We start from the raw sequence: 47,352 nt of genomic DNA, 5'->3' as shown, positions 1-47,352 counted from the left end.
AATAAAATGTAAAAGTCTATGACACTGATAGAAATGTTATCTAGTATAGAGGATACTAGAAAAAGACGCGGTATCCGCCATAAAATGCCTAACTTCCTGATTATGTGCCTAACAGCAATAATGTCAGGTTATACTGGTTATCGAGAAATAGGCCGTTTCCTCAAAGAAAACCAATGGGAGTTTAAAAAGTATCTAACTTTCTGTAAAGTACCTACATATGGCTCTATTAGAAGGATATTTATGGAAATTGATTTTGATGATTTTGCCCAAAAATTCAATCAGTGGACTGCCCAATTTTTACCAATGTGTCAAGGTGAAACACTTGCTGTTGATGGAAAGGCTATTGCAGGAACTATTAAAGACACTCAAAATAACTATCAGAATTTTGTTTCATTGATAAGTGTTTTTGCTTCACAAAGAGGCATTGTATTAGCTTGTGATAAATTAGAGAACAAAAAAGAATCTGAAATTTATACCGTTCAAAGACTCTTACAAGCCTTAGACATTCAAGGTGAAATAATCACTTTAGATGCCTTACATTGTCAAAAAAACTCTTGAAACTATTATAAAGTCAAAAAATGACTACATAGTACAAGTAAAAGGTAATCAAAAAAAGCTTTTTGAGCAAATAAAAGCAAATGTTGCTACAAAAAAGTATTTAATGCACACTTACCAAGAGTGTTCTTTGCTAAGAGGTCGTGATGAATTGCGTATTACCAAAGTTTATAAAAATTTAGAGGGTATTTCTCCTGAATGGTTTGGTATAAAGCGAATTATAGAAACAACACGTTATGTCAAAACAAAGAAAGGTCAGACAATAGAGATAGTTTACCATATTAGCAGTGTAGCTAAGAATAAGGCTGATTTCTTTGCTAATCACATACGTTCTCATTGGGGTATAGAAAATCGTTTGCACTGGGTGAAAGATGTACAAATGAAAGAGGACAAGAGTAAGACTAAATCAGGTAATGCTCCTGAGAATCTTTCAATAATGAGAAATATATCAATTAACCTATTTCGTCTTAATGGAAAAGACTCTATCAAGTCAGCTATGGAATGGAGTATCATTAATTTCAAAGAACTTATGAATTTAATATATTATAAATCAAACATTTGTAACTCTATGTAACAGCCCTGCCCTTTGGAGGGGGAGCGGGGGAGGTAAGTTATAACACCCCTACCCTACCCCAAACGCCCTTCACCCTAAATTACGAAAGTACACCCCTACGCCTCAGCTTTCGTTTTAATATATCTTTAACACCTCCTAAATGCCTGTTCCTCAATGTTTAATACAGTCGTTGTATACCAATCGTCCAAGATTCCTATAAGCTTCCTATAAGCTTTCTATAAGCTAAGTACACTAAACCATACCTTCAATATCTTTCTAAATCTTTCTAAAATCCTTCCAAAAACTTTCGTTTCTCCTCAAACTCCCAGCCCTTTCACTTCCCTTCCCGAGACTTTCAAAATCCCTCTGTATTATTGGCATTATTGGCATTATTGGCATTATTGGCATTATTGGCATTATTGGCATTATTGGCATTATCGGTATTATTGGCATTACCGGCATTATTGGCATTATCAAAACTCTTATAAAAGAACAAGTAACGGAAAGCATTTTTAAATTCTTCGTAAAAATTTCGTTATATTTTTTTCCAGATTACAAAATTATCCCTATCTTTGCCGATGCAAAATAAGTACATTCACTTATCAAGACTTTTATTTATTAAGAAATTAACTTTATATGACAACATTAGTAATTTTAGCAGCAGGCTTAGGAAGTCGCTTTGGGTCAGACAAGCAGTTAGAAAATATTCACAATGGCAATGCTTTGTTTGATTATGGTATTTACGACGCACTACAAGCTGGTTTCGACAATGTAGTACTCATCATCCGTCGTGAAATCGACGATTTAGCACGTCAACACTTAGAAAATCGATTCAATAATGTGCCCATTACTTATGTATATCAAGACGATTTTAACCCAAAAGGCATCGAACGTAAAAAACCTTGGGGTACAGGGCACGCTATGCTTTGTGTAAAAGAGTTTGTAAAAAACCCTTTTCTCATCATCAATGCCGATGATTACTATGGCAAAGAAGGCTTTAAATTGATGTATGAAGCGCTCAATGCTGGTAAAGAAAAAACTTTCTTCTCAGGAGGATATCTACTGAAAAACACCCTTAGTGAAAACGGAACAGTTTCACGCGGTATCTGCGAAGTAGACGCCAATCATCACCTACTCTCTATTAACGAAGCTACCAAACTGCGTAAAATTAACGAAACTACTGCCGTAGACGAAGCTACGGGCGCCGAGTATCCCCTAAGCACCTACGTATCTATGAACTTCTGGGGATTTACTCACGAAGTATTGGATATAGCCGACCGTTATTTCAAAGAATTTGTAGCCGAACATAAAGATGACCCTAAATCCGAATTTTATATCCCTATGGTAGTACAACACGCCATTAAGGATTACGGATATAAATTAGAAGTATTACCCAATCACGACAACTGGTTCGGTATGACCTATCACGAAGACCTCGCAATGGTACAAAACGAAATACAAAAACTCGTAGATAAAGGCGAGTACCCCGATAAATTCTAATAAAATGTTTAACCCGTAAGAGATAATAAGTTTTTTACTTCTTATCTCTTACCTCTTACCTAAATAAAATGAAAGAAATAGCCAATCAATTTAACTTGAAAGGAAACCTCCTTTCTGTGGAACCTTATGGCAACGGACACATCAACCGTACGTATTTGGTAAAAACCACCGATACAAATTATATCCTTCAAGGGATTAACAGCAATGTGTTCAAAACCCCCGACAGCATCATCAAAAACATCGAACTGCTTTGGGAAACTGAACCCAACAATCACATCATTCTCCCGATGATGAAAGCTAAACAAGGAGGATACTCCGTAAATGCCGAGGGCATTGTATGGCGTGTATTCCCTTTTGCAGAAGGCTATACTTCTTATGAATTCATAGAAGCTCCTTGGCAAGCCGAAAAAGCTGCCACTGCCTTTGCAACTTTTATGAAAACCTTTGCCAATATCGATACCTCTCGATTGCAGGCTACCATTCCTAATTTCCATAACGGAGATTTACGCTTCCAACAACTCGAAGATGCTTATGCTCAGGCAACACCTGCACGCAAAGACAAAGCTGAAAAGCTATACAAATTTGCGCAAAAACACAAGGTAATTTTCGACCTTATCCAAAAAGAAGTAGACGAAAAGCGCATCCCCATTCGTGTAACCCACAACGATACCAAAATCAATAACGTACTCATCAATAAATCCAATCCCGATGATTTTAGAGTAATCGACCTCGATACAGTAATGCAAGGTATCTTACTGTACGATTTCGGCGATATGGTGCGCACTTCGGTAAGTCCTACCGAAGAAAACGAAGCCGATGAAAGCAAAATTGTTTTCAATACCGAGTTCTTCGAAGCGCTCTGCAAAGGTTTTTCAGTAATGAACCCTGTGATGACTCCCTCAGAGAAAAAACATATCGTCGACGGAGCCAAATATATGATATTCATTATCGGTATCCGTTTCCTCGCCGATTATTTTAACAACGATGTGTACTTCAAAACCTCATATCCTGAGGAGAATTACATTCGTGCCCGTAACCAGTTCGTGCTCTTTCAGCGTTTGGAAGACAAAGAAAAAGAACTCAGAGCAATTGCTAAAAAGTACTTTAAATAGGTAATACAAACTTTTAGTTTGAAACTTTGCCAAAGTTGAAACCAAGCTAATTTTTAATTTAAAATCTATTTTTTTTACTATGAGAAATGTTTTTATAACCTCCCTTTTACTTATTTTGCCACTATCTACGTTTGGACAATCTCCATTCTCAGTGAAAAAAGTAGGAGAAAAAGGAAGTCCTATTTTGTTTATTCCAGGACTTGGCTGCTCTAGCGATGTCTGGCAAGAGACTGTACCTGCTCTTATCACTAACCACACTTGCTACCTGCTTACCTTAGCGGGGTTTGGAGGAATTACCCCTGTAAAGAATCCAAGTTTGGACTATTGGACAGATGCCATTATCTCCTATATCAAAAAGGAGAACATCCAAAAACCTACGATTGTAGGGCATAGCTTAGGGGGCATCCTTGCTATGAAAATAGCTGCTAAAGCCTCTGACCTACTTGATAGAATAGTGATTGTAGATGCTTTGCCTTGCTTGCCTTTGCTTTCTGATCCTAATTTTAAGATAACACCTAACAAGGATTGTTCTCCTATGATCAAGGAACTTACAGCAATGCCCAAAGAAGACTTTGAGCGTTCACAAATGGCTTCAATGATGTACTATACAACAAAGGAAGCCAAGAAGCCTACCATCGTTCAGTGGAGTGTAGCCTCAGATAGGGAGACCCTCGCCAAACTTGTGTGTGAAATCTCTAATACAGATCTCAGAGAGGAAATAAAACAGATAAAAGTGCCTGCCTTAGTGCTCTTAGAGTCCGTATTTACTTCTTCAAAAGACAACATAAGAGATCAATATCAAAATTTATCTTTGAGAGACCTTAGATATGCCAATAAAGGGCTCCACTTTATTATGTATGATGACTTTGATTGGTATTTGACTCAGCTAAAATCCTTTATAAGATAAGAAATATATTGTCTCTACAAGAATCATATCTATTAGGAATTGTCTTTGACAGCACTCCCTTTTTCCATTATATTATTTAATTAAGTAATTTCTAAACAAAACTAATAACTAAAATTAAAACTATATGAAACACTTAGAACAAAAGTTTCAAGAAGTTTTCGGTGCTCCTGCCGAAAAACAATTCTTCGCACCAGGACGTGTGAATCTCATCGGTGAACATACCGACTACAATGGCGGTAATGTGTTCCCTTGCGCTATCGACAAAGGTACTTACGGTCTCGTAAAAAAACGCAACGACCGCAAATTCCGTATGTATTCTGAAAACTTTGCTGACCTTGGCGTAATGGAGTTCACTCTCGACGAACTTACCAACGACAAAAAACACGATTGGGCTAACTACCCAAAGGGTGTGATTAAAATGTTCCTCGAAGCAGGACAAAAAATCGACTCTGGTTTCGATATTCTCTTCTCTGGGAATATCCCTAATGGCGCAGGGCTTTCTTCTTCTGCTTCTATTGAGATGCTTACCGCTATTGTGCTAAAAGACCTCTTCCACCTCTCTATCGACTCTGTGGAAATGGCACAATTAGGCAAGAAAACTGAAAACCTATTCATTGGGGTAAACTCTGGTATTATGGACCAATTTGCGGTAGCTATGGGTAAGAAAGACCACGCTATTCTCCTCGATTGTAACACTCTCAAATATGCTTATGTCCCTGTGGTACTTAAAGATGAGGTAATTGTAATTGCCAACACTAACAAACGTCGTGGTCTCGCTGATTCTAAATACAACGAACGCCGTGCCGAATGTGATGAAGCCTTAGCCGAATTGCAAACTAAATTACCTATCAAAGCCTTAGGAGAACTCTCTATTGAACAATTTGAAGCCAACAAAGACCTCATCAAGAGTCCTATTCGACAAAAAAGAGCTAAACACGCAGTATATGAAAACCAACGTACTCTTAAAGCACAAAAAGAGCTTTCAGCAGGTAATTTAGCTGAGTTTGGTAAATTAATGAACCAATCGCACATTTCTTTGCGCGACGATTATGAAGTAACTGGCGTAGAACTCGATACTTTAGCTGCCCTTGCTTGGGAACAACCTGGGGTTGTAGGTTCACGTATGACGGGAGCTGGCTTTGGCGGTTGCACTGTAAGCATCGTGAAAAAAGACAAAGTAGACGACTTCATTAAAAACGTAGGCGAGGCTTACAAAAACAAAATAGGTTATGCTGCCGATTTCTATATCGCTTCTGTAAGCGACGGCGCTAAAAAACTATAAACAAGACAAAGTATGATAACCATCAACAAAAGCCTGTTCGGTACTCACAACGGACAGGCTGTCTATCAATATACCTTACAGAACGCAAATGGCTTTCGCGTGTCTGTTTTGAACTTAGGCGGTACTATTACCGAAATAGCTGTAAAAGATAAGCACAACGTACTGAAAAACGTAGTATTAGGCTATGCGCATTTAGAAGATTACATAGGTAATGGCGCTTATAATGGAGCTACCATAGGGCGCACTTCAGGACGTATTCACAACGCTACTTTCACTATCGACGGGAAAATGTATCACCTATTTAAAAACAATGGTGAAAACTCATTACACGGCGGTAAAGAAGGTTTCAGCAGTAAACTCTTTGAAGTAAAAGAGCTCGCTAATGGCTTGGAAATGCACTACACAAGTCCTGATGGTGAAGAAGGCTACCCTGCAAAAGTAGATTTCAAAGTGATTTACACCATCACTGAAGATAACAGTCTGCACATTGCTTACGAAGCTGTTGCCGATGCTAAAACCTACCTTAATATCACCAACCACAGTTATTTCAATCTTTCAGGTGATATGGAAATGAATGGCGATACCCAAGTACTACAAATCGCTGCTGATAATATTTGTGAATTGGCAGAAGGATTGATTCCTACCGGTAATTACATAGCTGTAGGAGGTACTACTTTCGACCTCCGCAAAGGTAAAGTTATCGCTGAGGGTATTGCTGAAGGGCACCCTCAATTCAAAATCACTCGTGCCTACGACCACCCCTTTGTGCTCAACCACAGCGGACTTAAAGGTGCTCCTCAGTTGGTATTACATTCTCCTGAGAGTGGTATTACTATGGAAGCCTATACTACCCAGCGTGTGGCTGTGATTTACACTGGTAACTTTTTGGACGATGTACCTGTATTCGATAAGGTATGTACTCGCAAAGAAAAACCATCAAAAAACCCACGATTTGTAGGTGTAGCTATTGAGATGCAAGATTTCCCCGATGGCATCAATCAGCCAAAGTTTGGGGTAAAACCCTTAGAAAAAGGGGAAGTGTACAAGCAAGAAACCGTTTATAAGTTTCTTATTAAATAACAAATAGTCTTGTTAATTATTAATTGATAATTATTAATCGTGAAAGTTTATATTGAAGTAGAAAAGCTCATCAGTTATGCGGTACTTCATAACTTGGTGAAGGAAGAAGACCGTATATTGGTAACTAATGCCGTATTGGAAAGTATTGGTTGTGATAGTTATACCGAGTTTACAAAAGAAGAACAAGCTCAAATCGCTAAAGAGGTAGCCCAGATAACTTATCCTACGGAAGTACTCGACCGCTTAGTACAGTGGGCAGCTGAGAACGGCACCCTCACTACCGATACGCTTACTTTCCGCGACTTGCTAAACTCTAAGATTATGGGACAGGTATTGCCTCGTACATCGGTAATTCGCAAAGACTTTTGGCATACTTACCAAAGGAGCAAAGAGCAGGCAACCCAACAGTTTTATGAGCTCAACAAGCAAAGCAACTACATACGCACCGATAGGATTTCTAAGAACATTCTGTGGGAACACAATAGCCCTTATGGCAATTTAGAAATTACTATCAACCTTTCTAAGCCGGAGAAAGACCCTCGTGATATTGCTGCCCAAAAAGATGTGGTAGCTACTAACTACCCAAAATGTTTGCTCTGTAAAGAGAACGAAGGCTATATGGGGCGCGTAAATCACGCTGGACGCCAAAACTTGCGCACGATTAAGCTGGATTTAGCCAATGAGGAATGGTTTTTCCAATACTCCCCTTATATCTATTACAACGAGCATTGTATCGTCTTTTCGAGTGAGCATCGCCCTATGAAGATTGACAAGGCTTGCTTTGAGCACATATTGGGCTTTGTAGAGCAATTCCCTCATTACTTCCTCAGTTCTAATGCCGATTTACCTATTGTAGGAGGCTCTATCCTCTCACACGACCACTTTCAAGGTGGACGACACGTTTTCCCTATGGAAAAAGCTACCATAAAAGAACGCGTGAGCTTCAAAGGCTTTGAAGATGTAGAAGCAGGCATCGTAAATTGGCCTATGAGCGTATTGCGATTACGCGGTGAGAAAGAGCGCCTCATCGCCTTAGCCGATGTAATTTTGCAATCGTGGATAAACTACAGCGATGAATCATTAGGCATCTACTCGCATACTGAGGGTGTGCGTCACAATACGGTAAACCCTGTGGCACGTTTTAAAAACGGAAAATATGAACTTGATTTGGCTTTGCGCAACAACCGCACCGATGCCCAGCACCCTATGGGTATCTTTCACCCTTACGAACATCTGCACAATATCAAAAAAGAGAACATCGGGATTATTGAGGTGATGGGCTTAGCGATTTTACCTGGTAGGTTAAAAACTGAAATGGCGAGTATTAAAACGTTGCTTAGTGAAGCTATTACAGCTGGTAACACTTTCAGCACTGTATATACCCAAATGAACGCTGACTCTGCTTTGCAAAAACACACTCAGTGGTTGGAACGTTACGTGAGCTCCTGCCCTACTCCACTTTCCATAGAGAACTTAGATAACTTTATTAATAGGAGTATAGGTGATACTTTCTGTGAGGTTTTGGAGAATTGTGGTGTGTTCAAACATACTCCAAAAGGAGAAGAAGGGTTTAGGAGATTTGTTGCTCAGGCTCAAGTTTAGGTAAAAGGTAAAAGATAAAAGGTAAAAAAATAAAGTATATTCAAGGGACGTTTTATAAACGTCCCTTTTTTAATAAGAAAGACAATAATACCAGAAATACCGATAATGCCAGAAATAATCAACTTTGGCAAAGGTGTGAGCCACACAGGCAGTCGTAGCACGATGGGCTATTAACTTTGCCAAAGTTTGAGATAAAAAAGCGATGTATTGAGGACTGTTAGGAGGATTCGGAAGAAAACGGAATTTTTCAGAAGAGAGCTGAGAGGGATTTTGGTGAAAAAAGGGTGTAAGAAGGGTGGGGTTAGCTTATAGAGAGCTTATAGGAAGCTTATACGAATCTTGGACGATTGGTATAGAAAGAGTGTATAAGTAGTTGATTCATACTGTAATATAACAGCGCTAAAAATGTTAAAAACGGGGTTTCGAGGCGAAAAAAAAAGGAATAGGCAATAGGCCTTAGGCCATAGGCACTAGGGGATAACATCCCCCTTTACACATACTCCGCTCTCGCGGACTTCCATTCAAAGGGGGAATGTGATGGCGAAAAAGGGAAGTAATGACGAGGGACGAACGACGAATGAAGAGGGACGGGGGAGACGAATGACAAAGGAACAATAGATGAAAGATGAGGGTTTTATTTTCGTGAAAGGCAGGTCTACAAAAAATAAGAAGGGTTATAATAATATAAAGTGAGTTCGACGTAAGAAATATATAGTTAAACTTCCATTAATCAAATGAATAAACAGCTTCGCTGTTTTAAAGTCGCGCACTGATTACACGGAATACACGGATAGTCTTTCATTTGACAATTGACAATTGATAATTGACAAATGTGATGGGCACGAATTAGCAACTGCGTTGCTGGATTTACACGGATTATGATGCGAATATAATTATAATTCAGTATTTTGTTATATGGAACTGACGTTAATATACAGTAGATTTGGTTTTAGAAAAGTAACAATCTGTATATTATTTTTATTATTTTTTATATCTTTGCATTTTAAAAGTGATTTTATACGATGAAAAAACGCTTCTTACTGCTCCTTTTATTCGGTTTAATACTCTGTCTTACAAAAGTATGGGGGCAGACACACGTGTCGGGTAAAGTGATTGATGAAAACGGTAACCCCGTAGCTTATGCCAATGTGATTTTTGCAAAAACTACCATTGGAGCTTATACCGACGACCAAGGGCGGTTTTCTCTGTATTCGGAGAAAAGACAGAAGGATTTGGAAGTCTCACTTATAGGATACAACACTAGGAAAATACATTTAGACAAAGACAACACCAAAGATTTGGTAGTGGTATTGGTGGAAGGGGAATTGCTTGAAGAGGTAACAGTTGTAGCGAAACCTACTAAGGCACTTTCTAAAAAAGAGAACCCTGCCTATACCGTATTGCAAGGTATTTGGAAGAATAAAAAGAAGCGTGGACTACAAAACGCCACGGCTTATCAGTTTAAAAAACACAGTACAACGGAATTGGGGGTGAACAACCTCGATACCATCTTCTTAAAAAAGGCTTTAGGAAAGGAATATGACACTATCAGGCGTATTCTTTCTGAGAAGAAATACAAAGAGACCTTCTCTCTGCCAATGTATCTCACTGAAAAGATAGAAACGGTTTACGGCGACAATCAGTTGGGGAAAAAGCGAGTAGACATAGAAGCTGAACGTGCTCAAGGGATTGTGCAACAAGGATTTGGATTGGAACGTGTAAGTCAGTCGTTTGACGATTTTGATATTTACGACAATACTTATATGATACTGAACAAGCCCTTTGTGAGTCCGCTAGCAGAGTTTGGTTATGGCGTATATCTGTACGTGCTGAGCGATACAATTCAGAGAGACGACCGCTCGTTCTATCGCATCAACTTTTTTCCTCGTGATGACCAAGATTTAGCATTAGAGGGTAAGTTTGAAGTAGACACTAAGACCTATATAGTGAGTTCGATACAGATGCATACTACGGCTAAAACGAATATCAACTTAGTACGTGGACTTTCTTTTGAAAAATACTTTACCATTGCTAACGACAGTATTTACCTTCCTGAACACGAGATACAAGAAGGGGACTTTACTCTCCTAACGAAGAAAGACGAAGAAAAGGGATTGTATGTAAAGAACTACATCACTTTTTCGGATATTGTTCTCAACAAGCCTAAACCTGCTAATTTTTATGACGAGCAGGTGGTAAAGGTAGCGAAAAACCAGTTTTACAAAGACGATAGTTATTGGGACGCAAATACCTTAGGAGGGGCAGACCTCACTAAAACGAAAGTTTTAATTCGGAAAGTGGGGAGCAATAAACGCATCAAGATGATAGGTGATGTAACCGATATTGTGACGTCGGGCTATATTCCTATTGGCAATTATATGCAGTTTGGCAGGTTTTGGCAAACTTTCTCGAGCAACAACGTAGAGGGTTTACGGCTAAGAGCTGGCTTTCGTTCGTTCTTCTCTACCGATGACCGCTTCCGCACCTATGTATACGGAGCTTATGGGGTGAGAGACAAAGAGTTTAAATACGGTATCAGTGGTAAATACCTTATCTCTCACAGTCCGCGTATTACCTTTGGAGCAGGCTATCAGAACGACAATTTGCAATTGGGTACCTTTGTGATGCACGACGATACCAAATTAGATTTTGAAAATACTACCAACTTTATCATTGCACGTGGTGAGAACTATTATCTTACCCGCAACAGAAAAGTACAAGGTGTTATTAACTATGATATTGTGCCTAACTTGCAGTTTTCAGTATTTGGTACTTACCAAAAACTCACTTCGGCAAGCGAAGAGAACTTCCTCATTGCCTACCGTAACCCCAAGACAGGCAAGGAAATTCACGAATACGACAACTTTTATACAGGGGCACAATTTACCTTTACCCCCAACAGAAAGGTATTTGGCTATGGGGTGGAACAGCGTTATGGCAAAAAGCTCTTCCCGATGTATACCCTTAAATACTCCAAAGGCGTAGACGGTGTATTAAACAGTAAGTTTGATTACGACAAAGTACAAACGATACTCTATAAACCAATTCCGCTTTTCGGGTACGGTATTTTTCACGCTACGGTGGAAGCAGGGAAGGTATTCGGTACAGCACCTCTGATAGCACTAACCCCTACTCCTGCAAACCAATCGTATTCATCAGCTCCTAACACTTTTGCGCTTTTAGATTACTACGATTTCATTACCGACACTTATATCAATGGATATTTTGAGCATCATTTTGATGGTTTCTTGTTCAACCGCATTCCTTTTTTGCAAAAAACGCGCTTTAAGAGTTTAATATTTGGACGATTTGCTTACGGAACACTCTCTGACAAGAACAAACAAGCTAATATTACCAATATTATATTCAATTCACCTGAAAAACTGTATTGGGAATACGGATTTGGGATTGAGAACATAGGGTTAGGGAACTTTCGCTTTATACGAGTAGATTTCGTATGGCGCAACGATTTCAATGATGTGAATGGGGTGCGTAATCCTAAGTTTGGTGTACGGATTGGGATAGTACCATCGTTTTAGGTAAAAGGTAAAAGGTAAAAAGTAAAAGGTAAAAAGTAAAAGGTAAAAGGTAAAAGGTAAAAGATAAAAGATAAAAGGTAAAAGATAAAAGATAAAAGATAAAAGATAAAAGGTAAAAGATAAAAGGTAAAAGGTAAAAGGTAAAAGATAAAAGGTAAAAGGTAAAGCCAGCGAGGGCTCACAGTTAGGTATGTGAGTAAAAGGTAAAGGATAAAAGATAAAAGGTAAAATAGATACTTTGTAATGAAGCAACAAAATATAAACAACTTAGTTCGGTTAGGGGAACTGCTTTCTAAAACCGAACGATTCAACGATATTTTTGAAAAAGCAGAACAGCAGAACAGTTGGTTTACGCGTGCTAATGTAATATTTGCCTTCAAATCGTGGAGTGAAGCCCTCAGTGAAAACAATGTACAACAATGGCTGTCGCAATATCAATTACCACAAACTACTTCGCCTAAAAAAATATTGATTATAATGGCTGGTAATCTGCCTTTGGTAGGCTTCCACGATTTGTTGTGTGTATTGGTAGCAGGACATAAGGCAATAGTGAAGCTCTCCAGCGACGATGGCGTACTACTTCCCTACCTTATAAAACAGATGAAGGCTTTTACTCCTGAATGGGCAGAAGCGGTAACTTTTACAGATGATAAAGTAACTGAATACGATGCAGTAATAGCTACGGGTAGCGATAATACCGCACGCTATTTTGAGTATTACTTTGGCAAGAAACCCCATATTATAAGGAAAAACCGCCATTCAGTAGCCGTACTTACAGGTGAAGAAACACCTAAGGAATTGCAGGATTTAGGTAAAGACATCTTTTTGTATTACGGCTTGGGTTGCCGAAGTGTTTCTAAACTATTTGTACCTCAGGGTTATGATTTCGACCTATTATTTCAGGCTATCTACCCGTATAAAGACATTATTGAAGAACAAAAATACGCCAATAACTACGACTACAACAAAGCCGTTTACCTAATGAGCTTGTATAAACTACTCGAGAACGGTTTCTTACTGCTGAAAGAAGACGAACATTACGGTTCACCTATTGCGACTCTTTTCTATGAATATTACACTAATAAAGAAGCTCTAAAAAAGAAATTAGCAACCGACAGAGAAAAGATACAATGTGTAGTAGGTCATAATTTTATAGATGGTGAAATACCCTTCGGGCAAACGCAGACTCCTAAACTATGGGATTACGCCGATGGTGTAAACACGCTTACGTTTTTACTAAATTTGTAACAACTAAATTAAAAGAATTGTTCACATAGAAAAAACACAGATTAACAACCTACTAACTATAAGACACTTAAAAAATAATTTTAGCGTTTTTATAAAAAAAATGTTCAAAAATATTGCAGGTATAAAAAAAAGTAGTACTTTTGCCACCGCATTAAAGGAGAAGTAGTGCTTTAATGGTAAAATGGTCCGTTCGTCTAGGGGTTAGGACGCAAGGTTTTCATCCTTGTAACAGGGGTTCGATTCCCCTACGGACTACAAGCATATATTAAGTTTTTTGGATTAAACAATAATTTTCAAGGTCCGTTCGTCTAGGGGTTAGGACGCAAGGTTTTCATCCTTGTAACAGGGGTTCGATTCCCCTACGGACTACTAAATGCAACTATTAGAAGTATCTTCAAAAGAAAAGGTACGGCGATAAAAATAAAACTAATAAAGGAAAATGGCAAACCATAAATCAGCATTAAAGAGAATCAGAAGAAACGAAGCAGCTCGTTTACGCAATCGTTATCAACACAAGACGGCTCGTAACGCCGTGAGAAAACTACGCGCTTTGGAAAATGTAGAAGAAGCCAAAGCTCTTTTCCCTAAAGTAGTTTCGATGATTGATAAACTTGCTAAGAGAAATATTATTCACGCTAATAAAGCGGCGAATTTAAAGAGCAGTTTAGCTAAACATATTAACAAGTTAGCTAAATAGTCATTTAGGTTTTAGATTTATCACTAATAGCCAGATTTATGTAAGTAAGTCTGGCTTTGGTGTTTTCAGTAATACAAGAGGTTATGAAGTACAGATTTTATATATTATTCAGTTTATTAACGTGTTTCATTTCGTGTAATGACGACAAAGAGACTAACAAAACAAGGCAAGTGCACAAAGTTAAATCAATTGACTTTGAGGAGTTCAAATTAATAGACCTTACCCCTAAAGCTCAAGAGGATATGAAGCATTGGAAGAGTTTTCAATCGCTGATGCAGGTGATTGTTTCGATGGCTCCTGCCAAGATTAAAAACACAGATGATTTAATGCTCTCAAACCCTGATAGCCTCTTGGTGTACAGTAGACTGTACCCTATCAATTCTAAAACTGAAAACATCAATAGCTTAGTAGAACGTGATTGGCGAGCTCCCGCAGAGGCTTCGAAAGACACTGTTTTTAGGTTTGAAAAGAAAAAGAACAATGAGGTAGCCTCTTTACAATGGAGTAGATTTTTGGTAGCAAACATTCCTTATACTTTTTCTGTAGTTTTAAAAAAAATAAACTATCCAAAAGTAAACCTAAATTTCTCAGAGTCTAACACCGATGAACTATCAGCAACCTTTGCATTAGATACGCTTAACTCCTCGACAAGCAACGTAAAAAAGACCGCCCTAGAAGACGATTGGAACAGATATCAGATTACTTTTTCACCTAAAAAATCAGCTCCTTACACTATAAAACTTTCCTTAGATGAGAATGCTAAAGAGAATGACAATGTAATTCTGTATCGTTCTGTTTTAGAACTTCCTGCTAAATACTTTCACAAAGTAGGACAGTATTCGGACAAGATTGTGGGGGAACATTCGGAAGTAGAGAGCTCTTATTATTCAGTATTCTTTTGGTTGGTGCAGATAGAAGATGCCTTACGAGAATTACTCAACGATGACGCTACCTTCCCTGAAAAGATAAATGTTCCTACTGTGAAAGCACGTCTTAGACTTTTCCAAACACAGATAAAAGCTTTAGCTGACAATGTAAAGAACAATCCAGATTTTAAAGAAGAAGAGCTTAAAAGCAATATTTCGCTATTAGGACAAACGTTTAACAGTGTGATTGCGCGTATCAATAACATCTACGGAAACGACTTAGAAGAACGAATGAAGTTTATTGGTACACAAGACACCGATAGCATACTAAAGAAACCTTATTAATTTTATCATATGAAACGAATACTAATTTTATTTTTCTTTACACTGACCACACTGTATGCACAAGAGTACGAAGTAACAGGTACTGTTACTGATAGTGCTAAAGACCCATTACCTGGTGTTTCGATAATAATTAAAGGAACTATCAAAGGTACTCAAACTGATTTTGATGGTAAATACACTATCAAAGTAAAGAATGGTGATATCTTAGAGTTTTCTTACATAGGAATGAAAATCAAACAAGTGAAAGTTACTGGACAGAATATTATCAATGTAGTTTTAGAAGAAGATAATGTTACACTTCAAGAAGTGGTGGTAACAACAGGTTATGTAGGTAAACGTAATAGAAAAAAAGATAAACAAAAGAAAGCTGTTACTTATGACATTTATGAACCCTCTCGCGAAACTTATAAAGCGATAGATGAAAGTGGCTTTAAAAGTACAGCTACAGATCCCGTAACTACTTTCTCTGCCGATGTGGATAAAGCTTCCTACAGCAATGTGCGCCGTATGATCAACTATGGGCAAAAACCTGATGAAGATGCAGTACGCATAGAGGAACTTATTAATTATTTTGATTATAACTATACACCTCCAGCCGAAGGTAGTAAAGCACCTCTCAATGCTACAACAACGCTAAGTAGCTGTCCTTGGAATCCTGATAATTATTTGTTGCGCATTGGATTACAAGCAAAGAAAATAGATCTTACCAAAGCTCCACCTTCTAATATAGTGTTTCTAATAGACACCTCAGGTTCTATGGACTCACCTAACAAGATGCCGTTGCTAAAAGCATCGTTCAAATTGCTTTTGGATAATTTACGTTCAGAAGATAGGATAGCGATTGTAGTTTATGCGAGCCAAACAGGAGTTTTACTGCCTTCCACCTCAGCTAAAGAGAAGAAAAAAATATCTAAAGTGATAGACGATTTGGTAGCTAGTGGGTCTACTGCAGGAGGAGCTGGATTGCAAACCGCTTACAAAGTAGCAAAAAAGAACTTTTTGCCCAAAGGCAATAACCGTATTATCTTAGCAACCGATGGCGATTTCAATGTGGGAATTTCTTCACGTGATAAGTTGCAACGTTTGGTAGAAGAGGAACGTAACAATGGTATATACATTTCGGTATTAGGCTATGGTATGGGAAATTACCGTGATGATATGGCAGAGACTATTGCCGATAAAGGAAATGGTAACTATGCTTATATCGATAATCTTACTGAAGCCAAAAGAGTATTAGTGAATGAATTTGGCGGTACACTTTACACCGTAGCTAAAGATGTGAAATTGCAGTTAGAATTCAATCCCCAATACGTGAAAGAATACCGATTGGTAGGCTATGAAAACCGCGCCTTAGCCAATGAAGATTTTGAAGACGACAAGAAAGATGCTGGTGAAATAGGTGCTGGGCATACCGTAACTGCTTTATATGAATTGGTACCTGCCAAAGGCGCTACAACAGATGGGTTGCGCTATCAAAAACAAGTAGAAAAAGGATTTGCTAACGAATTAGCTTTCCTCAAAATACGCTACAAAGACCCTATAGTAAAAGATGCTAAAAGCGTAGAAGAAAGCACTCCTATCCCTTTTACACTTACTGAGTTCGCTAAAACAGATGATGATTACCGCTTTGCATCAGCCGTAGCTGAATGGGGAATGCTCTTAAGGAACTCTAAATATAAAGCCAAATCCTCATTCTCTCAGGTACTTGACTTGGCTAAAAACGCTATAGGTAAAGATGAGGAAGGCTACCGAAAGGAGTTTATCCGATTAGTGGAAGTTTCGGAGAAACTGAAGTAATGAGCTAATGAAAGCCTCACCTCACTTCACATACTCTGCTCTCGCAGACTTCTCCAAAGGAGAGGAAACAATTGATAAAAACGAGTATTTACGGAGCAAAATTGTTCTAATGCTAAGTTATATAATAAAATTAATCTTTATGAAGTATTCAATGACCTTAGGGATACTTTTGCTTGTAACAATTACAGCAAAATCCCAAACGCTCGCCGAGCGTATCAACGCTAAAAATGTAACTTTAATAGATGTGCGTACTCCAAAAGAATATGCCGCGGGGACTGCTGAAGGAGCCATTAATATTCCTTTGGAAGAGATGGGTGCCCGATGGCAAGAACTAAAAGGGAAAGAGAATATCGTTCTCTTTTGCCGTCGCGGTATACGCGCTGGCAAAGCACAGGACATTCTTAAAATGCACAACATTACAGCTGTGAATGGCAAAACAGTAGAACACGTAAAATCGTTACAGAAAGTAAACTTAGCCGATAAGCTCACTTTTAAGACTGATAAACCTACTACTTATTTTGTAAAAGACGGCAAGAATGTGAGACAAGTAGCCATAGCTTTAGGTGAAGGAGGAGTGCTAAAAAAACACACTACCAGTATCCCAGCAACTCTTATTATGGTGAAAGGAACTGTACGTTTTCTTATCAATGGAGAAGAAATTGTGCTCAAAGACCTCGATACCTATCAAATACCCGTAGATGTAGAACACGAAGTGATAGGAGTAGAGAAAGAAAATGTATTTATAGTTACTAAGGGGTATTAATCAATTAGCTATTTAGAAGATATATAACTTTGCCAAAACTCGTAGCACCAAAGACAATTAGAGTTTTGGCAAAGTTTTTTATTACTTTTTACCTAAAAAGCAAGGTTATCAATCAATCTTACTCCCTCGGCGTGTACTACTATAAAAGCACGGTAGTCTTTACCTGCTTCTTTTTTCGTAATAGGTTGCAAAGTATGCGCATCGGTAATGGTAAAATACTCTAAGGTGAAGTCGGGCTGTTGAGCAAAGACTCCTTTTACCCAGATTTCTACTTCAGCAGGGCTATGAGTAGCAAAACGTTCTTTGGCAGCGAGTAGAGTGCTGTAAATAATGGTAGCACGCTGTTTCATTGGCTCGCTGAGGAGAGCATTGCGGGAGCTGAGAGCCAAACCATCGGCATTGCGCACGATTGGGCAAGGAACAATGGTTACTGGCAAGCCCTTTTGTCGCACCATTTGCTGAATAATAAGCAGTTGTTGGTAATCTTTTTCACCAAAATAAGCTCTATCGGGCATTACAATCTCAAAAAGTTTTTTAACAATCGTGCCTACACCATCGAAATGACCAGGGCGAGAAGTACCTTCCATCACTTTGTCTAATCCTGCAAAGTCAAAAGGTTCAGCGACTACTTCTTCGCCATAAATATCGGCTACGGTAGGGGCAAAAATGAATATCTCTTTACTGAACTGAGCAATCTTCTGAGCATCGGCTTCTAAGGTACGCGGGTATTTCTGCAAATCGGTAGGATTGTTAAACTGCGTAGGGTTCACAAAAATGCTCACTACCACTATATCATTCTCTTGTTTAGCTTTTTTTACGAGTGATAAATGTCCGTCGTGTAAAGCGCCCATAGTGGGCACTAATCCAATCGTTTTTCCTTGATTTTTAAGGGTTTCCAATAGGTTATGGAGTTCCTTTTGGTGTGTGTAAATCATCGGTATCAAATCTTTTTTGGGTGCAAACTTATATAAAATTATGGATATGTACATAATTTTTTGTACTTTTGTGCCTTCTAAGAGCTAATTAAAATAACTAATTACTTTTTATGAAAGATAAAAAAGTACTCTACGTATCGTCGGAAGTGTTGCCTTATTCGCCCTATAGTGAGTTGGCAAAGATGTCATTTGAAGCCCCGAGAATGGTGAATAACAATGGAGGGCAGATACGTATTTTTATGCCCAAGTTTGGTAATATCAATGAGCGACGTCATCAGTTGCACGAGGTGATACGCCTTTCGGGGATGAATATTATTATCAATGATATTGATGTACCTCTGATTATTAAAGTAGCTTCTATTCCTAAGGAGCGCATACAGGTTTATTTTATTGACAACGATGAATATTTCAGGCGCACTGGCACACTCTTTGATAGGGAAAACAATATGTACCCAGACAACGATGAGCGTTGTATTTTCTTTGCTAAAGGTATTGTGGAAACTGTTAAAAAACTTAATTGGTTACCCGATATTATTCATATACACGGTTGGGCATCGGCTTTGTTGCCTCTTTACTTGCGCACCTATTATAAGGATGAACCTATCTTTTCAGAAAGTAAGATTGTTACCTCAGTATTCGATAGCGATTATGAGGGAGCTTTGGACAGTACGCTTATCAATAAAGTGGCTTTTGATGGTATTAGCAAAAAGACGGTAGACCCGCTAAAAAATCCTACTTATTACAATTTGATGCGTGTCGCTATCAAGTATTCGGATGGAGTTGTAGTGGTAAGTGAAGATATGCCTGAGGATTTCCAAACCTACCTAAAAAATCTAAGAAAGCCTGTGCTTTACAACAGTGATAAGGAAACTTTCCAAGATTCTTACCGCGAATTTTACACTAAAATATTAAAGAAATAACAAACGAATGAATAACATACAGAAGATTTTATTTTTTGCTACTATAGTAACACTTTTCAGTGCGTGCTCAAGTAATGATTTTAACGAAATAGATGGTGGACTGCTAAAAAATCCTAACTTTGACACTAATGTATTTACAGCTACTATTCAGGTAAGCCAAGTAAAAGAAAGTGCGGTACAAACTAACGGTTTAGGAGGATATTTATTAGGACAGTATAGCCAAGTTCCCTTTGGTACCAAATCGGCTACCATAGTGGCACAAGTAACATTACCAGCTGTTAATCCGACTTTTGGAACTAAAACACAAGCCTCTGAAAATAGTGAGAACAAATCAGAAAACGAAACCGTTACAGAAGCTTATCTATACATTCCTTTCTTCAATGCGAATAGTTCTAATAGCAACGCTTCTTACTCTCAAAATGTAGAATATACGTTAGATTCTATCTATGGGAATAGAGATGCGAGCTTTCAAGTGAATGTGAGAGAACTGAACTATTTTTTAAGTGATATTGATACGGATCTCAATGCTAAAATATATTATTCAAACGACTCTAATATTACAAGTAATTTAGGTGCTTCTATTGTGTCTAACACTACTAGTACTTACACTATCAGTAATAAAGCTATTACTCGCTATCAGTTTGACAACCCACAAACAAGTGAAGATGAGAGTAAAAAAGTACAAGATGTATTAGCACCAGGGTTGCGTATTCCACTAAGCACAAATTTCTTCCAAACAAAAATTATCAACAAGGAAGGCAGTAGCGAACTTGCTAACGCTAATGAATTTAAAAAATATTTTAAGGGGATAAGCGTCAGTACTTCTAACTTTTCAAAGGATTTAATGATGCTCCTAAATATGGCAAATGCAAAAATAGAGATTGTATATAGCTATGAAACTTCAGGAACGAATTCTACAACTACAGAAACACGTAAAAATCGATATGAACTTTTATTGAATGGCATTACAGTAAACTTATTTAACAATTCAGGAGAGAGTTTGACTGATAGCAGTAAAATATACCTCAGCGGAGCTTTAGGACAAACGGCTTCGATTACTATCTCAAATACAGATATTGCCAATATTAAGTCGCAAAAACTAATGGTAACCGATGCTAGTTTATTGTTATATGTGGATAATTCAGTAAGCTATACAAAAGAGCCTGAACGCCTCTTTATCTATAACACCCAAACAGGAGCTGTACTTGTAGATTATCAGTACGACCCAACATCAAATGCTGATTCGTCTACTTATTCATATCTCTATCATCTAGGAAAATTGCAAAAAGAAAACGGAAAAGGAGCTTTTTACCAATTGAGGATTACCAATCATATTTTAAATCTGGTTAATGAAATAGGGACAAATGTACCTTTAGGAATAGTAGTAGCTTCTAATATAAAAAACACTAACTCAGGAGCATATTTGAGAGACACTAATACAAAAGGCAAAATACTATCTTCAGCAGTGGTTACTCCTTTGGGTACTGTTATAAAAGATGTAAAATTGCGTATCAGCTACACTCAACCTAAATAGTGATGGATTTAAGAGATCAGTTAAAATCACTTTTTCCTGACCATATAGAAGAGGAGATACCTCAAGAAGCTCCTTCTAATATTTGGTTGCAGGATGAACCTTTACTATGCAAATACGAAAAACGCAAAGGAAAACCCGTAACCGTAATTGAGGGCTATAATGGCGCAGAAGCCGATTTTAAGATTTTGGCTAAAGAACTCAAAACGTACCTTGGCGTAGGGGGAACTGTGAAAAACGATACTATCCTCATACAAGGTGATTACCGCGACACTATTATGCAACTTCTCAAAGAAAAAGGTTTTAAGGTGAAGCGCATAGGCGGTTGAAAACAATTGACAATTCATAATTAACAATTAGTAATATGAAATTATTAGAAGGAAAAACAGCTATTATCACTGGTGCTAGTAGAGGCATTGGGCGTGGTATAGCCAAAGTATTTGCTTCCCACGGGGCAAACATTGCTTTTTCGTACAGTTCATCAGTGGATGCTGCAATGGCATTAGAGAAAGAATTAGCTACAAAAGGTGTAAAAGTAAAAGGCTACCAAAGCGATGCTTCTAACTTCGCACAGTCGCAAGAATTTGTAGATGCCGTAGTAGCCGAATTTGGCACAGTTGATATTCTAGTAAACAACGCAGGTATCACTAAAGACAACCTACTGATGCGCATTAGTGAAGAAGATTTTGATAAGGTAATAGAAGTAAATCTCAAATCAGTGTTTAATATGACCAAAGCGGTACAACGCATTATGCTTAAACAACGTAAAGGTTCTATTATCAATATGAGTAGTGTGGTGGGCGTGAAAGGCAATGCTGGACAGTCAAACTATGCAGCTTCTAAAGCGGGAATTATCGGCTTTACCAAATCGATTGCCTTAGAGTTAGGTTCTCGAAATATCCGTTGCAATGCTATCGCTCCAGGCTTTATAGAAACCGAAATGACGGCTGTACTTGACGAAAAAGTAGTACAAAGCTGGCGTGATGCTATCCCTCTAAAACGTGGCGGACAACCCGAAGACGTAGCGAATGCTTGTGTGTTTTTAGCCTCTGAAATGTCGGCTTACATCACAGGACAAGTGCTCAATGTTGATGGAGGAATGCTCACATAATTTTGTTATATCAGAAAAACTTTTTACTTTTGCCGAATGTTAATAAAAAAATATATCATCATCGGTCTTCTGACTGTGCTCTTTACTTCGTGTGGAGAGTATCAAAAGGCCTTGAAATCAAAAGAAGGAAGCGTAAAATACACTGAGGCTGAAAAGCTATATAAGGCTAAAAAATATAAAAAAGCGACACGCCTTTTTGAACAAATAGCTTCAGAATATGCGGGTAAGCCACAAGGAGAACGTATTTATTATATGTTTGGAGATTCTTACTATCAGCTAAAACAATACAGTTTGGCGTCTTATCAGTTTGAACGACTTCAGAAATTATATCCTCGTAGCGAGAAAGCTACAGAGTCGGCTTTCCTAGAAGCAAAATCGCTTTACTTGGAAACTCCTAAATATAGTGTAGACCAAACTTATACTTATCAGGCTCTTGAGAAATTACAGTACTTTTTGGATAGATACTCTGATAGTGAATATGCTAAAGAAGCTAACGAGCTAGCCTTAGACTTAGTAACTCGCTTAGAGAAAAAAGAGTTTGAAATAGCTAAACAATACGACCAAATACGCGACTATCAAGCAGCAATGAAGTCGTTAGACAACTTTTTGACCAATAACCCAGGTAGTGTCTTTAGAGAAGATGCGTTATACACGCGTTTGCATTCAGCTTACGAGTGGGCTATCAATAGTATAGAGACTAAAAAAGAGGAACGCCTCAATACCGCTAAAGAAGCTTACGACAACTTATTGCGTGCCTATCCTGAAACTAAATACAAGAAGGAAGCAGAGAATATGCTTGCTAAAATAAACACATCATTAAAAAGTTTTATATCACAAAAATAACTACATTATGGATTTTAAGAAAATAGATGCTCCTACCACTACTGTTACTTATAACAAATCGGCTATAGAAGCACCTACGGGTAATATTTATGAAGCTATTTCTATTATTGCTAAGAGAGCTAACCAAATAAATGCGGAAATTAAAAAGGAATTGGTAGAAAAATTAGAAGCTTTCGCTACTAATAATGATAGCTTGGAGGAAATCTTTGAGAATAAAGAGCAAATAGAGGTATCTCGCTTTTATGAGCGGCTGCCTAAACCACAAGCTATTGCTGTAAAAGAATGGCTTGAAGGTAAGATTTATTACCGTGAGGCCGAATAGAATTGGGTATTTATAGATTATTTGTTAGGCTTTAAGCAGTAAGCATCCGCTTGCCGTTTAGAGCCTTTTTTAATTATATTTCTAAATTATGAATATAGTACTTGGTATCACTGCGGGTATAGCGGCTTATAAAACACCTCAATTAGTGCGCTTGCTCACCAAAAATGGGCACAATGTAAAAGTAATTCTCACTGAGAATGCAAAAGAGTTTGTAACACCTCTTACCCTTAGTACAGTATCTAAAAACCCTGTACTCACAAGTTTTTCCTCTCCAGAGGGCAATTGGCATAGCCACGTGGAGCTAGCACTCTGGGCAGATGCGATGCTCATCGCTCCTGCTACTGCCAATACGGTTGCTAAAATGGCACACGGCGTATGCGATAATCTGCTGTTGGCGACTTATTTTTCAGCGAAAACTCCCGTGTTTGTCGCTCCTGCAATGGATTTAGATATGTACGCTCACCCTACGGTTGCCGAGAATTTAGCAAAATTAGCATCCTATGGTAATCATATCATTCCTGCTACTTATGGTGAACTTGCTAGCGGACTTGTAGGGCAAGGGCGTATGGCTGAGCCCGAAGATATAGTGCTGTTTATAGAGAACACACTCTCCGAAAATCTTCCTCTTAAGGGTAAAAAAATACTTATCACAGCAGGGCCTACTTATGAGGCTATCGACCCCGTACGTTTTATAGGAAACTTTTCTTCTGGCAAAATGGGGATTGCCCTTGCTAATGAAGCCATACGACAAGGAGCTGAGGTGCATTTGGTATTAGGTCCCTCTTCCGAAAAGAATATTCACTCACAAATTCACTTGCATCGGGTGGTAAGCGCTCAGCAAATGTATGAAGCTGCTGTAACCGAATTCCCTACTTGTGATATCGCTATCCTTGCCGCTGCTGTAGCTGACTATATGCCTGAAACTGTAGCCTCCGAAAAAATTAAAAAGAAAGGCGGTAATCTCAGTCTAACCTTAGTGCCTACGGTCGATATATTGGCATCTTTAGGGAAAATCAAAACTACTCAGACGCTTATTGGATTTGCCTTAGAAACTGAAAATGAAGTTGCCAATGCCCAAACTAAATTGAAGAAAAAGAATTTAGATGCTATTGTACTCAACTCCTTGCGCGATGCAGGAGCAGGCTTTGGTACCGATACTAATAAAGTTACTTTTATTACTAAAGAAACACAAATCAGTTTTCCTTTAAAAAGCAAAAAAGAAGTCGCTAAAGATATTTTAACACAGATATTTGGCATTCTTATAGAAAAGTAATATCTTTGTATTTTCAATCTTATAAAAATATAAATAAATGAAAGCATACATCTTCCCTGGTCAAGGAGCCCAATTTGTAGGTATGGGGCTTGACTTATATGAAAAATCTGCTGAAGCCAAAGCTCTTTTTGAAGTGGCTAATGGTATTCTTGGATTCTCCATTACTGATATAATGTTTAGCGGTACTGATGAAGACCTCAAACAAACCAAAGTTACCCAACCTGCTATCTTCTTGCACTCAGTAATCCTTAGCAAAGTACTCGGTAAAAATTTTGCTCCTCAAATGGTTGCAGGACATTCATTAGGTGAATTTTCCGCTTTAGTAGCCAATGAAGCCCTCTCATTTGAAGATGGTTTGGAATTAGTAGCCAAACGTGCTACCGCTATGCAAAAGGCTTGCGAATTACAACCTGGTACAATGGCTGCCGTATTAGGCTTAGACGATAGTAAGGTTGAAGAACTTTGTGCAACAGTTGATGGAATTGTAACCCCTGCCAACTATAATTGCCCAGGTCAGTTGGTGATTTCAGGCGAACTTAAAGCGGTAGAAGCTGCTTGCGAAAAAATGAAAGAAGCAGGTGCTAAGCGTGCTCTTGTCCTTCCCGTAGGTGGTGCATTCCACTCAGTACTGATGAAACCTGCCGAAGAAGAACTAGCAACAGCGATTGAGCAAACAACTTTCCACAAACCGTTATGCCCTGTATACCAAAATGTAACCACTACAGCCGTAAGCAATGAAAACGCTATCAAAACCAACCTTATCAAGCAACTTACCGCCCCTGTGAAATGGACTCAAAGTGTAGAACAAATGATAGCCGATGGCGCTACCGAATTTATTGAAGTGGGACCTGGCAAAGTACTACAAGGCTTGGTAAAGAAAATAAACAAAGAGGCAGTGGTAGCTTCGGCAGAAATATGATACAAGTAGAAAATTTACATAAATCTTTTAACGGAACTGAAGTGCTCAAAGGTATTTCTACTACTTTTGAAAAAGGTAAAACGAATCTGATTATCGGGCAAAGTGGTTCAGGGAAAACAGTGTTTCTCAAATCACTTTTAGGCCTTTTTACCCCCGATTCAGGTGACATTATCTACGATGGGGTTAAGTACGCTGATATGAAACGCAAAGAACGAGTAGCCTTGCGTCAAAAAATGGGAATGGTATTCCAAGGTAGTGCCTTATTCGACTCTATGACGGTGCTCGAGAATGTGATGTTCCCTTTGAAGATGTTTTCTCAAAAAACACCTGAAGAAATACGCGAGCGTGCTAATATAGTATTGAGCCGTGTAAACCTAGTAAATGCCGATGATAAATTACCATCAGAAATTTCTGGAGGTATGCAGAAACGAGTAGCTATTGCTCGCGCTATCGTAAACCAACCCAACTACTTGTTTTGCGATGAACCTAACTCAGGGCTCGACCCTAAGACCTCTATTGTGATAGACAACCTCATTCAGGAAATTACCGAAGAATTTAATATCACTACCGTAATCAATACTCACGATATGAACTCAGTAATGGAAATAGGGGCTAAGATTGTATTCCTAAAAAATGGTTATAAAGAATGGGAAGGCTCTAAAGAAACTATTTTCCGCACCGATAACGAAGCAGTTACTGACTTTGTATATTCATCAGAGCTGTTTAAGAAGGTAAGAAAAGCTTATTTAGAAGAACACGAGGATTAGATTAATAATTAAAATTCTAAAAAGCTACCTATAAATTTTATAGGTAGCTTTTTTATTATTAGAGAATAATTAAGGGAAATTATTTCTAAATCTCACTTAAAAAGAAAAGCTCTCCTTGGAGAAAGGAAAGCTTTCATTGGTTTACTATAAACCCGTGTAAAAATATTTACACAAAACAACACAACTAAATCTTATGAAGCGGTCTGGACGGGACTCGAACCCGCGACCCCATGCGTGACAGGCATGTATTCTAACCAGCTGAACTACCAGACCTTCAGTAAATTTGTGCAATTCTTTTCTTCATTGCGGTTGCAAAGATACTACTTTTTTTATTACCTGCAAATTTTTAGAGCGTTTTTTTAAACTTTTTTTAATCTTTCTTTATAATATATCTGATAATAAACATATTAAAGTATTAAATATTAAAGGTTGTATTGGCTGTTTTTAGATGTAATTCCACTGCATTACTATCGGTAAGGCTTGTAATATAACAAGTAATACCCATCACTTTGTCATATAACGAGCCATTTTTGCGATACTTTTCAGGTAACTTTTTAAGCAAAAGTTTATCAAATGATGTCTCTCGTCCATTCTCTTGATTAATAATAGCCGTAAAAAAGATATCTAATAAATGTTGTAAAACCACATAACCCGATACTTCTTTTTCTACAACTTCATCGGATTGATATATACGTTCCACACTACAATCTATTACATCAGTGATTTGGTGGCGATATTTACTATCATATAAAAGCGACTGGTGAAATTCTCCTGCCAAGATTGCATCTTCATTTTGCAAGAAAATATCAGTAGCATCTTGTATTAAAGCTCCTATAGCAACTGCACGCAAATAAGCAATACGTTCTTCTTTAGTTTGCAGTTTGCTATATTTATGAGTATTTATCTTATCTGAGATGATACCACCTAAATACTCTAAGGCTACATCTTCGCTGATAAGCCCTAAGTTGATACCGTCTTCAAAGTCTATAATAGTATAACAAATATCGTCGGCTGCCTCTACCAAGAAAGCTAAGGGGTGACGTGCATAACGCAATTCACCATTTACACTATTAGATTTTAGTCCTAAAGTTTCAGCCACTTCTTTGAAGAATTTTTTATCGCCTTGAAAAAAACCATATTTCTTATCAGCTATATGGTCAGTAGGACGTACAGGTAGTGATTCTTTAGGATACTTAGTAAAAGCTCCTAAGGTAGCATAAGTAAGCCGTAAGCCCCCCTCTACCCCCAAACGTGTTTCGTTAAGAATTCTAAAACCATTGGCATTCCCTTCAAAACTACACAAATCAGCATACTCGGCTTCTGTAAGTAAGTGTTTAATAGCGGTGCCTTTTTTGAATTGAAAAAACTCTCCTATAGCCTTTTCACCACTGTGTCCAAAAGGTGGATTACCAATATCGTGTGCTACCGCAGCTGCTGCAATAATGGCTCCAAAATCATTAGTTTGGTAACCCAATTCGCGCAAGTGAGGATATTTGGTGAGCACGTGTTTACCCACAGCACGCCCCAAACTACGCCCCACTACCGACACCTCAATACTATGTGTAAGACGTGTGTGTACAAAACTTGTTTTTGAAAGCGGAATTACCTGTGTTTTGTCTTGCAAGCTACGAAAAGCACTTGAAAAGACCACACGGTCATAATCCATATCAAAACTAAGTCGTGTTTCATCTTCATTTTTTCGCAAACGAAGACTGGTATCACCATATTTATTAAGAGAGAGTAAGTTTTCCCAAAGCATTTTTATTGTTCATTTAAGGTACGGGGTCATAGCCACTTCCTCCCCAAGGATGGCAACTACATATACGCTTAATAGCCAACCAGCCTCCTTTAAAAAAACCATACTTTTGTAAGGCTTCTAAAGTGTATTGGGAGCAGGTAGGGGTATACCTGCACGTAGGGGGCTTAAGTGGCGAAATGGCTACTTGATAAAAGCGCACTAAGTAAATGAAAAGATACCTCATTTCATTAGTTATTAAGTCAGTAGTTATTAGCCGTTAGTTTTCTAACTACTAACAACCAATTTCTAACTGCTACTTAGTAAATCGTTCAATTACTTCGTTGCTTACACCAGTATTAGAGAACCCTCCATCGTGGAAGAGGTTTTGCATTGTTACTTTACGAGTAAGATCGGAGAAGAGAGATACCGTATAATTAGCACAATCTTGAGCGGTAGCATTGCCTAATGGCGACATAGCATCGGCGTAGGCGATAAAACCGTCAAAACCTTTTACGCCTTGTCCTGCAGTAGTAGCGGTAGGTGATTGTGAAATGGTATTCACTCGCACTTTCTTGTCTTTACCAAAGAAATAGCCAAAACTACGCGCAATAGATTCTAAGTAGGCTTTATTATCAGCCATATCATTATAATCAGGGAAGGTGCGTTGTGCTGCCATATAAGTAAGGGCAACAATACTACCCCACTCGTTCATTGCATCATTCTTATAAAGCACTTGACATACTTTGTGAAAAGAAAGCGCTGAAACGTCCCAACCTTTTTCAGTGTTCACATAGTTAGACTCAGTATAAGGAATGTTTTTGCGCACATTTACCGACATACCGATAGAGTGCAACACAAAATCCAACTTACCTCCTAAAATCTCCATAGCTTTGGTTACCAAGTTTTGGAGATCGTCCATATTGGTAGCATCGGCAGGAATGATTTCAGAGCCTGTTTTTTCGGCTAAGTTTTTTATTTGTCCCATACGCATTGCTACGGGAGCATTGGTAAGTACAAACTTACCGCCTTCTTCGTGTACACGTTCTGCTGTTTTCCAAGCGATAGAATTTTCGTCTAAGGCACCAAAGATGATGCCTCTTTTTCCTTTTAATAAATTATACATAATTTTTTCTTTTATAAAATGAATTTTGTTCCTATGGGGCAAATGTACAAAATATTTCTGTATAAATAAAAAGCTACCTAATATTTTAGGTAGCTTTCTATCTGTATGCAATATAGCGTATTACTTTTCAAACGCTTTTAAAGCATTGATAATAATAGCAATACACTCTCTTAATTCCGTTTCATTCATTACCAATGGCGGAGCAAATCTAATGATATTGCCGTGAGTAGGTTTAGCGAGCAACCCATTATCGCGCATCTTTAGGCAGATATTCCAAGCAGTGTCACTCTCTTCTGTATCGTTGATAACCACCGCATTTAGGAGTCCTTTACCACGTACTAAGGTGGCTATTTTTGAGGTTTTGATATAGTCGCCGATTTCTTTGCGAAAAATCTCACCCAAACGAGCGGCATTTTCAGCCAAATGCTCATCTTTTACTACCTGTAAGGCTTCAATCGCTACGGCTGCTGCCAAAGGATTGCCCCCAAAAGTACTACCGTGTTGTCCAGCTTTAATCACGTGCATAATACGGTCATCGGCAAGGACAGCACTCACGGGATATACACCTCCGCTAAGGGCTTTCCCCAGTACCAATATATCAGGTTTTACATTCTCGTGGTCTACTGCCAAACGTTTTCCGGTACGCGCTACTCCTGTTTGTACCTCATCGGCGATAAAGAGCGCATTATATTTTTCGCATAAGGCTTTTGCTCCGCTTAAATACCCCTCAGAAGGAACGTATACGCCAGCTTCACCTTGTATAGGTTCTACTAAAAAGCCTGCTACTGTTGCTTTATTATCAGCAAGTACTTGTTCCAAAGCAACTAAATCGTTGTAAGGAACGGAAACAAAACCAGGTGTATAAGGACCAAAGTTTTTACGCGCATTTTTATCAGATGAAAAAGATACAACTGTAGTGGTACGCCCGTGGAAGTTCTGGTCGCATACGATGATGATGGCAGCACTTTCAGGCACCCCTTTCTGTTCGTAAGCCCATTTACGACATATTTTAATAGCTGTTTCTACCGCTTCAGCTCCTGTATTCATCGGGAGGACTTTCTCGAAGCCAAAATACTCGGTTACGTACTTTTCATACACTCCGAGCTTATCGTTGTAGAAAGCGCGAGAAGTGAGTGTAAGAGTTTGCGCTTGGTCAGTAAGTGCTTTTATGATACGTGGGTGGCAGTGACCTTGGTTTACGGCAGAGTAAGACGAAAGAAAATCGTAGTAGCGTTTGCCTTCGACGTCCCACACATATACCCCTTGCCCTTTGCAGAGTACGACGGGTAGTGGGTGATAGTTATGTGCACCGTACTGATTTTCGAGTGCCATTGCTTGTTCTGAGGTTAATTTATGTGTTATCATATATTTTGTTATATACTTTTAAAGAAAAAAAATAATATTCATCTTATCACAAAGTTATATTCTCATATTTACCTTGTCTAATAGTTATTTTTCTATCCGTAAAAACTTAGGCAAAGATACAACAATAAATTAAATAATCCTATACATTCATATAAAAAAACAAGTTTGACACCTAAATCCTTTTTATATGAAACAGTTTATATCGTTTTATACTTGTAGTATTTTTCTTCTCACAGAAATAATTTTGTAGTATTTCTTACTTTTGAACGATAATTTTATTACAGTATTAATTATTGATTTTCTTTGTATTAACATTAAATTTTATATTTATAATAAAAGATTTCTCGTGAAAATTTCTTTTTTTAAAAAATAATATTATACCTTTGCCCTCATTAAAATACCATAAATTATGACAGATACAGTATTACAATCGAAAGGTACAGATGTAAAAACAGATATAAATACAGAACTAACTGGTGCGCAACTACAACAAATGCTTGACGCTCACTGTCAAGAAATGAAAGCAGAAATGCCAGGATTCCTCTTCTATGGAATTTTGAGCAGTTCTGATGGTTCTATCTTAAGCAAAGCTTCTGCCAATGAAGAAGCTTCAAAAATAGTTGAACAAGGTTCTGCCTTTCATCTTACTATTATTGATCAAGTAAAGAAAGTAGTAGATAGCAATGACGCTTTAGGAAAGTCGGAGTTAGATTATATCCTTATTGAAACAGACAGAATCACGTTTATGTTGATGATTTCAGCTTTAGGAAAGTTCTTTTCTATTACTGCTTTAGATAGAGCTAAATCAAACGTTGGTATCTCGAGAGCTTTACTTTACAAGTGCAAAAGAGAGTTTGGGACACTATTAGACGACTTTTTTTAGTGTTTTTTTAACAGAAAAAATTATAAAGAGCACAAAGCAGACAATCTGTTTTGTGCTCTTTTTTATACTAATCAAATATAAAACTTTTAATAAGATTTCATTATAAGCTCATCATTATAGTTCTACGATATTGCTGTTTTCATCAATGAGAATATAATGCCTCTTGGAAGCATCGCATACTAAAAAAGAAGCTTATTTGAGCTTGTTGTTTCACTTTAGATAGAATGTACCATATATTTTGTAAAAACAAAAAAGCACAAATTCGGAGTGCCCAAATTTGTGCTCTGAAGATATTATTTAATATCTATTTTTTTAGAGGTGTTCGTCTAATACCCCTGCAAGGGATCTGCTTCTTTCAACTAAAGTTCTAGCTATTGCTATATTAGCTTTGGCTCTATCTAAGGCTAAGAGAATAAAATACTTCCCTGAATTTGAAATCCCAATCACATTAGTAACTTTATCAGTTTCGATAAGAATACTATGTGTTTCTTTAACTCCTAATGATTCACTTGAAGTAACCACTTTTTTCACTTGCTCTACAATAGTTGAGAAAAAGGGAGAGACTTCGTTTGCAATTTTTGAAATTTCTGGATTAGCTGCAGAACTTCCTATGATAGTTCCATCAGCGCAATTAAGAATTCCACAAAAGATGAAGCCTGGCAAATTAGCTTTCATATCTAAGCAGAGCTTGTTAACTGATTCTTGTAATTCTTTACCTGTCATAAACTTGATTTTTTTATATGTTATTTTGATGCAAATATATGTATAATATATACAAGTATTTCTTTTTTAACATTATTTAATGCTTTTTATATATGCTTTAAGTTTTTTAACTTGTATTATTGTGAAATAAAACAGAAAAATAAAAGCATTAATATATCATCACAGCTCCTACGGTAGCGTTGCTGGTCTCATCGATGAGGATAGCACTACCCATTGGAGGATTGCTTTGGAAAGCATCGTATACTAATGGGGAAGCCATTTTAAGTCGGATTTTTGCGATTTCATTGAGTTTTACACTTTCTACACCTTCAGTTTGGTTGAGGGTATTGACGTCTATTTTATACTCTATTTCCTTCACAATTGCTTTTACAAGTTTACTACGCTGTTGCAACAAGTATTTATTGCCTTCGCGCAATTCGCGTTTATCCATCCAGCATACAATAGCCTCGATATCTTGCCCTTGCTGAGGCTCTGCTCCTTGTTTGGCAAAGTAGTCGCCACGAGAAATATCGATATCGTCTTCGATGTGTAGTACTACTGGGTCACCTGCCTTTGCTTCTGCAACTTCTTCGCCGTTATACTCTATCTTACTGATTTTTGTAGTAATACCTTCTGGTTCTACTATTATCGCATCACCTTTGCGATATGTGCCCGAAATGACTTCTCCCGCATAACCGCGGTAATCGTGTAAAGCTTCGGTTTGTGGGCGTATTACATACTGCACCTGAAAACGAGGTTGGTCATAGTTGTCTTTGCTAATTTCTACAGTTTCCAAAAAGTCTAAAAGCGAATTACCTTTGTACCAAGGCATCGCCTCAGTGGTATTCACGATATTATCGCCTACAAAAGCCGAAATAGGGAAATAGTGCACGCTCTTCAATCCTAAACGTTTGGCAATCTCTTCGTACTCTTGCTTGATATTGTTAAACACCTCTTCGCTATAACCTACCAAGTCCATCTTGTTTACGGCTACCACTACCTCTGGGATATTGAGCAGGGAGGCGATGATTGAATGGCGACGAGTTTGTTCGGTTACGCCATTGCGAGCATCTACCAAAATGATTATGAGCTCGGAATTAGAAGCCCCCGTAATCATATTGCGGGTGTATTGGGTATGACCAGGAGCATCGGCGATGATAAATTTGCGTTTGGGAGTAGCAAAGTAGCGGTAGGCTACATCGATAGTAATCCCTTGTTCGCGTTCAGCACGGAGCCCGTCGGTGATGATAGCGAGGTCGATACCATCGTCGTTCTTATTTTTTGATTGTTGTTCCAATGCTTCGAGCTGGTCGGCTAAAATGCTTTTGCTATCGTATAACAATCGCCCTATAAGGGTACTTTTACCGTCGTCTACGCTACCTGCGGTGATAAATCGTAATATATTCATTTGCTTTATTTCTGTTGAGTAAATATAATTTGGTGCAAAAGTACAAACTAATTGGCAAATTAGCAAATTTGGAACTTAGTAAATGGGGTAAATGCTAATAATACCAGAAATGCCAATAATACCAATAATACCACCAAGGGGAATGGACGGGTCGGACTTTTTCAGACGGGTCGGACAGGTCAGAGGAGGAGTTGGAGGATTCGGAAGGAAACGGAAAAGTTCGGAAAGGCGTGTTGAGGTAAAAGGTAAAAAGTAAGAGGTAAAGTGGGTGTCGTTAGCTTATAGGAAGCTTATAGGAAGCTTATACGAATCTTGGACGATTGGTATAGAAAGGGTATATAAATAGTTGATTAACACTATGATACAACAATGCTAAAAATGTTAAAAACGGAGTTTCGAGGCGAAAGAAAGAGAAATAGGTGCTAGGCCTTAGGCCATAGGCACTAGGAGAAAGTATGACGGAAAATCGGGAATTAGTGACGGGAAAGGCGAATGAAAAATAGAATTTTGTTATATTGAATTGATGTTATTTAACTATAAGGGACGAAAGAAGAACTAATAATAACTCGTATTAAAAGTTTTACTACAAAAAACTTTACTATTAATACCAAATTTTATACTTTTGCGCAAAATAAATCAAAGCTAAAAACGAGCTCATCGCTTAACTGAAATAAGAAAATGAGCCTCTGAGACAATTAAAAGATTATAAGGTAAAAGATAAAAAAGATGACAAGTGATAAAATGAGAATTGTATTTATGGGGACACCTGACTTTGCGCTGGCGTCGCTAAAAGCATTAGTAGAGAACCATTACAACGTAGTAGGTGTAGTAACGGTAGCCGATAAACCTTCGGGACGCGGACAGAAGCTACACGAGTCGCCGGTGAAACTGTATGCCGAAAGCAAAGGGATACCGGTGTTACAACCCATAAAACTAAAAGATGAAACTTTTGTAAATGCACTGAAAGCCTTACAACCCGATTTGCAAATAGTAGTAGCCTTCCGTATGTTGCCCGAAGTGGTATGGCGATTGCCTAAATACGGCACATTCAATCTGCACGCCTCTCTTTTACCTAACTATCGTGGAGCAGCTCCCATCAACTGGGCAATTATCAACGGGGAAAAGGAAACAGGGGTAACGACTTTCTTTATAGACGAGAAGATTGATACGGGAGCTATTATCGCACAAAAGGTTACACCTATTGAGTCTCACGAAACAGCGGGCACCTTACACGACAAACTAATGGTGCAAGGTGCTGAATTGGTACTAAAAACCGTAGATAGCATTGCAGAAGGTTCTTGCACTACCCAACCACAAAACAAAGAAGTAACCTTTGCCGAAGCTCCTAAGATATACAAAGAGACTTGTAAGATAGATTGGCAAGCGGAAGGAATGACAATAGAGCGTTTAGTGAGGGGAATGAGCCCCTACCCTACTGCGTGGACAGCGTTTGTACAAAAAGGAGAAGTGCTAAATGTAAAAGTATATGATGCTCTTTTCGAACCTGTCTCTCATCAATATCCTATTGGGGAACTCTTAGTAGGTAAAAAAGGACTGCGTGTAGCTGTAAAAGATGGTTATATACAGCTATTAGAATTGCAATTGCCTGCTAAAAAACGTATGAAAACCACAGACTTGCTAAATGGGTTTAGCTTTGATAATACCACAATACTATAATGACGAGTCGTAGCACGATAGGCAATTAAAAAACTTTGGTAAAAATTGATTCTCTAATCAGATAATTGACAAACTGGCTAATTGGCTAATTAAAATATTTATCTCTTCTTCTGTATTAAAGCTGTGTAAACATATTCTCAGGCGTTCTTGTCCCGCAGGTACGGTGGGTGCTAAAATCGGTAATACGCCTATATCTTGAGCTTGTAGTACTTCAGCAAGTGCTTTCACTCGTTCATTGCCTGCTACTACTATAGCTTGAATGGCTGAATCAGAAGGAATAAAACCCTGTATGTTGTATTTGGCAATTTGCGTTTTAAAATACTGTATATTATGATGCAGTTGTTCTATTGATTTAGTTGTCTGTAAGGTCTCATATCCTGCCCTAATAGTTGCCACACTATGTGGACTCATAGCAGTGGTGTATATGAAAGAGCGTGAAAAGTTCACTAAATACTGTATAACCTCATTTGAAGCTAAGACAGCTGCTCCGTGTGCTCCTAAGCCTTTCCCAAAAGTAACGATGCGGGCAAAGATTTCTTCTTCTAACCCCAATGCTTGCACCAACCCAGAGCCGTGTTTGCCAAATACTCCTATGGCGTGAGCTTCGTCTACCGCTATATAAGCCCCATACTGCTTTGCTAATGTTACCAAACGCACCAAATCAGGACTATCACCGTCCATTGAAAAAACTGTTTCAGTAACGATGAGCACCGTTTTATCAAGGGTAGCAAACTTCTTTAAGAGCTTTTCTAAATCGTCTAAATCGTTATGTTTAAACTTATAGGAGTTGGCTAAACTCAGTGAAATACCGTCGCGTATAGAAGCGTGGCTGTAACTATCGTATAAGATAATATCACCCCGTCCCACGATGCAGGAGAAGAATCCCACATTGGCGTCATAGCCCGAATTGTACAAAAGAGCGGTTTCAGCCTTATGAAAATGAGCTATATAGCTTTCGGTTTCGGAAAAGATAGGCAAGTTACCTGAAAGCAATCGCGAGCCTGTAGCCCCGTGAGGTGCCGTTTGCGGAGAGAGTAATTGAGAGATGCGTTTAGTAATCTCAGAATTTGTACTGAATCCTATATAATCATTGGAGTAGAAATCAATAGCAAAATGGCGTTGCTTAAGAGTGCGAAGAGCGTTGTGAGCCTCACGTTCAGCTAATTTTTCTTTGATGTGTTTCATATTGAATATTCTTTTATTCTTTCTCCTTTACGGGAAAGAAAAAGGCTCTGGGACGAGCTTTAAAGGCTCTCCATACACAACGACCTAAATATTTTAGTTCTGAAGCAGGTACTTCGCGAGAGCGCAAGGCTATCCATAGAGAGAGACCAAAACTCACAATAAAATTACCAAAGCCTATAATACCTATGCCTAAGATACACCAAAAGATATTCTCCAAGCTAATGATAAAATTCATACCATACAAGCCATAAGCTAAATTACCACTGGCAAAGGTGATGTGGCGTATATCGATGGGCAAACCGAAGAAATGACCTATTGCCCACGCACTTCCCATAAAGACTCCAAACCAAATATTTGAGACGACACTCGGCCACTTTTGTTGCATCCAGTTAGCAACGCGTTGCATACGTACTTTACCAAAGAAGCCTTTAAGAAAGGGGTGTTCGGAAAGACGATAATAGAAGTTGTTAAAGTTGTTTACACTAGCTACGTTACCTGCTATAATACCTGATAAGAACAGAAATATCCCTGCAATACAAGCGTGCAAAAATACAGGGGTGTGCCATATATTCAGGTCTTCCAAGAGATGTAAACTCTTTTTGGTAGCGATATTGTAACCACTGAGATAACTCATTCCTATCGCTAAAAGCATAGACACAGGAAAAGCCCCAAACACATTGCCTACAAAGGCAATGAACTGCGAACGGAACAAACGCGTGAAAAGAGTCGAGAACTCGGTGTAGTGTTTCTGTTTTTCTTTATTGTTATCGTTGTCGCTGAGGCTCTCTAAAGTCTTGGCAATCGTAGAAGCCGTCATCGCAGGTTGCTTGGTAGCCAAAGTAGACCCTGTGAGGTAGATGAGCACAAAACCAATAGCGTAGTTAAAACTGTAGTTCAGCGCACGGAAAAAATCACTTTGGTCGGGTTGCATCGACATATAGAGTTTTACCAAACACATAAACCCTACGATAACGCCACCCCACAAAGCTGTTTTGAGCATCTTGAAGTACTCACCGGTAGTAGAAGTAATATAGTGTTCACCTGTCTTTCCGGTATAGTTCGTAATCTCGTAGGTGATGTTATAAACACTATCATCTATCAGCTTTCGAATATTGTTCTTCTTAGAATTAGTTTTCACCATATCTAAGTAGAAGGCAATTGTTTTTTCACATTTATCAGCTTCTTTCTCTATAAATAGGTAGTTATAGAGTCGCTTGATGCGTTTTATTTGCTGACGGATGAGCAAAAGAGTTTGGTTCACACTGAAACTCACCCCATATTTAGAAGTATTGGCATCAGCTTTGTTTACGAAATCCTCACACTGACCAGCTAGGATATTCAGCTGTTTATAATCGAGTTCGTGGTCTTGTATATATAGATAAGGGTTATCTTCCTTGGAAAGAGTACGTGCAAGATTGTTCAGCTCATCGTCGAGAGCGATAAAGGGGCTGTTGAGATGAGCATATTCAGGCACCATACGGCGCACATCAGTTTGCAAGGCGAGCCCTCCCATACGTTGAGAGAGAATCATTATCGCCAAAAGGATTTGCTTGGAGGTAGTTTTGCTCTCACTATCCTCATAGAAAGTAGATACAGCAAGAATATCAAAGAGTTCTTTCCAGTTATCTAAAGGAATTTGATGTACCCACTTCACATCGGAAGGACGGTAGAAGAGTTGGTTGAGTATGTATTGTATATTCTCTTCCGAAGGCTGGTCGGGTAAAAGCTGACGACTGATACGGCGACGCAATTCTTTGAAGAAAGAAACACTGTTCAGCAGACCAGCATCAGTGAAAAGAATTACTTTTTGTTTATTAGCAAATACTTTGTGGAGTTTTTCCTTGAAGAAAGCGATGCTGTTGGGTTTGTGTTTGATTTCAGTGATGAGTTCATCGATATTGAGGGGAGACTTTTTATTTTTACTTTTGCGACGAAAGTAGTTCACTACATCAAACAAGAAGTCGATATCTTCATAGTCTGATGAGTGCATATAAGTCTCAAAGATTTCATAAATAGATTTATATTCTTTTGCGAATCGCAACATATCTTACAATGAATAATTAAGAATTGATAATTAACAATGAGGGAGCAAAGGTATGAAATTTTTGGTAATTTGTAGTATTTATCAATAAAAAAGGCTACCCAAATGAATGGATAGCCTTTGTTAGCTGTTACTCAGATCCAGCTACTCCTGTTCGCTGGTTTTACCTGTTTAGAAGTTGTAACGTACTCCGAAGCTAAAGGTACGACCTTCACCAAAGTACACAAGATTACTCACATCAATACCTTTGTACGTCTTGCTTGTATCAGTAGCGTGATTACTAGTATAAGACTCTGAAATATAGTAAGTATCAAGTAGATTATAGGCTTGCACTGAGAAAGTAAGGCGTTGCTTATCGGTAAGTTGCCATTTATAAGACGCTCCTAAATCAAAGAGATTATAACTTGGCAATTTAAGAGCTCCTTTTTCAGCTTCAACTTTTTTATTAAAATTAGAAATATTTAAGTTTGCATACAGATCATCTACGTAACGCCAATCGATGTCAAATTTAAGTCCTTTCACAGGTAATACAGTTAGCCCCAAAGAGGCTGTGGTTTGTGCAGTAGAACCTACTTTCACTTTGTCTAAGAAAAGTTTTACTTGGCTAGCACTACCTGCTGGCACTACATTACCTTGATCATCAATAGTTTCATTACTTTCATTAGTAAGATTACCAGAAGCATCTCCTTTATAATACCAATCACCTAATGAAAGGGAACCGTTTACTCTTAGATATCTATTGATATTGGCATTTGCTTCAACTTCTATACCTCGGTGAATTTCTTCGATTCCTAAAATATTTGCATAAGCACGAATTGTATTATTTTTAAGGTTATTAGATTTGCGCAAGTAACGATCTTTCCAAGAAGTGTGATAAAGATTTACATTAGCATTCAAGAAACTTGATTTAAATCCGTAACCAAGTTCTACTCCAAATATTTTCTCATTGGTAAGAGCAGGGTTTAAGAAGTTTCGATAATTAGGATATACAGCATCAAACAATGGTTGTTTAGAGTAATATCCCACATTTGCAAACACATTGTGATGTTCGTTAATATTGTAATTTACCCCACCTTTGATATTATAACCTACGATATTTTTGAAACCTGTTTTAGTGCTCATAGCAGTTTCAGGTTTACCTGTAATAGCTAATGTACCAGGTTTTAAAAAATTATCTATACGCTGGTAAGACTGCACTGAAGTAGCTCCTTGAATGAAGGCAGAGAAATGATCATCAGAGTATTCAAACTGAGAGAAGAGACCAAACCATTTCACTTCTCCATCATTGCTATAGCCTATTTGGTTTTCTAAAGGCTCTGTTTTTTGGAACGGATTCCAAGAAATATCAGCAGGTACTACAGTGGTTACTACATTAGCATTGGCAAGATTTTTATTTTTGCTATCCGTATAAGAATTGTTACCTAACATATCAGTAACTACTTGGTGGTGATAACCGTAATAGTATCTACCATCTAAACCAATATTTGCCGTAAAGTTCTTATTAATTTGGTGTTGTAAGTTGGTAAGGAATCCGTACCAGTCGTGTGAGTTTACAGAACCATTACGTATGAAACCCTGATTATTTACTTTAAATTTTAACTTCTGATTTGGATCATTAGGATCTGTTATTTCTGCTTGTCCTCCTGTACCTGCTTGTCCAGGATGAACCATAGGTATCAAACCATCGACAGCTTCTCCTTTATTATAAGCTACTGCTTTATCAAAATCAATCAATCCATCTTCAGTGCGTAGTGTATTTAAATATTGTTTCTCAGTAGAATAGGTAGTCGTACCACTTGTCGTTTGTGATGCTTTTAGAGAGTATGCTTCACCTAAAGAATTAGTACCCATACCACGCCCTAAAGAAGCGTAAACTACAGTACTAAGAGAAGTGCTCTCGCTCATTTTCCAATCCCAGTTGAGCATAGCCACAGGTTTGTGATATAGATTTTTCTTGATAGTATATTCCTCACCATCTAAGTACCCCCAATCTGAATTGTATTTGCGATTAGGTTCATCACCATTATCATAACGCAAATAGTTAGCTAATGACGGACTGTTAGAGCGTTGGTGGTGCCATTGTGGAGCTCCTGTAAACATCAATTGGAAACTGTGTTTATCCGAAGGTTCGTAACCTAAAGCAAAGTAATAACTATAACCATCAAATTTGGTACCATCTACGTACTTGCGCCCCGTATTTTTGCTAAACAACACAGAAGCCGACCAACCTGTAAGACTTTTACCTGTATTGTAAGCAACTAATCCTTTATACTCTTGGCTACTACCATAGCTAAAGTAAGCAGTACCTCCTTCGGGCATATCGGCAGCACGTGTTACCACATTAATTGTACCTCCTACTGAAGCTATTGCTAATTTAGAAGCACCAAGCCCGCGCTGTACTTGCATCGCTGACGTAACATCAGCAAGTCCTGACCAGTTACTCCAATAAACAGTACCACCTTCCATATCGTTTACAGGCATACCATTTACCATCACAGCAATGTTTTTGGTGTCAAAACCACGAATATTAATTCTTGAGTCGCCAAAGCCTCCTCCCCCTTTTGTAGCATAAACAGAAGGTGTTCTATTGAGTACTTCAGGAAGCTCTCGTGTACCTAATTTTTCTATAATTTCGGTAGCTTGAATAGTAGATACCGCCACAGGTGTTTTGCGCTCTTGTGCAATGTCTAACAAGGTACTTTTACCTGTTACAATTACCTCTCCTAGGGTTTGTTGGTCGCTTGTAAGGGTAATTCGCACGTGCGCCTTACCATTCACAAGTTTATACGAAACTGTCTTGGTAACATATCCAAGATAAGAGAACTCTAAGGTTCCAGTAGGTGAGTCTACATTCAAGGAATACTTACCGTCCATATCAGTAGAAGCTCCTTTGGTAGTCCCTTTAACCAAAACATTTGCTCCCATTAACGGAGCGTTGTAATCACCATCAATTACTTCCCCAGTAATGACTCCTTGCTGAGAGTAAAGCATCGATGTGAGAAAAAGTACGGCTACATTTAAAAACCAGCTTTTCATTATATTAGTTAAATTAGTTACGAGTGGTTATGGTCAGTAGTGAGCTAAATAGTACTACTTAATTCGGAGCAAAGTTAGTAACTTTTTTGATATCCCCCAACAGATTTACCAAAATATTTTCTAACATATTTATTAACAAGGGCTCTACTTACACATAAAACATTAAATACAAGTATGTTGTAAGCTTTAAGTTATGTATATAACAAAAATAAAGTGTTAAATTTTAACTATTTTTTAATCTTTTGTAGTAGATTTGCGCTCTAAACCGAGCTTATACAGCAATGAATAGACAAAAGAAACATACCCAAGCCTTTATTTTGGTAGCACTTTTATTCTTACTTTTTGGAGCTTTAACAGTGCTCATACAGCTCTTATTACCTCACCTTCGTGACGTTTTTCAGTTGCGTTATTCCGATGCTGCCTATATTCTTCTATCTTTCTTCTTGTCTTACTTATTTTTTTCTATCCCTGCAGGTTTTATTCTCACTAAAATAGGCTATCAGCGGGGTATTATCTTAGGTCTTTTGCTCATCTCTTTGGGCGCTTTGCTCTTCTATCCTGCTGCCGGAGAACGCTTATATTGGATATTCTTAACTGCTATCTTCGTATTAGGCTGTGGTGTTACTTTCCTGCAAGTGGCTATGAATTCTTATGTGGTAATCTTAGGTGATGAAGCCACTACGCCTCGTCGGCTCACTTTCTCTCAAGCCTTCAACGCCATAGGCACTACCATTGCCCCTATATTTGGAGCCGTTTACTTACTGAGCAATGAAGTAAAAAAAGAAGCCGAAATAGAAGCCTTAGACACTACGGATAAGCTTATTTATTTCCGTGAAGAAGCCCTCTCAATACAATTGCCTTTTTTATACATTGCCTTATGGGTACTTGCTTTAGCATTTGTTTTCGCAGTGGTTAAATTACCTTATGCTTATAGAATAAAAGAAGAAGTAAATAAAGAAAGTTATTGGAATCTTCTCAAGAAAACTCCCTTACTGTTGGGGGCTATAGGTATCTTCTTGTATGTAGGTGCTGAAGTAGTGATAGGAAGTTACGCAGTAAACTACTTAATCGATATGAACATCACTAAGGATATTTTAGAGAACCCTTCTATGTGCTTTATTGTAGAAACGCTTGGCTCATTGGCGGGGAAACCTCATCTAACCTCAGCCAACCCCAAAGCTGTTATAGCTGTTTTTCTCACTTTCTACTGGGGAGGTGCTATGTTAGGACGCTTTATCAGTGCTTATCTCATCAAGTGGATTGTTCCCGCCAAAGTTCTCATTGCTTTTGCTATAGTTGCCATATCTCTTATTTTATTTTCTATCAATACCGGTGGTTTGCTCTCAATGTGGGCTTTATTAAGTATCGGTCTCTTCAACTCTATGATGTTCCCCACTATTTTTGCGCTTGCTTGTGAAGGGATAGACGAACTCAAAACTCAAGCTTCAGGTATCCTTTGTACGATGATTGTCGGTGGCGGACTCTTGCCTATTCTGTACGGTTCTCTTACTGATTATATAGGTTTTCGCTTAGCATTCCTCACCTTAGTAGTTTGCTATAGTTACATCGCTTTCTTTGGCTTTTACAAAAGCAATAAATAATTTTATTAAAGCTTAATGGGCAATAAAAAACTTTGTCAGAGTCCAAGGACTCTGACAAAGTCTATAATTTACTAATTTTCAATTTTGTTACTTGCTAATTCCACGAACAGTTCTTCTCCTTCTTTTACTACTTTCGCTACTTTCTTACTGGTAAGACCTTTAATGGCTTTATCCCATTTCTTGTTAGAAAATGCTGTTTGTGTTTTGAGAGCATCTAAAAGCAGTCTTTCTGAGGTTTTTAAAAGCTCAAACACTACTTTCTCGTCTTCCGAAAGCTCTACTTCTTTCTTCTCAGGACGCATTTGTGGGAAGAAAAGCACTTCTTGTATGCTCTCATTATTGGTGAGGAACATTACGAGTCTGTCCATACCGATACCCAAACCTGAGGTAGGTGGCATACCGTATTCAAGAGCACGCAAGAAATCTTGGTCAATGAACATCGCTTCGTCGTCGCCTTTTTCTGAGAGTCGCAATTGTTCTTCAAAGCGCTCACGTTGGTCAATAGGGTCGTTCAATTCCGAATAAGCATTGGCAATCTCCTTACCGCATACCATTAACTCAAAACGTTCAGTAAGGTCGGGGTTGTCGCGGTGTTCTTTGGTCAGTGGCGACATCTCTTTGGGGTAATCAGTGATGAAAGTAGGCTGAATGAAGTTACCTTCACATTTCTCACCAAATATCTCATCTATCAGTTTGCCCTTGCCCATCGCCTCGTCTACCACAATACCGATAGACTGTGCAAAGGCTCTCAATTCGTCTTCTGTCTTTCCAGTGATGTCAAAGCCTGTGAACTGTTTAATAGCATCAGTCATCGTAAGGCGTGGATAAGGAGCTTTGAAATCTACTGTATGTTTACCAAAGGTCGCCTTAGTAGTACCATTCACCGCCATAGCGCAATGCTCGATCAAGCGTTCAGTGAAGTCCATCATCCAGTGATAATCTTTGTAAGCCACATAAATTTCCATAGCCGTAAACTCAGGGTTGTGAGTTCTATCCATACCCTCGTTGCGGAAGTTCTTAGAAAATTCATACACTCCGTCAAAACCTCCTACAATAAGACGTTTCAAATAGAGTTCGTTGGCAATACGCATATACAGCGGAATGTCCAACGCATTGTGATGGGTGATAAACGGGCGTGCACTAGCTCCCCCTGGGATAGCTTGTAGTATAGGCGTCTCTACTTCCAAATATCCTGCATCGTTAAAAAACTGACGCATAGCATTGAAGAGTTTAGTGCGCTTGATAAACACTTCTTTCACTTGTGGATTTACTACCAAATCTACATAGCGCATACGGTAGCGTTGTTCAGGATCGGTGAAGGCATCGTGTACTTTACCATCGGCATCTACCTTAGGCATAGGTAGCGGACGTAATACTTTTGAAAGTAGCGTAAAGTTCTTTACCAACACGGTTTTCTCACCCATTTTAGTGATGAAGAGCGTTCCTTCAGCACCTATAAAGTCACCTAAATCCAATAACTTTTTAAACACCTCATTGTAAAGCGTTTTATCATCGGTAGGGCACATCTCATCACGGTTGAAGTACAATTGCATCGTGCCTTCACTATCTTGCAAAGTAGCAAACGAGGCTTTTCCTTGTACACGCAACGACATTAATCTACCGGCTACAACCACTTGTTTACCTTCTTCATAATGGTTGGCTACGTCCTTAGAGGTAGTATCAACCGGGTATAATGGAGCGGGATAAGGGTTTATCCCCAATTCTTTCAATTTAGAAAGTTTTTCTCTGCGAATGATTTCTTGTTCTGATAACATCTTTTTTAATGATTAACGCTTAATGATAAATGGTTAGTGGCTAGTGATTAATTGAAATACTTTTAGGGTGCAAAAGTACGGCGTTTTTTTGACTTACACAATAGTATTCGCAAATAAACACGACGTTCATATTTAAAGTTTTAAGAGTCTTCTCCCTTACAATCCTATTTATTCTGTAAAACAATTCTTCATAATGTGCTTTTGCTAGCAAAGATACTAAGTTATTTCTAAATGTGAACACTGTGCATTGACGTACTTTTATATTCTCTATACACCTCCCATAATACACAAAGAGAGACTAAAAAATAACTATGCTGATGTTCACCTATAAAAAAGACTGCCTAAAGAATTATGTTTAGGCAGTCTTTCCTATATGATGTATCGTTTTATGCTATCCAAAAACGTGTAAAGCTTCAAAAGCTACTAAAGTAAGATAGCCTAACACAAAACCTAAAAGGGCTATCCATAAGATGTTTTTCACATACCAAAAGAAATTAATCTTCTCCATACCCATAGCTACTACTCCGGCAGCCGACCCGATGATAAGCAAACTACCTCCTGTACCAGCCGCATAGGCAATGTAGTGCCAAATACCACTATCCATAGGTTCTTGGAACATACCCATACTGGCAGCTACTAATGGTACGTTGTCTATTATAGCAGAGGCGAAACCTAAGAGCAAAATCACTATGTTTGTACTTGGGATAGTCTCATTCAATGTTTGTGCAAAGTTGAAAAGCGTACCGATAGTTTGCAATGAAGCCACCGCCAAGAGGATTCCTAAAAAGAATAGTATGCTCGAAAACTCGATACGGCTCATCGCACGGTGAATACTGAATTTATCCTTATCAGTTGATGAAAGTTCTCTAATAGGTTTTAATTTTTCAGAAATAAACCACATAGTAGCCAATGAAAAAAGCATCCCTATATAAGGAGGTAAGTGTGTAATCGATTTAAAAATAGGCACAAAGATAATAGAGATAAAGCCTATTACCAACACAGGCATACTGCTCTTGTAAGTAATACTCTCTTCGCTGTTTGAAGTGTCTATCTTTCCTTTGAATACAGGTAAAAATGAAGCAACTAACAAAGGTACTATCAAGCATACAGTAGCAGGAATAAATACGTATTCTACTAATTTAGCAGCGGTTACTTTGTTTTTTACCCAGAGCATAGTAGTTGTTACGTCACCGATAGGAGACCAAGCTCCTCCCGCATTGGCAGCGATCACAATGAGAGAAGCATACCAAATGCGCTCTTTTTGGTCAGGTATGAGCTTACGTACAATGGTTATGAGAATAATGGTAGTAGTAAGGTTGTCGATAATAGCAGAGAGAAAAAAAGCAATAACACCTATAATCCAAAGCAATTTTACTTTGCTTCTGGTGCGAATCATCCGCTTGATGATTTCAAACCCACGGTGCATATCAATGATTTCTACAATGGTCATTGCACCGATTAAGAAGAAGAGTATTTCGGAAGTTTCAGCTAAGTGATGTCGTAGTGCTTCATCAATAGCATTACTGTTGTTAGCTATATCTACGGGTACTAACACTCCGTTGAGCACTTCTAGTACATCAAGGTTAAATACTTTAAGTATCGTCCAACAGATGACAGCCATAGCTAAGGCTGAAATGGTTTTGTCTACCTTTATTTGGTGTTCGGTAGTAATACAAAGATAGCCAATGAAAAAAATGGCAATAATCCACGCTTCCATATAATAAATTCTATTTTAAAAATTAACGTGGCGCAAATGTACTAAAACTTCTCGTTATATACCAAATCTTTTTAAAAGTTTTTATTCGCAGATAGGGCTTGGTACACCACTCCTTGTATCTTTTGGCGCACCAATCGGTTTACTAAAAGTTTATTGTCAGAAGAGGGATAAGTGCGGTTCGAGAGGATAACTATTACTATTTCATTAGTGGGGTCAGCCCACGCAAAAGTACCCGTAAAACCGGTATGTCCAAAGCTATCCATTGGTACACAACCACAAGTAGGACCTGATTTGCCTAACTGTGGTTTATCGAATCCTAAACCCCGACGGTTACCTTCTGGACAGTAGTTACAAGTGTTGAAGATTTTTATAGCCTGAGGTTGCAAGAACCACGTACCACCGTAATACCCTTGTTGGAGGTACATTTGCATTACTTTGGCTACATCGTCGGCTGTTCCAAAAAGTCCTGCGTGCCCACCAACCCCTCCTAAAAGGGCTGCTCCTTGGTCGTGTACGTACCCTCGAAGCTCCTGAGAACGAAAGGTCTTTTCATCTTCGGCAGGCGCAATATTTACAGGAGAGAAGCGTTGCAAAGGAAGAAAAGTAAGCTGGTAGGCTCCTAAACCTCTATAAA

At 38.3% G+C, this 47,352-nt stretch carries 38 protein-coding genes, 3 tRNA genes and 1 pseudogene (1 of these 42 running past the window's edge); 27 read left to right on the top strand and 15 right to left on the bottom strand.

The genetic code is table 11. The features are described from left to right. Positions 1-18 precede the first annotated feature (18 nt). A pseudogene (locus tag ACSQ7D_RS06495) lies at positions 19-1,129 on the top strand (ISAs1 family transposase). Between the two features lie 334 nt (positions 1,130-1,463). Here the strand turns inward: ACSQ7D_RS06495 and ACSQ7D_RS06490 are convergent. Further along, a complete protein-coding gene (locus ACSQ7D_RS06490) occupies positions 1,464-1,604 on the bottom strand; it encodes a hypothetical protein (protein WP_437135698.1) in 141 nt (46 codons plus the stop codon). A 140-nt stretch (positions 1,605-1,744) separates the two neighbouring features. On the opposite strand from ACSQ7D_RS06490, the gene ACSQ7D_RS06485 reads away from it, so the two are divergent. The 14 genes from ACSQ7D_RS06485 (at position 1,745) to ACSQ7D_RS06420 (ending at position 17,846) form a co-directional block, all read left to right on the top strand. Next, positions 1,745-2,608, top strand: a complete 864-nt coding sequence (locus ACSQ7D_RS06485; RefSeq protein ID WP_178958471.1) for a nucleotidyltransferase family protein — start codon at positions 1,745-1,747, stop codon at positions 2,606-2,608. 68 nt (positions 2,609-2,676) lie between these two features. After that, on the top strand, positions 2,677-3,720 hold the full coding sequence (locus tag ACSQ7D_RS06480) for a phosphotransferase enzyme family protein (protein ID WP_437135697.1): 1,044 nt from the start codon (positions 2,677-2,679) through the stop codon (positions 3,718-3,720). A 79-nt stretch (positions 3,721-3,799) separates the two neighbouring features. Continuing rightward, on the top strand, positions 3,800-4,627 hold the full coding sequence (locus tag ACSQ7D_RS06475) for an alpha/beta fold hydrolase (protein ID WP_128090927.1): 828 nt from the start codon (positions 3,800-3,802) through the stop codon (positions 4,625-4,627). 124 nt (positions 4,628-4,751) lie between these two features. Next, positions 4,752-5,909 carry a galactokinase gene (locus tag ACSQ7D_RS06470; protein WP_178958469.1) on the top strand — a complete coding sequence of 386 codons (1,158 nt, stop codon included), beginning with the start codon at positions 4,752-4,754 and terminating at the stop codon, positions 5,907-5,909. Positions 5,910-5,921: 12 nt separating this feature from the next. After that, on the top strand, positions 5,922-6,989 hold the full coding sequence (locus ACSQ7D_RS06465) for an aldose epimerase family protein (protein ID WP_437135696.1): 1,068 nt from the start codon (positions 5,922-5,924) through the stop codon (positions 6,987-6,989). A gap of 39 nt (positions 6,990-7,028) precedes the next feature. Further along, positions 7,029-8,591 carry a UDP-glucose--hexose-1-phosphate uridylyltransferase gene (locus ACSQ7D_RS06460; RefSeq protein WP_437135695.1) on the top strand — a complete coding sequence of 521 codons (1,563 nt, stop codon included), beginning with the start codon at positions 7,029-7,031 and terminating at the stop codon, positions 8,589-8,591. A 1,022-nt stretch (positions 8,592-9,613) separates the two neighbouring features. Next, positions 9,614-12,130, top strand: coding sequence for a DUF5686 family protein (locus tag ACSQ7D_RS06455; RefSeq protein WP_437135694.1), 2,517 nt, complete (start codon positions 9,614-9,616; stop codon positions 12,128-12,130). A 243-nt stretch (positions 12,131-12,373) separates the two neighbouring features. Then, entirely contained in the window at positions 12,374-13,378 is a 1,005-nt protein-coding gene (locus ACSQ7D_RS06450) for an acyl-CoA reductase (protein WP_437135693.1), read from the top strand. Between the two features lie 183 nt (positions 13,379-13,561). Next, positions 13,562-13,633, top strand: a tRNA-Glu gene (locus tag ACSQ7D_RS06445). A 42-nt stretch (positions 13,634-13,675) separates the two neighbouring features. Continuing rightward, positions 13,676-13,747: transfer RNA gene (locus ACSQ7D_RS06440), tRNA-Glu, on the top strand. Between the two features lie 70 nt (positions 13,748-13,817). Further along, a complete protein-coding gene (rpsT, locus tag ACSQ7D_RS06435; RefSeq protein ID WP_002670974.1) occupies positions 13,818-14,075 on the top strand; it encodes a 30S ribosomal protein S20 in 258 nt (85 codons plus the stop codon). Positions 14,076-14,158: 83 nt separating this feature from the next. After that, complete coding sequence (locus tag ACSQ7D_RS06430) at positions 14,159-15,286, top strand: hypothetical protein (RefSeq protein ID WP_437135692.1); 1,128 nt, start codon at positions 14,159-14,161, stop codon at positions 15,284-15,286. A 9-nt stretch (positions 15,287-15,295) separates the two neighbouring features. After that, complete coding sequence (locus tag ACSQ7D_RS06425) at positions 15,296-17,083, top strand: YfbK domain-containing protein (protein WP_437135691.1); 1,788 nt, start codon at positions 15,296-15,298, stop codon at positions 17,081-17,083. A gap of 139 nt (positions 17,084-17,222) precedes the next feature. Further along, positions 17,223-17,846 carry a rhodanese-like domain-containing protein gene (locus ACSQ7D_RS06420; RefSeq protein ID WP_308766005.1) on the top strand — a complete coding sequence of 208 codons (624 nt, stop codon included), beginning with the start codon at positions 17,223-17,225 and terminating at the stop codon, positions 17,844-17,846. Between the two features lie 92 nt (positions 17,847-17,938). On the opposite strand, the gene panC is transcribed toward ACSQ7D_RS06420, so the two are convergent. After that, positions 17,939-18,835 carry a pantoate--beta-alanine ligase gene (panC, locus tag ACSQ7D_RS06415; protein WP_437135690.1) on the bottom strand — a complete coding sequence of 299 codons (897 nt, stop codon included), beginning with the start codon at positions 18,833-18,835 and terminating at the stop codon, positions 17,939-17,941. 56 nt (positions 18,836-18,891) lie between these two features. Between panC and ACSQ7D_RS06410 the strand changes: the two genes are divergently transcribed. From ACSQ7D_RS06410 to ACSQ7D_RS06370, 9 genes are all read left to right on the top strand, one after another. Further along, positions 18,892-19,701 carry a glycogen/starch synthase gene (locus ACSQ7D_RS06410; protein ID WP_009421288.1) on the top strand — a complete coding sequence of 270 codons (810 nt, stop codon included), beginning with the start codon at positions 18,892-18,894 and terminating at the stop codon, positions 19,699-19,701. Between the two features lie 7 nt (positions 19,702-19,708). Beyond that, positions 19,709-21,235 carry a DUF4270 domain-containing protein gene (locus ACSQ7D_RS06405; RefSeq protein WP_437135689.1) on the top strand — a complete coding sequence of 509 codons (1,527 nt, stop codon included), beginning with the start codon at positions 19,709-19,711 and terminating at the stop codon, positions 21,233-21,235. Between the two features lie 2 nt (positions 21,236-21,237). Further along, positions 21,238-21,561, top strand: coding sequence for a translation initiation factor (locus tag ACSQ7D_RS06400; RefSeq protein ID WP_009420691.1), 324 nt, complete (start codon positions 21,238-21,240; stop codon positions 21,559-21,561). A 35-nt stretch (positions 21,562-21,596) separates the two neighbouring features. Beyond that, complete coding sequence (gene fabG, locus ACSQ7D_RS06395; RefSeq protein ID WP_437135688.1) at positions 21,597-22,343, top strand: 3-oxoacyl-[acyl-carrier-protein] reductase; 747 nt, start codon at positions 21,597-21,599, stop codon at positions 22,341-22,343. Positions 22,344-22,379: 36 nt separating this feature from the next. Beyond that, positions 22,380-23,186 (top strand): outer membrane protein assembly factor BamD, encoded by an 807-nt coding sequence (locus ACSQ7D_RS06390; RefSeq protein WP_437135687.1) that lies wholly within the window; start codon positions 22,380-22,382, stop codon positions 23,184-23,186. 7 nt (positions 23,187-23,193) lie between these two features. Continuing rightward, positions 23,194-23,508, top strand: a complete 315-nt coding sequence (locus tag ACSQ7D_RS06385; protein ID WP_002670957.1) for a DNA-directed RNA polymerase subunit omega — start codon at positions 23,194-23,196, stop codon at positions 23,506-23,508. Positions 23,509-23,596: 88 nt separating this feature from the next. Further along, positions 23,597-24,781, top strand: coding sequence for a bifunctional phosphopantothenoylcysteine decarboxylase/phosphopantothenate--cysteine ligase CoaBC (gene coaBC / locus ACSQ7D_RS06380; protein WP_437135686.1), 1,185 nt, complete (start codon positions 23,597-23,599; stop codon positions 24,779-24,781). Between the two features lie 37 nt (positions 24,782-24,818). Then, positions 24,819-25,700 carry an ACP S-malonyltransferase gene (fabD, locus tag ACSQ7D_RS06375; protein ID WP_437135685.1) on the top strand — a complete coding sequence of 294 codons (882 nt, stop codon included), beginning with the start codon at positions 24,819-24,821 and terminating at the stop codon, positions 25,698-25,700. Then, positions 25,697-26,467: an ABC transporter ATP-binding protein gene (locus tag ACSQ7D_RS06370; protein ID WP_009420696.1), complete on the top strand. Its 771-nt coding sequence runs from the start codon at positions 25,697-25,699 to the stop codon at positions 26,465-26,467. Before fabD ends, ACSQ7D_RS06370 begins: the two co-directional genes overlap by 4 nt. Before the next feature lie 199 nt (positions 26,468-26,666). Here ACSQ7D_RS06370 and ACSQ7D_RS06365 read toward each other — a convergent pair. The 5 genes from ACSQ7D_RS06365 to rocD all read right to left on the bottom strand — a co-directional run bounded on the left by ACSQ7D_RS06365 (position 26,667) and on the right by rocD (position 30,693). Then, a tRNA-Asp gene (locus tag ACSQ7D_RS06365) sits at positions 26,667-26,740 on the bottom strand. A 142-nt stretch (positions 26,741-26,882) separates the two neighbouring features. Continuing rightward, a complete protein-coding gene (dgt, locus tag ACSQ7D_RS06360) occupies positions 26,883-28,226 on the bottom strand; it encodes a dGTP triphosphohydrolase (protein WP_278589867.1) in 1,344 nt (447 codons plus the stop codon). A gap of 13 nt (positions 28,227-28,239) precedes the next feature. Continuing rightward, entirely contained in the window at positions 28,240-28,449 is a 210-nt protein-coding gene (gene yidD / locus ACSQ7D_RS06355; protein WP_437135684.1) for a membrane protein insertion efficiency factor YidD, read from the bottom strand. A 69-nt stretch (positions 28,450-28,518) separates the two neighbouring features. Then, positions 28,519-29,328: an enoyl-ACP reductase FabI gene (locus tag ACSQ7D_RS06350; protein WP_009751608.1), complete on the bottom strand. Its 810-nt coding sequence runs from the start codon at positions 29,326-29,328 to the stop codon at positions 28,519-28,521. Between the two features lie 120 nt (positions 29,329-29,448). Further along, on the bottom strand, positions 29,449-30,693 hold the full coding sequence (gene rocD, locus ACSQ7D_RS06345; RefSeq protein WP_048747386.1) for an ornithine--oxo-acid transaminase: 1,245 nt from the start codon (positions 30,691-30,693) through the stop codon (positions 29,449-29,451). Between the two features lie 409 nt (positions 30,694-31,102). Here rocD and ACSQ7D_RS06340 point away from each other — a divergent pair, with 409 nt between their 5' ends. Continuing rightward, entirely contained in the window at positions 31,103-31,576 is a 474-nt protein-coding gene (locus ACSQ7D_RS06340) for a hypothetical protein (protein WP_437135683.1), read from the top strand. A 312-nt stretch (positions 31,577-31,888) separates the two neighbouring features. Here ACSQ7D_RS06340 and ACSQ7D_RS06335 read toward each other — a convergent pair whose 3' ends face one another. Beyond that, positions 31,889-32,299, bottom strand: a complete 411-nt coding sequence (locus tag ACSQ7D_RS06335; RefSeq protein ID WP_009420701.1) for a hypothetical protein — start codon at positions 32,297-32,299, stop codon at positions 31,889-31,891. A 148-nt stretch (positions 32,300-32,447) separates the two neighbouring features. Beyond that, a complete protein-coding gene (locus ACSQ7D_RS06330) occupies positions 32,448-33,686 on the bottom strand; it encodes a sulfate adenylyltransferase subunit 1 (protein WP_437135682.1) in 1,239 nt (412 codons plus the stop codon). Positions 33,687-34,412: 726 nt separating this feature from the next. On the opposite strand from ACSQ7D_RS06330, the gene fmt reads away from it, so the two are divergent. Continuing rightward, positions 34,413-35,363 (top strand): methionyl-tRNA formyltransferase, encoded by a 951-nt coding sequence (fmt, locus tag ACSQ7D_RS06325; RefSeq protein ID WP_437135681.1) that lies wholly within the window; start codon positions 34,413-34,415, stop codon positions 35,361-35,363. 57 nt (positions 35,364-35,420) lie between these two features. Here fmt and ACSQ7D_RS06320 read toward each other — a convergent pair whose 3' ends face one another. The 3 genes from ACSQ7D_RS06320 to ACSQ7D_RS06310 all read right to left on the bottom strand — a co-directional run bounded on the left by ACSQ7D_RS06320 (position 35,421) and on the right by ACSQ7D_RS06310 (position 41,625). Next, positions 35,421-36,548, bottom strand: a complete 1,128-nt coding sequence (locus ACSQ7D_RS06320) for an aminotransferase class I/II-fold pyridoxal phosphate-dependent enzyme (RefSeq protein WP_437135680.1) — start codon at positions 36,546-36,548, stop codon at positions 35,421-35,423. Between the two features lie 13 nt (positions 36,549-36,561). Beyond that, positions 36,562-38,592, bottom strand: coding sequence for a recombinase (locus ACSQ7D_RS06315; RefSeq protein WP_437135679.1), 2,031 nt, complete (start codon positions 38,590-38,592; stop codon positions 36,562-36,564). A gap of 168 nt (positions 38,593-38,760) precedes the next feature. After that, positions 38,761-41,625 carry a TonB-dependent receptor gene (locus ACSQ7D_RS06310; RefSeq protein WP_437135678.1) on the bottom strand — a complete coding sequence of 955 codons (2,865 nt, stop codon included), beginning with the start codon at positions 41,623-41,625 and terminating at the stop codon, positions 38,761-38,763. A gap of 281 nt (positions 41,626-41,906) precedes the next feature. On the opposite strand from ACSQ7D_RS06310, the gene ACSQ7D_RS06305 reads away from it, so the two are divergent. Next, a complete protein-coding gene (locus ACSQ7D_RS06305) occupies positions 41,907-43,226 on the top strand; it encodes a sugar MFS transporter (protein ID WP_437135677.1) in 1,320 nt (439 codons plus the stop codon). Positions 43,227-43,297: 71 nt separating this feature from the next. Here the strand turns inward: ACSQ7D_RS06305 and lysS are convergent, their stop codons facing one another. From lysS to ACSQ7D_RS06290, 3 genes are all read right to left on the bottom strand, one after another. Next, positions 43,298-45,001, bottom strand: coding sequence for a lysine--tRNA ligase (lysS, locus tag ACSQ7D_RS06300; RefSeq protein ID WP_437135676.1), 1,704 nt, complete (start codon positions 44,999-45,001; stop codon positions 43,298-43,300). A 391-nt stretch (positions 45,002-45,392) separates the two neighbouring features. Beyond that, complete coding sequence (gene nhaD, locus ACSQ7D_RS06295) at positions 45,393-46,718, bottom strand: sodium:proton antiporter NhaD (protein WP_437135675.1); 1,326 nt, start codon at positions 46,716-46,718, stop codon at positions 45,393-45,395. Positions 46,719-46,789: 71 nt separating this feature from the next. Next, positions 46,790-47,352, bottom strand: the 3' end of a protein-coding gene (locus ACSQ7D_RS06290; RefSeq protein ID WP_437135674.1) for a glycoside hydrolase family 3 N-terminal domain-containing protein. The gene runs 2,368 nt beyond the window's last position; the window shows 563 of its 2,931 coding nt (coding positions 2,369-2,931); its start codon lies off the right edge, out of view; its stop codon occupies positions 46,790-46,792.

This window comes from Capnocytophaga sp. G1920 (genome assembly GCF_051417515.1).
The sequence above is the reverse complement of the archived record's forward strand: the minus strand, read 5'-3'. Positions and strand labels throughout refer to the sequence as shown.

Bases quoted from the DNA above. Each gene is read 5' to 3' on its own strand.
- ACSQ7D_RS06385 (WP_002670957.1), top strand. From the start codon at position 23,194: ATGGATTTTAAGAAAATAGATGCTCCTACCACTACTGTTACTTATAAC.
- ACSQ7D_RS06390 (WP_437135687.1), top strand. From the start codon at position 22,380: ATGTTAATAAAAAAATATATCATCATCGGTCTTCTGACTGTGCTCTTT.
- ACSQ7D_RS06475 (WP_128090927.1), top strand. From the start codon at position 3,800: ATGAGAAATGTTTTTATAACCTCCCTTTTACTTATTTTGCCACTATCT.
- ACSQ7D_RS06410 (WP_009421288.1), top strand. From the start codon at position 18,892: ATGAAAGATAAAAAAGTACTCTACGTATCGTCGGAAGTGTTGCCTTAT.
- ACSQ7D_RS06465 (WP_437135696.1), top strand. From the start codon at position 5,922: ATGATAACCATCAACAAAAGCCTGTTCGGTACTCACAACGGACAGGCT.
- ACSQ7D_RS06425 (WP_437135691.1), top strand. From the start codon at position 15,296: ATGAAACGAATACTAATTTTATTTTTCTTTACACTGACCACACTGTAT.
- ACSQ7D_RS06430 (WP_437135692.1), top strand. From the start codon at position 14,159: ATGAAGTACAGATTTTATATATTATTCAGTTTATTAACGTGTTTCATT.
- ACSQ7D_RS06350 (WP_009751608.1), bottom strand. From the start codon at position 29,328: ATGTATAATTTATTAAAAGGAAAAAGAGGCATCATCTTTGGTGCCTTA.
- ACSQ7D_RS06480 (WP_437135697.1), top strand. From the start codon at position 2,677: ATGAAAGAAATAGCCAATCAATTTAACTTGAAAGGAAACCTCCTTTCT.
- rpsT (WP_002670974.1), top strand. From the start codon at position 13,818: ATGGCAAACCATAAATCAGCATTAAAGAGAATCAGAAGAAACGAAGCA.
- ACSQ7D_RS06340 (WP_437135683.1), top strand. From the start codon at position 31,103: ATGACAGATACAGTATTACAATCGAAAGGTACAGATGTAAAAACAGAT.
- ACSQ7D_RS06330 (WP_437135682.1), bottom strand. From the start codon at position 33,686: ATGAATATATTACGATTTATCACCGCAGGTAGCGTAGACGACGGTAAA.
- yidD (WP_437135684.1), bottom strand. From the start codon at position 28,449: ATGAGGTATCTTTTCATTTACTTAGTGCGCTTTTATCAAGTAGCCATT.
- ACSQ7D_RS06470 (WP_178958469.1), top strand. From the start codon at position 4,752: ATGAAACACTTAGAACAAAAGTTTCAAGAAGTTTTCGGTGCTCCTGCC.
- ACSQ7D_RS06335 (WP_009420701.1), bottom strand. From the start codon at position 32,299: ATGACAGGTAAAGAATTACAAGAATCAGTTAACAAGCTCTGCTTAGAT.
- ACSQ7D_RS06305 (WP_437135677.1), top strand. From the start codon at position 41,907: ATGAATAGACAAAAGAAACATACCCAAGCCTTTATTTTGGTAGCACTT.
- ACSQ7D_RS06405 (WP_437135689.1), top strand. From the start codon at position 19,709: ATGAATAACATACAGAAGATTTTATTTTTTGCTACTATAGTAACACTT.
- coaBC (WP_437135686.1), top strand. From the start codon at position 23,597: ATGAATATAGTACTTGGTATCACTGCGGGTATAGCGGCTTATAAAACA.
- ACSQ7D_RS06320 (WP_437135680.1), bottom strand. From the start codon at position 36,548: ATGAAACACATCAAAGAAAAATTAGCTGAACGTGAGGCTCACAACGCT.
- ACSQ7D_RS06315 (WP_437135679.1), bottom strand. From the start codon at position 38,592: ATGTTGCGATTCGCAAAAGAATATAAATCTATTTATGAAATCTTTGAG.
- ACSQ7D_RS06420 (WP_308766005.1), top strand. From the start codon at position 17,223: ATGAAGTATTCAATGACCTTAGGGATACTTTTGCTTGTAACAATTACA.
- ACSQ7D_RS06455 (WP_437135694.1), top strand. From the start codon at position 9,614: ATGAAAAAACGCTTCTTACTGCTCCTTTTATTCGGTTTAATACTCTGT.
- ACSQ7D_RS06450 (WP_437135693.1), top strand. From the start codon at position 12,374: ATGAAGCAACAAAATATAAACAACTTAGTTCGGTTAGGGGAACTGCTT.
- fmt (WP_437135681.1), top strand. From the start codon at position 34,413: ATGACAAGTGATAAAATGAGAATTGTATTTATGGGGACACCTGACTTT.
- dgt (WP_278589867.1), bottom strand. From the start codon at position 28,226: ATGCTTTGGGAAAACTTACTCTCTCTTAATAAATATGGTGATACCAGT.
- ACSQ7D_RS06370 (WP_009420696.1), top strand. From the start codon at position 25,697: ATGATACAAGTAGAAAATTTACATAAATCTTTTAACGGAACTGAAGTG.
- panC (WP_437135690.1), bottom strand. From the start codon at position 18,835: ATGTACATATCCATAATTTTATATAAGTTTGCACCCAAAAAAGATTTG.
- ACSQ7D_RS06400 (WP_009420691.1), top strand. From the start codon at position 21,238: ATGGATTTAAGAGATCAGTTAAAATCACTTTTTCCTGACCATATAGAA.
- rocD (WP_048747386.1), bottom strand. From the start codon at position 30,693: ATGATAACACATAAATTAACCTCAGAACAAGCAATGGCACTCGAAAAT.
- fabG (WP_437135688.1), top strand. From the start codon at position 21,597: ATGAAATTATTAGAAGGAAAAACAGCTATTATCACTGGTGCTAGTAGA.
- ACSQ7D_RS06485 (WP_178958471.1), top strand. From the start codon at position 1,745: ATGACAACATTAGTAATTTTAGCAGCAGGCTTAGGAAGTCGCTTTGGG.
- fabD (WP_437135685.1), top strand. From the start codon at position 24,819: ATGAAAGCATACATCTTCCCTGGTCAAGGAGCCCAATTTGTAGGTATG.
- nhaD (WP_437135675.1), bottom strand. From the start codon at position 46,718: ATGGAAGCGTGGATTATTGCCATTTTTTTCATTGGCTATCTTTGTATT.
- ACSQ7D_RS06310 (WP_437135678.1), bottom strand. From the start codon at position 41,625: ATGAAAAGCTGGTTTTTAAATGTAGCCGTACTTTTTCTCACATCGATG.
- lysS (WP_437135676.1), bottom strand. From the start codon at position 45,001: ATGTTATCAGAACAAGAAATCATTCGCAGAGAAAAACTTTCTAAATTG.